The organism is Frankia sp. EI5c, from assembly GCF_001636565.1.
Lineage (GTDB): Bacteria > Actinomycetota > Actinomycetes > Frankiales > Frankiaceae > Parafrankia.
The window spans coordinates 1-57671 of the sequence record NZ_LRTK01000007.1; the positions used below are offsets into that span (position 1 = coordinate 1).

At 70.6% G+C, this 57671-nt stretch carries 41 protein-coding genes and 24 pseudogenes (1 of these 65 running past the window's edge); 28 read left to right on the forward strand and 37 right to left on the reverse strand.

What is annotated here, in order from left to right; genetic code table 11:
* The 10 genes and pseudogenes from UG55_RS05085 to UG55_RS05115 all read right to left on the reverse strand — a co-directional run.
* Positions 1-347 (reverse strand): thiamine pyrophosphate-binding protein (locus UG55_RS05085; RefSeq protein ID WP_255360428.1); only part of this gene is annotated, 347 nt, incomplete at its 3' end.
* 124 nt (positions 348-471) lie between these two features.
* Entirely contained in the window at positions 472-1398 is a 927-nt protein-coding gene (locus UG55_RS05090) for an SDR family NAD(P)-dependent oxidoreductase (RefSeq protein ID WP_066063591.1), read from the reverse strand.
* Positions 1399-1438: 40 nt separating this feature from the next.
* Positions 1439-1680: pseudogene (locus UG55_RS32615) on the reverse strand (monooxygenase); the annotation flags it as partial.
* Between the two features lies 1 nt (position 1681).
* Positions 1682-3216, reverse strand: a pseudogene (locus UG55_RS05095) (flavin-containing monooxygenase); the annotation flags it as partial.
* A gap of 206 nt (positions 3217-3422) precedes the next feature.
* Positions 3423-3889, reverse strand: a 467-nt coding sequence (locus UG55_RS32620; protein WP_396230808.1) for an SRPBCC family protein, incomplete at its 5' end; no start/stop codon positions are given.
* Position 3890: 1 nt separating this feature from the next.
* Positions 3891-4799: pseudogene (locus tag UG55_RS05100) on the reverse strand (aromatic ring-hydroxylating dioxygenase subunit alpha); the annotation flags it as partial.
* A gap of 85 nt (positions 4800-4884) precedes the next feature.
* Positions 4885-5736 carry an SDR family NAD(P)-dependent oxidoreductase gene (locus UG55_RS05105; protein WP_066063596.1) on the reverse strand — a complete coding sequence of 284 codons (852 nt, stop codon included), beginning with the start codon at positions 5734-5736 and terminating at the stop codon, positions 4885-4887.
* A 7-nt stretch (positions 5737-5743) separates the two neighbouring features.
* On the reverse strand, positions 5744-7112 hold a 1369-nt coding region (locus UG55_RS05110; RefSeq protein WP_242423765.1), incomplete at its 5' end, for an SMP-30/gluconolactonase/LRE family protein.
* Position 7113: 1 nt separating this feature from the next.
* Positions 7114-7345, reverse strand: a pseudogene (locus UG55_RS32625) (gluconolaconase); the annotation flags it as partial.
* A gap of 49 nt (positions 7346-7394) precedes the next feature.
* Positions 7395-8684, reverse strand: a complete 1290-nt coding sequence (locus UG55_RS05115) for a cytochrome P450 (RefSeq protein WP_066064116.1) — start codon at positions 8682-8684, stop codon at positions 7395-7397.
* 530 nt (positions 8685-9214) lie between these two features.
* Between UG55_RS05115 and UG55_RS05120 the strand changes: the two genes are divergently transcribed.
* The 5 genes and pseudogenes from UG55_RS05120 to UG55_RS32635 form a co-directional block, all read left to right on the forward strand.
* Entirely contained in the window at positions 9215-9802 is a 588-nt protein-coding gene (locus UG55_RS05120; protein ID WP_066063599.1) for a TetR/AcrR family transcriptional regulator, read from the forward strand.
* Between the two features lie 109 nt (positions 9803-9911).
* The gene (locus UG55_RS05125) at positions 9912-11129 is read left to right on the forward strand and encodes an acyl-CoA dehydrogenase family protein (RefSeq protein WP_066063602.1); all 1218 of its coding nucleotides are present in this window, start codon (positions 9912-9914) and stop codon (positions 11127-11129) included.
* A 51-nt stretch (positions 11130-11180) separates the two neighbouring features.
* Positions 11181-12394, forward strand: a pseudogene (locus UG55_RS05130) (acyl-CoA dehydrogenase family protein); the annotation flags it as partial.
* A 49-nt stretch (positions 12395-12443) separates the two neighbouring features.
* Positions 12444-13193: amidohydrolase family protein (locus UG55_RS32630; RefSeq protein WP_242423766.1), on the forward strand; the 750-nt coding region annotated here is incomplete at its 3' end.
* Between the two features lies 1 nt (position 13194).
* Positions 13195-13628: pseudogene (locus UG55_RS32635) on the forward strand (amidohydrolase family protein); the annotation flags it as partial.
* Positions 13629-13690: 62 nt separating this feature from the next.
* Here UG55_RS32635 and UG55_RS05140 read toward each other — a convergent pair.
* From UG55_RS05140 to UG55_RS05155, 6 genes and pseudogenes are all read right to left on the reverse strand, one after another.
* Positions 13691-14230 (reverse strand): nuclear transport factor 2 family protein, encoded by a 540-nt coding sequence (locus UG55_RS05140; RefSeq protein ID WP_066063606.1) that lies wholly within the window; start codon positions 14228-14230, stop codon positions 13691-13693.
* A gap of 50 nt (positions 14231-14280) precedes the next feature.
* Positions 14281-14838, reverse strand: a complete 558-nt coding sequence (locus UG55_RS05145; protein ID WP_066063608.1) for a nuclear transport factor 2 family protein — start codon at positions 14836-14838, stop codon at positions 14281-14283.
* Between the two features lie 189 nt (positions 14839-15027).
* The gene (locus UG55_RS05150; protein WP_066063610.1) at positions 15028-15888 is read right to left on the reverse strand and encodes an SDR family NAD(P)-dependent oxidoreductase; all 861 of its coding nucleotides are present in this window, start codon (positions 15886-15888) and stop codon (positions 15028-15030) included.
* Positions 15889-16263: 375 nt separating this feature from the next.
* A pseudogene (locus tag UG55_RS32640) lies at positions 16264-16469 on the reverse strand (hypothetical protein); the annotation flags it as partial.
* A 1-nt stretch (position 16470) separates the two neighbouring features.
* Positions 16471-16636, reverse strand: a pseudogene (locus tag UG55_RS32645) (ABC transporter substrate-binding protein); the annotation flags it as partial.
* A gap of 1 nt (position 16637) precedes the next feature.
* Positions 16638-17616 (reverse strand): annotated as a pseudogene (locus UG55_RS05155) (ABC transporter substrate-binding protein); the annotation flags it as partial.
* A gap of 681 nt (positions 17617-18297) precedes the next feature.
* On the opposite strand from UG55_RS05155, the gene tyrS reads away from it, so the two are divergent.
* Entirely contained in the window at positions 18298-19521 is a 1224-nt protein-coding gene (tyrS, locus tag UG55_RS05160; protein WP_066063613.1) for a tyrosine--tRNA ligase, read from the forward strand.
* Between the two features lie 20 nt (positions 19522-19541).
* Here tyrS and UG55_RS05165 read toward each other — a convergent pair whose 3' ends face one another.
* The 5 genes and pseudogenes from UG55_RS05165 to UG55_RS05180 form a co-directional block, all read right to left on the reverse strand.
* Positions 19542-20456: an alpha/beta fold hydrolase gene (locus UG55_RS05165; RefSeq protein ID WP_066063615.1), complete on the reverse strand. Its 915-nt coding sequence runs from the start codon at positions 20454-20456 to the stop codon at positions 19542-19544.
* A 205-nt stretch (positions 20457-20661) separates the two neighbouring features.
* Positions 20662-21702 (reverse strand): LLM class F420-dependent oxidoreductase, encoded by a 1041-nt coding sequence (locus UG55_RS05170; RefSeq protein ID WP_066063617.1) that lies wholly within the window; start codon positions 21700-21702, stop codon positions 20662-20664.
* Between the two features lie 193 nt (positions 21703-21895).
* Positions 21896-22812: pseudogene (locus UG55_RS05175) on the reverse strand (ABC transporter substrate-binding protein); the annotation flags it as partial.
* A gap of 1 nt (position 22813) precedes the next feature.
* A pseudogene (locus UG55_RS46135) lies at positions 22814-23476 on the reverse strand (hypothetical protein); the annotation flags it as partial.
* Positions 23477-24120: 644 nt separating this feature from the next.
* Positions 24121-25221 (reverse strand): NAD(P)-dependent alcohol dehydrogenase, encoded by a 1101-nt coding sequence (locus UG55_RS05180; RefSeq protein WP_066063621.1) that lies wholly within the window; start codon positions 25219-25221, stop codon positions 24121-24123.
* Positions 25222-25843: 622 nt separating this feature from the next.
* Here UG55_RS05180 and UG55_RS32655 point away from each other — a divergent pair.
* The 6 genes and pseudogenes from UG55_RS32655 to UG55_RS05195 all read left to right on the forward strand — a co-directional run.
* The coding region (locus tag UG55_RS32655; protein WP_242423767.1) for an ABC transporter substrate-binding protein at positions 25844-26296 on the forward strand (453 nt) is incomplete at its 3' end.
* A gap of 1 nt (position 26297) precedes the next feature.
* Positions 26298-26507 (forward strand): annotated as a pseudogene (locus tag UG55_RS32660) (ABC transporter substrate-binding protein); the annotation flags it as partial.
* A gap of 1 nt (position 26508) precedes the next feature.
* A pseudogene (locus UG55_RS32665) lies at positions 26509-26833 on the forward strand (ABC transporter substrate-binding protein); the annotation flags it as partial.
* 1 nt (position 26834) lies between these two features.
* Positions 26835-27016 (forward strand): annotated as a pseudogene (locus tag UG55_RS32670) (ABC transporter substrate-binding protein); the annotation flags it as partial.
* A 177-nt stretch (positions 27017-27193) separates the two neighbouring features.
* Positions 27194-27916, forward strand: a complete 723-nt coding sequence (locus UG55_RS05190) for a metal-dependent hydrolase (RefSeq protein ID WP_066063626.1) — start codon at positions 27194-27196, stop codon at positions 27914-27916.
* A gap of 200 nt (positions 27917-28116) precedes the next feature.
* A complete protein-coding gene (locus UG55_RS05195) occupies positions 28117-28761 on the forward strand; it encodes a nitroreductase family protein (RefSeq protein ID WP_242423768.1) in 645 nt (214 codons plus the stop codon).
* 260 nt (positions 28762-29021) lie between these two features.
* Here the strand turns inward: UG55_RS05195 and UG55_RS45155 are convergent.
* Positions 29022-30086: pseudogene (locus UG55_RS45155) on the reverse strand (alpha/beta hydrolase family esterase); the annotation flags it as partial.
* 50 nt (positions 30087-30136) lie between these two features.
* Between UG55_RS45155 and UG55_RS32680 the strand changes: the two are divergent.
* The 5 genes and pseudogenes from UG55_RS32680 to UG55_RS05220 all read left to right on the forward strand — a co-directional run.
* Positions 30137-30658 (forward strand): annotated as a pseudogene (locus UG55_RS32680) (cytochrome P450); the annotation flags it as partial.
* A 1-nt stretch (position 30659) separates the two neighbouring features.
* A pseudogene (locus UG55_RS32685) lies at positions 30660-31426 on the forward strand (cytochrome P450); the annotation flags it as partial.
* The gene (locus tag UG55_RS05210; protein ID WP_066063633.1) at positions 31423-32166 is read left to right on the forward strand and encodes an SDR family NAD(P)-dependent oxidoreductase; all 744 of its coding nucleotides are present in this window, start codon (positions 31423-31425) and stop codon (positions 32164-32166) included. The pseudogene UG55_RS32685 and the gene UG55_RS05210, both read left to right, overlap by 4 nt.
* 128 nt (positions 32167-32294) lie before the next feature.
* Complete coding sequence (locus UG55_RS05215; RefSeq protein WP_066063635.1) at positions 32295-32630, forward strand: helicase associated domain-containing protein; 336 nt, start codon at positions 32295-32297, stop codon at positions 32628-32630.
* Between the two features lie 127 nt (positions 32631-32757).
* Entirely contained in the window at positions 32758-33726 is a 969-nt protein-coding gene (locus tag UG55_RS05220) for an alpha/beta hydrolase family protein (protein WP_083986422.1), read from the forward strand.
* An 87-nt stretch (positions 33727-33813) separates the two neighbouring features.
* Here the strand turns inward: UG55_RS05220 and UG55_RS05225 are convergent, their stop codons facing one another.
* The 6 genes and pseudogenes from UG55_RS05225 to UG55_RS05245 all read right to left on the reverse strand — a co-directional run bounded on the left by UG55_RS05225 (position 33814) and on the right by UG55_RS05245 (position 40036).
* The gene (locus UG55_RS05225; protein ID WP_083986423.1) at positions 33814-35088 is read right to left on the reverse strand and encodes an MFS transporter; all 1275 of its coding nucleotides are present in this window, start codon (positions 35086-35088) and stop codon (positions 33814-33816) included.
* A 147-nt stretch (positions 35089-35235) separates the two neighbouring features.
* The coding region (locus UG55_RS05230) for an FAD/NAD(P)-binding oxidoreductase (protein WP_242423770.1) at positions 35236-36102 on the reverse strand (867 nt) is incomplete at its 5' end.
* Between the two features lies 1 nt (position 36103).
* A pseudogene (locus UG55_RS32690) lies at positions 36104-36480 on the reverse strand (FAD-dependent oxidoreductase); the annotation flags it as partial.
* Positions 36481-36723: 243 nt separating this feature from the next.
* Positions 36724-37340 (reverse strand): annotated as a pseudogene (locus tag UG55_RS46645) (TetR/AcrR family transcriptional regulator); the annotation flags it as partial.
* A complete protein-coding gene (locus UG55_RS05240) occupies positions 37337-38329 on the reverse strand; it encodes an acyl-CoA thioesterase II (protein WP_066063639.1) in 993 nt (330 codons plus the stop codon). The pseudogene UG55_RS46645 and the gene UG55_RS05240, both read right to left, overlap by 4 nt.
* Before the next feature lie 186 nt (positions 38330-38515).
* Positions 38516-40036, reverse strand: a complete 1521-nt coding sequence (locus tag UG55_RS05245; RefSeq protein ID WP_066063641.1) for an acyl-CoA synthetase — start codon at positions 40034-40036, stop codon at positions 38516-38518.
* Positions 40037-40295: 259 nt separating this feature from the next.
* Here UG55_RS05245 and UG55_RS32695 point away from each other — a divergent pair.
* Positions 40296-40610: pseudogene (locus UG55_RS32695) on the forward strand (NAD(P)-dependent oxidoreductase); the annotation flags it as partial.
* Here UG55_RS32695 and UG55_RS45160 read toward each other — a convergent pair.
* On the reverse strand, positions 40559-40693 hold the full coding sequence (locus UG55_RS45160) for a hypothetical protein (RefSeq protein WP_255360429.1): 135 nt from the start codon (positions 40691-40693) through the stop codon (positions 40559-40561). The pseudogene UG55_RS32695 and the gene UG55_RS45160 overlap by 52 nt on opposite strands.
* Here UG55_RS45160 and UG55_RS32700 point away from each other — a divergent pair.
* The 3 genes from UG55_RS32700 (at position 40685) to UG55_RS05265 (ending at position 43601) form a co-directional block, all read left to right on the forward strand.
* Positions 40685-41182: a hypothetical protein gene (locus tag UG55_RS32700; protein ID WP_066063645.1), complete on the forward strand. Its 498-nt coding sequence runs from the start codon at positions 40685-40687 to the stop codon at positions 41180-41182. The two genes, UG55_RS45160 and UG55_RS32700, sit on opposite strands and share 9 nt — an antisense overlap.
* A 63-nt stretch (positions 41183-41245) precedes the next feature.
* Entirely contained in the window at positions 41246-42565 is a 1320-nt protein-coding gene (locus tag UG55_RS05260; protein WP_066063647.1) for an acyl-CoA synthetase, read from the forward strand.
* Positions 42566-42680: 115 nt separating this feature from the next.
* A complete protein-coding gene (locus tag UG55_RS05265) occupies positions 42681-43601 on the forward strand; it encodes a TIGR03619 family F420-dependent LLM class oxidoreductase (protein ID WP_066063649.1) in 921 nt (306 codons plus the stop codon).
* A 6-nt stretch (positions 43602-43607) separates the two neighbouring features.
* Here UG55_RS05265 and UG55_RS05270 read toward each other — a convergent pair whose 3' ends face one another.
* Positions 43608-44552, reverse strand: coding sequence for a LysR family transcriptional regulator (locus UG55_RS05270; protein ID WP_066064122.1), 945 nt, complete (start codon positions 44550-44552; stop codon positions 43608-43610).
* 164 nt (positions 44553-44716) lie between these two features.
* Between UG55_RS05270 and UG55_RS05275 the strand changes: the two genes are divergently transcribed.
* A partial coding sequence (locus tag UG55_RS05275; protein ID WP_396230809.1) for an SDR family NAD(P)-dependent oxidoreductase occupies positions 44717-45359 on the forward strand: 643 nt, incomplete at its 3' end.
* Position 45360: 1 nt separating this feature from the next.
* Positions 45361-45589, forward strand: a pseudogene (locus UG55_RS32705) (SDR family oxidoreductase); the annotation flags it as partial.
* Positions 45590-45750: 161 nt separating this feature from the next.
* Here UG55_RS32705 and UG55_RS05280 read toward each other — a convergent pair.
* Positions 45751-47259: a dolichyl-phosphate-mannose--protein mannosyltransferase gene (locus tag UG55_RS05280; RefSeq protein WP_128422854.1), complete on the reverse strand. Its 1509-nt coding sequence runs from the start codon at positions 47257-47259 to the stop codon at positions 45751-45753.
* A 559-nt stretch (positions 47260-47818) separates the two neighbouring features.
* On the opposite strand from UG55_RS05280, the gene UG55_RS05285 reads away from it, so the two are divergent.
* Positions 47819-48685: a TauD/TfdA family dioxygenase gene (locus UG55_RS05285; protein WP_066063654.1), complete on the forward strand. Its 867-nt coding sequence runs from the start codon at positions 47819-47821 to the stop codon at positions 48683-48685.
* A gap of 48 nt (positions 48686-48733) precedes the next feature.
* Here UG55_RS05285 and UG55_RS05290 read toward each other — a convergent pair whose 3' ends face one another.
* From UG55_RS05290 to UG55_RS05315, 6 genes are all read right to left on the reverse strand, one after another.
* On the reverse strand, positions 48734-49576 hold the full coding sequence (locus UG55_RS05290) for a sugar phosphate isomerase/epimerase (protein WP_066063656.1): 843 nt from the start codon (positions 49574-49576) through the stop codon (positions 48734-48736).
* A gap of 239 nt (positions 49577-49815) precedes the next feature.
* Positions 49816-49980, reverse strand: a complete 165-nt coding sequence (locus tag UG55_RS29050) for a hypothetical protein (RefSeq protein ID WP_157901488.1) — start codon at positions 49978-49980, stop codon at positions 49816-49818.
* A gap of 145 nt (positions 49981-50125) precedes the next feature.
* Entirely contained in the window at positions 50126-50911 is a 786-nt protein-coding gene (locus UG55_RS05295; RefSeq protein ID WP_066063657.1) for a hypothetical protein, read from the reverse strand.
* A gap of 202 nt (positions 50912-51113) precedes the next feature.
* On the reverse strand, positions 51114-53552 hold the full coding sequence (locus UG55_RS05300; protein ID WP_083986470.1) for a beta-glucosidase: 2439 nt from the start codon (positions 53550-53552) through the stop codon (positions 51114-51116).
* Positions 53553-53767: 215 nt separating this feature from the next.
* Entirely contained in the window at positions 53768-54586 is an 819-nt protein-coding gene (locus tag UG55_RS05305) for a hypothetical protein (RefSeq protein WP_242423771.1), read from the reverse strand.
* 787 nt (positions 54587-55373) lie between these two features.
* Positions 55374-56027: a TetR family transcriptional regulator gene (locus tag UG55_RS05315; protein ID WP_066063665.1), complete on the reverse strand. Its 654-nt coding sequence runs from the start codon at positions 56025-56027 to the stop codon at positions 55374-55376.
* Positions 56028-56163: 136 nt separating this feature from the next.
* Between UG55_RS05315 and UG55_RS32710 the strand changes: the two are divergent.
* The 4 genes and pseudogenes from UG55_RS32710 to UG55_RS05325 all read left to right on the forward strand — a co-directional run.
* A pseudogene (locus UG55_RS32710) lies at positions 56164-56280 on the forward strand (alpha/beta hydrolase); the annotation flags it as partial.
* Between the two features lies 1 nt (position 56281).
* Positions 56282-56640 (forward strand): annotated as a pseudogene (locus UG55_RS32715) (alpha/beta fold hydrolase); the annotation flags it as partial.
* A gap of 1 nt (position 56641) precedes the next feature.
* A pseudogene (locus tag UG55_RS32720) lies at positions 56642-56883 on the forward strand (alpha/beta hydrolase); the annotation flags it as partial.
* 254 nt (positions 56884-57137) lie between these two features.
* Positions 57138-57671, forward strand: the start of a protein-coding gene (locus UG55_RS05325) for a helix-turn-helix domain-containing protein (RefSeq protein ID WP_066063668.1). Its footprint extends 732 nt past the window's final position; only the first 534 of its 1266 coding nucleotides appear in the window; its start codon is at positions 57138-57140; its stop codon lies off the right edge, out of view.

Here is a 57671-nt window from a genome sequence, read left to right on the forward strand (position 1 = left end):
AACTGGATGCGGCCGCGGCGCACCCGCTGCTCGGTGATCCGGGCCCGCTGCCCACCCAGGAAGATCACCGGCGAGTTCTCGACCTTCGCGCACATCATCGCGCCGGCCAGGTTCGCGACACCGGGGCCGAGGGTGCCGATACACACCGCCGCCTTCCCCGTCATCCGGGAGACCGCCTCCGCCATGAACCCGGCGGACTCCTCGTGATGCGGCGCGACCACGTTCCAGCCGCGCTCCTCCGCCAGATGGAACATGTGCACGAAGTTCGGGTCGGGAATACCGAAGATGGTGTCGATGCCCTCGGCCTCGAAAAGCTGAAGAATACGCTCGTAGACTTTCACACCCATGGTAGTCAGGGGGCCGGTTCAACCGTTGTGACCCGGGCTCCCCATCCCCCTTTCGGTCCGCNCGGGCGGTTCACCCGCAGCTGGGTCGGAGATGGTCTGTGTGGTGCGGTGCGGTGCCGAGGTGTCAGACGGTGCCCTCGGCCGAGCCCGTGGCCATCGCGAAACTGCGCACGATGTGGTCGACGTGGGCCGACGGGACGACCGGGAGGATCCACGGGTCGCTGGTGTCGCGGATCTCGTCGATCCGCTCGGCGACCTGGTCGATCGTCCAGGACGGCTGGTAGATCCCCGGCGATTCGCCGATGAAGGCTCGCGCCACCCGGCCGGCGATCGCGACCAGCAGCTCGCCGGAGATCGAGCAGGACTCGTGCGCCAGCCAGCCCACGACCGGGGCGGCGAGCTCGGGCCCCATCGGCGGGTAGGCCGAGGTGTCGATTCCCTCGGCCATCCGCGTCAGCGCGCCGGGAACGATGGCGTTGCAGGTCACACCGTGTTCCGCGCCTTCGAGCGCGACCACGTTCGACAGGCCGATGATGCCTGCCTTGGCGGTCCCGTAGTTGGCGACGGCCTTGTTCCCGTAGAGCCCGCCGATGGAGGACGTCAGGACGACCCGCCCGTAACCCGCCGCCTGCATCAACGGGAACGCCGCGCGGACCACGTGGAAGGCACCGCGCAGGTGGACGTCGAGCACGGCGTCGAAGTCCTCGTAGGTCATCTCGGCCAGCGGCGCGTACCGCACCGTCCCGGCGTTGTGGATCAGAATGTCGATCCGGCCGTAGTGGTCGAGCGCCGACTGGATGATCGCCTGCCCGCCTTCGGGGGTGGCGACGGAATCCAGCGAGGCGACGGCTTCGCCGCCCGCGGCGATGATCTCCTTGACGACCTCCTCCGCCGGCCCGGCGTCCACGCCGTCGCCGCGCATGCTGCCGCCCGGGTCGTTGACGACGACCTTGGCGCCCCTGGCGCCGAGCAGCAGCGCGTAGGACCGCCCCAGCCCCCGGCCGGCGCCGGTGATCACGGCGACCCGGCCGTCGAACCGCAGTTCCGACATCAGTGTTCCTCCTTGGCACGCGTCACGGGTGGGGCCGCCTTCACTTGCCCAGGACGAGACCTTCGAGCTCACCTGAGTCGCGCCAGGCCTGGAACAGGTCCTCGAGCACGTAGAAACCGGGCCAGTAGGGGTCACCGAGATGCGAGCGGCGCTTCTTCTCACCCTCGCTGTTGTAGTAGCCGGGGGTGCATTCCCGCTCGAAGTTGCTGTTGTCGATCGCCGACTCGCGAATCGTCGTGCACCAGGCGTCAACAGCCTCGGGAGTGGGCTCGACGGTGCTGGNGCCGCGGGCGAGCGTCTCCTTGATGACATAGGAGATGTGATCCGCCTGCTGCTCGAACATCGAGGTCGTGCTGGCCGTGACACCGCCCTGGATGAACCCGGTGAAGAACTGGTTCGGGAATCCGTGGGTCATGATGCCGTGCTGCGTGCGGTAGCCGTCGCTCCAGTGGTCGTAGAGCGAGCGGCCGTCGCGGCCGGCGAACGGGAGAATGCCGAGCCGACGGTCGAGGTCCGTGGTGATCTCGAAGCCGCTGGCGAAGACGATGCAGTCGACCTCGTACTCGACGCCGTCGGCGACGAAGCCCTTCTCGGTGATCCGCTCGACACCCTGCGTCTTCGAAACATCGATGAGGGTGACGTTCGGCCGGTTGAAGGTCGGCAGGTACTGGTCGTTGAAGCACGGCCGCTTGCACAGGAACCGGTAGTACGGCTTGAGGATCTCCGCCGTCGCGGAATCGGTGACGATGGCGTCGACCCGGTCGCGCAGTCGCTGCATCACCTGGTAGTCGACGATCTCGCGAAGCTCCATGAACTTCGCCGGATCAGCCAGGGCCGCCCAGCCGTCGGTGGCGTCGAGGTGCGCCTGCAGGTTGCGGCTGATCTCCGTCCAGCCGTCGCAGACCAGGTCCGGCTGGCCGGGTCCGAAGGCCTCGAACGCCGCGGTGTGGAAGTTGCGCTGGCGCTCGCGCTGCCAGCCCGGCTGCAGCGTCTTCACCCACTCCGGGTCGGTCGGCACGTCACCGCGCTCGTCGATGGACGACGGCGTGCGCTGCAGCACGTAGAGGTGCTCGGCCGTCTGCGCGATGTGCGGGATGACCTGCACACCGCTGGCCCCGGTGCCGATCACCGCGACCTTCTTGCCCGCCAGCTTGTCCAGCCCGCCGCTCGCGTTGCCGCCCGTGTACTCGTAGTCCCAGCGCGCGGTGTGGATGGTGTGGCCGGTGTAGTCCTGCAGACCGGGGATTCCCGGCAGCTTCGGACGGTTGAACGGCCCCTGGCACATGACCACGAAACGCGCCCGGATCTCGTCGTTCCGGTTCGTGCCGATGCGCCAGCGCTGGATCGAGGGGTCCCACTCCTGCGAGCGGACCAGGGTGTGGAAGATCGCGTTGTCGTAGAGCCCGAAGTGCTTGCCGATGCGCTGGCAGTGCTCGTAGACCTCGTCACCGAAGGCGTACTTCCGCTTCGGTATGTAGCCGACCTCCTCCAGCAACGGCAGATAGCAGTAGCTGTCCGAGTCGACCTGGATGCCCGGGTAGCGGTTCCAGTACCAGGCGCCGCCGAAGTCACCGCCGTGCTCGATGATCCGCACGTCATCGATGCCGGCCTGCTTGATCCGGGCCGCGGTGATGAGGCCGGCGAAACCGCCGCCGAGCACGATGACCTCGACGTCCTCGACGATCGGGAGCCTGGGCACGACCGGCATGTACGGGTCGGCCGCGTGGAACTCCTCCAGGTCGCCCTCGGCCACCAGGTACTGCTTCTGACCGTCGACCCGCAGTCGCTTGTCCCGCTCATACAGGTACTTGGCGCGTANGGCGTCGTGGTCGATCTCGGGTGTCTGCGTCGGCGCGCAGTTCTGCATGGTGTTCCTCGGTTCGTGATATCGCGAATGCTCCTGTCACGCGGGCAGGAGTGCGGAGTCTGCGGGAGGGGCCACCGGAGCCAGGGCCACCGGAGCCAGGGCCACCGGAGCCAGGGCCACCGGAATCAGGGCGACGGGGTCAGCGCGGCGCGGGGATTCAGGCAAGCGGGCGCGGCTCACCGGTTCCCATGTAGCGGGCCAGGTTGTGATGCAGGTTGACCACCGTGCGCTCGCGGTACGGGTTCGGCTTCGGCCCGGTGAAACCGAGCGTCTTCATGCCCTTCTGGATGGCGGCCATGTTGGAGAAGTCCTGCGGCAGGACGGTGCGCCAGCCCGGGTCGTCCGGCGGGGTGAACTCCCACTCCGTCTCCGGCTCCTCACCCTCGGGGAAGAGCTCGTAGACGGCCGCCTCGAAGATGCACTTGTCCGGGTCGTAGCCGTAGGGCCGGGCGCTGTAGCAGAGCATGTTGTTGAGCGCGTGGCCGATCTGGAAGTTCGGGAAGATCTGCCAGGCCGTCCCGCTCTTGCCCACCAGCACCGGGTCGACGGTCGGCCAGATCACGCCGCGCTCCGCGTCCGCCCGCCGGGCGGAGGCGAGCCAGTGCTGGAGCACCTCGCCGGACGNGGTCCCCTCGGGAAGCTCCTCGGCCAGCCGGTTCGCGGCGTCGACCAGGGTACGGGTGGTGTTGGTGTTGGCGTTCTCCCAGGTGAAGTTCTGCAGTTCGGCCGTGGAAAGCCGGGCGTCGGCGCCGCTTCCCACCCGCAGCTTCGCCTGGTTCTCGTCCATGCCCTTCGGCGCGTCATAGCCGATGTTGCTGTGCAGGCCCTGAGCCCTCGACCAGCCGAGGAAGGCACCGAAGCTCATGAACTCCGGGTGCGTGTACGGCACGTGGTAGGTCTCCATGAAAGCCTCAAGGGCGACCTTCCAGTTGCAGTCGAAGACGAGCCAGCGGCGCCACCGGAAGCGCATGTTCTGCAGCTGGAACGGGTCGAGCAGGCTGGCCGCCGGCTCCAGGTACTCCCGCAGCGGGCCGCTGTCCGGGTCCAGGTTGATCCACAGCCAGCCACCCCAGGTGTCGACCTTCACCGCGGGCAGCCGGGTGTTCTCCGGGGTCAGGCTGCACTTCCAGTCTTCCTTCTCGGCGACGAACGTGTTCTCGCCTTCGAGGTCGTACCGCCACCCGTGGAACCCGCAGACCCACTGCCGCTTCTGGCCGCGGGCGTCGTGCTTGCCCGGCGGGACGTCCACCAGCGGCCGGCCCCGGTGCGAGCAGACGTTGTGGTAGGCGCGGATCCGGTCCGGGGCCGTGCGCACGATGATGATCGAGTCGTCGAGGATCTCGTAGGTGATGAAGTCCCCGACCCTGGGGATCTCCTCGACCCGGCCGGCCTGCTGCCACACCTTGCGCCACAGCTTGTCGCGCTCCGCCCGGGCGTACTCGGGCGACAGGTACGCCTCGAGGCCGATCGTGAGCGGCTCGGACAGCGGCTCCGGCTCCACCGCGGCCCCGATGTTCTCGACGGTTTCCGTCATGACGTTTCTCCGTCCCGCTTGAGGAGATAGTCGGTCATTGTCTGGCGCAGCTTCGCCCAGTTCTCCGGTGAAACCGCGGGGGGTTCTAGGGGCGCGTGATGGCGGCGCGGAAGTTCTCGTCCTTGAGGAACAGGGACGTGTTGTCGGCACCCAGGTGGGTCCATTTGAGATTGAGACCGCCGTCCACCAGGATCGTCTGCCCGGTGATGTAGCTCGACATCTCGGAAAGCAGGAAGAGGATCGCCGAGGCCTGTTCCTCCGGCCGGCCGCGCCGACCCATGGCGATGGCCCGCAGGTCACGTTCGGGATCGTCGTCGACGTAGGTGAGCGAGGCCGGGGTGGCGGTGACCCCCGGCGCGATCGCGTTCACCCGGATGTTCTCGGCTGCGAGCTCCACCGCCAGGGTGCGGGTCGCCGCCACCAGCGCGGCCTTGGCCGTGCCGTAGGCGATGTGCAGCGGCGCGGTGTTCATGCCGCTGATCGACGAGAGCGAGACGATCGAGCCGGGACGCCCCGCCGAGCGCAGCCGCGCGGCGACCGCCTGGCTCATGAAGAACATCGTCTCCAGGTTCCAGGCGAACAGCTCACGCCAGTCCGACCGGCTCACGCGGGTCGCGGGCATCCAGGTACCGGGCCCGGCGCCGCCGGCGATGTTGACCAGCCCGTACAGGTCCCCGTGCGCGTTCTCGGCCGCCGCCAGCGCGGTGGCGATGCCCTCGTCGGTCGCGGCGTCGGCGGCCACGGGGATGACCGGGAGGCCCTCCTCCGCGAGCGGCGCCACGTGGGTGTCGAGGTTCTCCTGCGAGCGGCTGACCGCGATCACGGTCGCACCGGCGGTGGCGATCGTGCGGGCCACGGTGGTGCCGATGCCACCGCCGCCCGCCCCGGAGACGATGACGACGCGGCCGTCCAGGCCGAAGAAGTCCTTGTCGGTCATGGCCCGCTCAGCCAGCCTGGGTGAAGGCCAGCACGCTGCCCTCGGCGTCGGCGGAGACGTACAGCGTGCCGTCGGGCCCGGCGGCGATGCCCGCGAACGGCCCCTGCGGGCCGGAGAACGGCTGCATGCCGCGCAGCGGCTTGGGGATGACGCCGGCGGGGGCGCCGAGCGGCAGGTGCCGGGCGAGGGTCTGCCGGTCGTTGCCCTGCAGGTCGGTGCTGACGAGCTCCTTGCTCCCGGAGTCGACGATGTAGAGCCGGCCGCCGTGCACGAGGATGCCCTGCGGGTCGGAGAGGTTGTCCACCACCGTGTCGACCTTCGAACCGGTCACGGCGACGACCCGGCCGGCGCCGGACTCGGAGATCAGCAGCGTCCCGTCGGGCGTGAAAGCGACGCCGAGCGGCTTCGACAGGTCGGAGGCGGCCACCTCGGTCTGGCCGCCGGAACGGATGAGCAGCACGCGGCCGGCGCCGAAGTCGGCGGTGGCCACCACCCCGGTCGCGGCGACCGCGACGCCGTAGACCTGGTCGAGTCCTTCGGCCAGGACCTCGGACTCCTGGCTCAGCGGCCGGTAGCGCACCACGGTGCCGCTCGCCGTGCCGACGATGAACTCGCCGGCGCCGACGGCCTGGACGCTGCGGACGAAGCCCGGGTAGTTGGGGCTGAACAGCATCCCGAGCGTCTGCAGGGTCCCGCCGCGGGGAAGCAGGTAGAAGTAGGTGCCGTCGGCGACGTAGAGGTTGCCCTCGGCGTCGACGGTCAGGTCCAGCGGCCAGTTCAGGCCGCCGGCCAGCGTGGTGCGGGTCTCGCCGGTGCCGAGGATCTCGGTGATCTCGCCGGTGAAGTTCGAGACGAACAGCCGGTCACCGACGAAGGTGCAGTTGTCCAGGCCCGGGTTCAGCTTCGCCAGCACGGTGCGGTCGCCGTTGCGCGGGTTGATCCGCAGCACCTCGCCACTGTGCACCTGGGTGGAGACGATGAAGCCCTCGGAGTCGAACTTGACCGAGTCGGGGACGCCCAGGTCGCCGGCGACCCGCTCGGGCTCGCCGCCGTCGGGGTGGATCCGCCAGATGTCGTTGGTGCCCATCACCGGGTAGTAGAGGAGGCCGTCCGGGCCGACCTCCATCGCGTTCGGCATCGCGACGTCCTCGGCCAGGATCCGGGGCGCGCCGCCGGCCAGGTCGAGCTCCATCAGCCGCCCGCCGATGCGGCACTCGCCGATGAACAGGCGGCCCTGGTGGACGGTGATGCCGTTCGCGCTGGGTACGTCGTCCCGCAGCACCCGGGTGGAACCGTCGGTGCCGCGGACGCTGACCCGGCCTTCCATGACCTCGGTGGCATACAGGTTGCCGGCCGGGTCGAAGGCCACATCGTCCNGGGAGATGATGTCCCCGCCCTTGGCGCTGATGGTCTCCAGCGCCCCGGTCGTGACGTCGAGGGCGCTGATCTGGCTACCGGTCACCTGCGCGATGTAGACGCGGCCGTCCGGGCCGGTGCGCAGGCCGTTGGCGCCGAAGAGACGACTGGGCGGGGTGAGCCGCTCCACGTTCCAGCCCTCGGCGGGAGCGATGGAGGTGGGACTGGTGTAACGCGCGCCTTGTAAGGACATTATCGACGAACTCCCCAGAAACCTCGTTGTCAGGGTGTAGAAACCGGCGTCAGCTGCCGCTTGCCGCCGGGGTGAACTCCAGGTTCAGGTGGGTCAGGCCGCGGAGGATGAAGGTCGGGAGGTAGGTGTAGCGGCGGGCGTCGGCCGGGCCGTGCACCCGCTCGGAGACCCTGATCTCACTGGTGCGGTCGAGCAGCCGCTCGAGACCGGCCCTCGCCTCCGCCCGGGCCAGCGGCGCGCCGGGGCAGGAGTGGATCCCGCGGCCGAAGGCGATGTGCTGGCGGGCGTTGGGCCGGGCGACGTCGAAGGTGTCGGGGTCGGCGAACCGGCCCGGGTCGCGGTTCGCGGCACCGTTGACGACCATCACGGTGGTACCCGCCGGGATCTCGACACCGCCGACGGTGACCGGGACCTTGGCGAGCCGGAAGTCGCCCTTGACCGGGCTCTCCAGCCGCAGGGTCTCCTCGATGAAGTTCGGGATGCGCTCGCGCTCGCGGCGCAGCAGCGCCTGCAGCTCGGGCCGCTCGGCCAGGATCTTCATCGCGGTGCTGACCAGGCGGACGGTGGTCTCCTGGCCGGCGGAGAACAGGTTCGCCGCCACCCGCACGACGTCGATGACCTCGGGGATCGAGCCGTCCGGGAAGGTCGCCGTCGCCAGGCCGGTCAGGACGTCGTCGCGCGGTTCGCGCCGGCGGTCCTCGATGTAGGTGCTGAACCTGTCGTAGAGGAACTGCAGCGGCGAGTGCGCCATGTGGTCGTCGCCGATGCTTCCCACGCCGCCTTCGGCGGAGGGCCGGCGCTGCAGCCGGTCGGCGAACTCGTCCTGGTCCTCCTCGGGGACACCGAGCAGGTCGGCGATGACCAGCAGCGCGAACGGGCCGGCGAAGCCGCTGATGAACTCGCCCTCGCCCTTGGCGAGAAAGGTGTCCAGCAGGCGGTCCGCGAGCCGCCAGATGAACTCCTCGTTCTCCTTCAGCCGCTTCGGGGTGATCAGCCGCATCAACAGGGCGCGGTGGTCGGTGTGCACGGGCGGGTCGAACGTCGGCAGCTGGTCGCTCATCGGCAGGTCGTTCCGGTGCCGTTCGATCAGCTCGGAGATGTCGTCGCCCTCAAGCGGGACCGGGAACCCGGGGAACGGCCCCGTCACCGAGATGCACGACGAGAAGTGGTCGGAGTCGTGGAAGACCGAGACCGCCTCGTCGTACCCGGTCACCATCACCACTCCGTGGTGCGGCTCCGGCTGTACCGGGCATTTGGAGCGCAGCGCGTGGAAGTACGGGTACGGGTCCTCGACAAGCTCGTCGCCCCGGAAGAAGTCAACTGCCTCGAAGTCTGTCACAGTCTGCACCGCGTCCCTTCAACACCGTCCGGCGGTGTTTCCTGCTGGTCGTGTAACGGGTGACCGTAGCTGTCGAACCCGCGAGGCCCGCACCAGGCCAGGGCGGAACCGCGGGGAGCCGGGTCGCCGAAACGCATGGAAGACGCCCGACTCATGGCAAGATGGTCCGTGAGGCGCGAGCGCCGGACCGCCAGGTTCCCGAGCCGTGCCGAGCTCAGTGGCGCCGAGCTCAGTGGCGGTGGCGGGACCACGGCTCGATCCCGCGGGGCCCAGGCGCTGGTATCGCCGAGGACCTCCTGGTCAGCGCCCAACTCACACAGCACGATGGTCACCTCGCGTCACACGGCTCCCTTGCCCGACGCCCATGCCAGCCAGCTCTCCCGCCGCCTTCCCACCCCGGTTCGCCCGCCGGCTCATGGGATGTCGCACCGCGGTCGGCCTGGCCGTACGAACTAGGGCGTCACGATACGGACCGCCGGTCCACATCGGCAAGAGGATCGTCCTCATGAACTGCAGAAGGGGGTACAGCGGTGACCGGAACGGAGCGCGCCGACGCCGCCCGCAACCGCGCCGCGATCCTCGCGGCCGCGGCGGAGCTGTTCGACCGCGACGGGGTCGAACAGGTGTCCATGAACGACATCGCCCGCGCCGCCGGGGTCGGCAAGGGCACGATCTTCCGCCGTTTCGGCGACCGCACGGCGCTGATCGAGGCGGTGCTGCTCCCCCGCGCGGCCTCGATGCGAAGACTCGTGGACAACGGGCCGCCGCCGCTGGGCCCCGGCGGCGAGCCGGACGACGCGCTGCACGCCTATCTCGATGCCCTGCTCGACTTCGTCTGGGCCAACCGGACGCTCATCCGAGCCCTGGAACACCGGGTGCCGCACTCCTACTACGCCCACTCCTCCAGCCAGTACTGGCTGCACGAGCTCACGCGGCGGCTCGCCGTCACGCACCCACACGACGACACCGACTACCTGACCTACATGCTGTCGACGGCGCTGCGCGCCGACGTCATCGACTACCTGGTGTCGGAACGCCAGATGGACCTGGACAACGTCCGCGCCGGACTGCACCGCCTCGCGACGGCCCACGACACCGCCCGCGACACCGTCGGCTGACCGGAGCACGTGGGCCGCGGGCCGCTGGTCCGGCATCCCTTGCCGATGTGGACCGCCGGTCCGTATTGTGCGGGCTGACCGGTCGTCCGGTGACGTAAGGGGACGCATCGTGCTGTTCGAGTTGAGTCCTGACCAGGAGGTCCTACGGGAGGCGACAGCCCGCTTCCTCGCGGACCGCGTCCCGGCGGAGACCGTCCGGAGCCTGCGGAGCAGTGCCTCGGGCTTCGAGCCCGACTACTGGCAGGCCGGCGCCGAGCTGGGGTGGACCTCGCTGCTCGTCAGCGAGGAGCAGGGCGGCGGCTCGATCAGCGGATCCGGGCTCGTCGACCTCACCCTCGTCGCGCACGAGTTCGGGCTGCGCGCCGCTCCCGGGCCGCTCACCTCGACAAACGTCGTGGCAGCGGCGCTCGCTTCGAGCGGCGGGGCGCACACGGCGGCGCTGGCGGACATCCTGTCGGGGGCGGCGGTCGCTTCGTGGTGTCTGGGCGGCCCACCGCCGCTCGACCAGCTGGGCAGCACCGGGGTCTCGTACCGGCTCGACGCTGGCAGCCGTGACGCCGGCAGCCGTGACGGTGGCGGTGGTGACGGTGGCGGAAGCGGTGGCGGCGCCGGTCACGAGGGGGCCGGCGACCTCGTGCTCAGTGGCGTGGCGCGCCCGGTGGAGGCGGCGGCCCAGGCCGGCCACCTGCTGGTCACCGCGCGGGGCGAGCAGGGGCTGACCCAGCTGCTGGTGCCGGCCGGAACCGCCGGGGTGAGCATCGAACCGCTGCGCACCGTCGAGCTCAGCCGGCGCTTCTTCGCCGTCCGCTTCGACGAGGTGCGCCTCCCGGCCAGCGCCGTGGTCGGCGCGGTGGGCGAGGCGGCCGAGCTCGTCGAGCGCCAGCTCCAGCTCGCGATCGTCATCCACAACGCCGAGGCCGTCGGCGCCATGCAGGCCGCGTTCGACATGACCGTCCAGTGGGCCTTCGAGCGCTACTCGTTCGGCCGGCCGTTGGCCTCCTACCAGGCGCTGAAGCACCGCTTCGCGGACATGAAGACCTGGCTGGAGGCCTCGCACGGGATCAACGACGCGGCCGCGGCCGCCGTCGACGCCGGATCGCCCGAGGCCGCCGAGCTGGTGAGCGCGGCGAAGTCGTACATCGGCGACTACGGCACCGAGCTGTTGCAGGAATGCGTCCAGCTGCACGGCGGCATCGGCGTCACCTATGAGCACGACCTGCATCTGTACCTGCGCCGCGTCACCGTGAACCGGGCTCTCTACGGAACCCCGGCCGAACACCGCCTGCGCGTCGCCGGCGTCGTCGAGCAGCTCAAGGAGCGGGCATGACCACCGACCCGACGGAAGGCGTCGAGGAGTTCCGCGCGCGGGCCCGGGCCNGGATCCGGGCCAACCTGCGCCCGATCGTCGGGCACGAGAAGACCGGGGTGATGCGGGCGCGCCTGACCGACGCGGAGGAACTCGCCGAGGTCGCCCGCGAGCGCGAGATCCAGCGGATGCTGTTCGACGCCGGCCTGGCCGGCATCTGCTTCCCGCGCGAGTACGGCGGGCTGGGCCTGAGCCCGGCGCACCAGCGCGCGTTCAACGAGGAGATCACCGGCCACGAGTATCCGGCGCGGCTGCAGGCGCCGACGTTCTCGCCGTGCGCGGCCGTGCTGTTGGAGTTCGGTACGGAGGAGCAGAAGCGCCGGCACATCCCCGCCATTCTTTCCGGCGAGGAGATCTGGATGCAGTTCCTCTCCGAGCCGAGCAGCGGCTCGGATGTCGCCTCCGTCCTGACCAGCGCGGTGCGCGACGGCGACGACTGGATCCTGAACGGCTCGAAGATCTGGACGACCGGGGCCTGGTGGTCCGACTGGGCGCTGTGCCTGGCCCGTACCAACTGGGACGTGTCGAAGCACCGTGGTCTGACTGTCTTCATCCTGCCCATCCGCCAGAGCGGGGTCGACGTCCAGCGCATCGAGATGCTGAACGGGAACAAGGAGTTCTGCCAGGAGTTCCTCACCGACGTCCGGGTGCCGGACAGCGACCGGGTCGGCGCCGTCGACGACGGCTGGACGGTCGGCACCCGCTGGATGTTCCACGAGCGGATGCTGCACAACTCACCGCTGGTGACCATGCCCGCGGGCTGGACCTACGGCGGGGTCGACGCGACCTTCCTGGTGGATGTCGCCCGCGACGCCGGCCGCCTCGACGACCCGCGGACCCGCGACCTCATCGGCGAGGGCCGGGTGCTCGACCTCGTCCGGGAGGCCCTGCAGGTCCGGCTGCGCACCGGGATGATCAGCAGGCGGATGCCCGACCAGTCGGCGGCCATCGGCCGGCTGTTCGGCGGGCTCTCCTCGACCCGGGTCACCTCCATGGCGTTCGACATCGCCGGGTCGGCGGCGGCGGCCTGGGCGCCCGGCGACGGCGCCGTCGCCGAATGCGGAACCGACTTCCTGCTGCGCCAGACCACCTGCATCGGCGGTGGGACCACCGAGATCGCCCGCAACGTCATCAGCGAACGCGTCCTCGGCATGCCGCGGGAGGCCGCCCTGGACCGCGACCGGGCCTTCCGTGACGTCCCGCGCGGCGGGACCGGCCGCTCCTAGGCCCGACGCCCCACGCCGCCCAGCCCAGCCAGCTTCACCAGGAGGTGCGATGCCCACTCACAACGTTCCGGTCTTTGACGCGGACAACCACTTATACGAGACCAAGGACGCGTTCACCAAGTTCCTGCCCGACCGGTACAAGGGCGCTATCGACTACGTCGACGTCCACGGCCGGACGAAGATCGTCGTTCGCGGCCAGATCAGCGACTACATCCCGAACCCGACCTTCGAGGTCGTGGCGCGGCCGGGCGCGCAGGAGGAGTACTACCGGCACGGGAACCCCGAGGGGAAGTCCGCCCGGGAGATCTTCGGCAAGCCGGTGCGCTCGATCGACGCCTGGCGGGAGCCGGCGTCCCGCCTCAGGCTGATGGACGAGCAGGGCCTCGACCGCACCCTGATGTTCCCGACGCTGGCCAGCCTCATCGAGGAGCGGATGCGCGACGACGTGGACCTCGTCCACGCGGTGGTGCACTCACTGAACGAATGGCTGTACGAGACCTGGCAGTTCAACTACGCCGACCGGATCTTCACCACGCCGGTCATCACGCTGCCCATCGTCGAGCGGGCTATCGAGGAACTCGAGTGGGTCCTCGAACGCGGCGCCAAGGTCGTCCTCATCCGGCCGGCGCCGGTGCCGGGCCTGCGCGGGCCGCGCTCGTTCGGCCTGCCGGAGTTCGACCCGTTCTGGGAGCGGGTGCAGGAGGCCGACATCCTCGTCGCCCTGCACTCCTCCGACAGCGGCTACGCCCGCTACAGCAGTGACTGGATGGGCCGCAACCGCGAGATGCTGCCGTTCCAGNCGAACACGTTCCAGATGCTGCAGGCCTGGCGCCCGGTGGAGGACGCCGTCTCGGCGCTGGTGTGTCACGGCGCCCTCTCCCGGTTCCCGCGGCTGAAGGTGGCCATCGTCGAGAACGGGATGAGCTGGGTCGCCCCGCTGCTGACGGCCATGAAGAACCTCTACAAGAAGATGCCGCAGGACTTCCTCGAGAACCCGGTCGACGTGGTCCGGCGGAACATCTACATCAGCCCGTTCTGGGAGGAGGACCTCGGCGCGCTCGCCGAGCTCCTCGGCGAGGACCACGTGCTCTTCGGCTCCGACTATCCGCACCCGGAGGGCCTGGCCAGCCCGCTGAGCTATCTCGAGGAGCTCGCCCACCTGCCGGAACCGACCGTCCGCAAGATGATGGGCGGCAACCTCGCCCGGCTGATGAACGTCCCCGCGGCGGTCTGACGCGCACGGGCAGGGCCCGCACCGGGATCCCGGTGCGGGCCCTGCGTGCCTTTCCCGACCGGTCAGCCGACGTCCGGCCGGAAGACGCTCACGCTGTGGTCGCCGTTCGCCCGGCCGACATAGTGATCGCCGAGGAACGGCATGCCGAGCACTCCCTGCGACCAGTCGACCGACTGGCCGAAGTCGCGCAGCCAGTCGTACAGCATCGTCCGGTGCGCGATGCGCCATTCGCGGCCGCGTTCCTCCAGCCTGTCCAGATAGCGACCGCCGATCACGATGTCGTGTTCTTCGTCGCCCAGGTCGATCCGGTGGTAGGCGGTGACATGCGTTTCGGCGGTGGCCCGGTCACCCTGTACCTCGATCAGGCTCTGCCCCAGCGTGTGTAAGGTGACCGAAATCGCCGCCGCGCCCGGCACCACCCAGTCGAGGTATTCCTTGAGGTCGCCGACGAAAATACCGTGGTCGTCGGTGGCCTCCGGCCAGTAGGCGCCGCTGATCAGCTCCGCGTCCCGGCGGTCCTCGCCGCGGGCGAGCCGGACGACACAGTCACGGATCCGCGCCCGGTCGACAACGTACTTCAGGTCCTCGGCCTCGGTACTCATACGACTCCCGTCCTCCTGTCTGGTTCTCCGTCAGTTCTGGACCGGTGCCCTCAGGGAATCTGCCGATCCCGCAGATTCGTCAGCGGCCGGCGGTACGACGGGTCGCCCTGCCCACGGCCCGGCGTTCCGTTCAGGAAGATGTCCGGGATGTCGGTGAACGGGATGTCCAGGGTGGGTACCAGACCGGACCACTCCACCGCGTTCGTCCGCAGCGAGATCCGCCAGGCGCCGTCCCGCTTTTCCAACCGGTCGATGTAACGGCCACCGGCGATCCAGTTGGTCTCGTCCCGGTTACGGCCGACAAACAGGTAGTACGTCTCCGTGTGCGCCGTGTCGCCGGCTATGTCGTAGGTGACGTTCAGCAGGTTGTGGTGGGTCGCCGACTGGCCCTGGTCGTGCAGGGCCGAGGCCCAGTCATACAGCTCCACGGGCCCGCCGACGAAGGGCCCGGCGGCGATGACCGCGTCCGCGTGGAACGCCGAGAGAAAGAGTTCCCGGTCGAACCTGTCCATCCCGCGGCTGAACCGGGTCAGGCAGTCGAGGATATCCTGCCGGTCCAACACCCCGGCGAGCCGGGAAAGGGTCTCGGCATCGAACTTGCTGTCCATTCTCTCCTCCAGTCGGAAGATGCTTTCGGTCATGGTCCGCGGCGCGGGGCCGGACCCCCTGCCGGTCGCGCTGTGACGACGTCGGCGACCGGGCCGGCGACCGGGCCGAGGGCGACTCACGGCCGGCCCGGTGACACCGGCGAGGTCACGGTCCGGCGCCGTCACCGGCGCCGCTACCTGCACCGACGGTCAGACGGGCGACCAGATGGGTGCGCCCCGCTGCGCGCGCATCGACGGGATCGACCTGCCGTCGACATCGGTGACGCCGTATTCGTCCGCAAGCTCGGCGGTGATGAAGGTGCCGCCGGAACGCGCCATGATCCGCGGGTCCGCGGAAAGGGCGGCGATGACCCGCCCGGGGAACTCCGGCGAGCAGCCGATCGCCGGATTGGTGACCGTCTGCGCCTTCATGGCGGGATCCCTGGCCAGATTCCGCTGCGCGCGTTCGGTGAAGGTGAGGCCCTGCCACAGGGAAACCGAGGCGACGTTGTGCGGCTTGAGTTCGACCGCCATGTCCCGCGACATCCGGTCAACCGCGGACTTGCAGGTGCCGAACACCACGCCATAGGTGTAGGTCACCCCCACGAACCCCGAGATCGCCACGATGAGCCCCTGCCGCTGCGGGACCATCAGGCGGGCGGCGTGCCAGGCGGCGACAAAGTTCGACCTGACCCCGACGTCGACCATCTCCCAGTTCGACAGCGGCTTCTCCCAGAAGGGGTTGGGCTCGGTCAGGTCCTCGGGCAGCGAGAAGGCGTTGTTGACCAGGATGTCCAGCCGCCCCTGCTCGCGCCGCACCTGTTCGAACAACGCCGCGACCTGATCGTCGTCACCGTGATCAACCTGTACCGCGATTCCCCGCCCGCCACGGCGGTCCACTTCCGCCGCGGTCTCCCCCACCGTGCCGGGAAGCGGATGCGACCCGGGTTCCACCGTGCGCCCCGTGACGTATACCGTCGTGCCCTCGTCCGCCAGCGCCAGCGCGATCCCCCGGCCGATTCCGCGGCTGGCGCCGGTGACGACGGCGACCTTCTCCGTGAGGGAGCCCATACAAACTCCAGTCTGCATTGTCCACGATTCGCCGGCCGGTGGACNCCGGGCGGCCTTTCAGTCGGCAACGTGGATGACCGACGCGCCGACACAGAAGGTCGGTACCCGTCACTCCCCACCGGGCATCACCCCGGCCGGCCACGCTGCCACCGCCGCCGGCAATGCACCGACCACAACGGCGGAATCCTCAGCAAGGATACGAAATCGGCCCTTTTGAAGATAGAGGTGTTCGGCGGCCGTGGAACGTGCTAATGACTAGCGGGAGTACCCCGTCCGCATGACCGATCGGCGAACATGCGACGGCCCGCGACGCCCCGGGCTGAATCCGGGGCGTCGCGGGCCGTCGGGCTGACCGCTGGCGACCACTACTGACTGTTACCGGCCGTTCGTCCCGCCCGGGCCGCCGGTCTCGACCGGGTCGTCGGCACAGCGGTTCTTGTCGACGACCTCGAAGGCCGTGCCCGCCTCGTTGATCCGCACGAACGCGTAGCAGCTCAGCGGCTTGGTGTCGTTGTTCGCGAAGTCGACCGTGCCGATCAGGCCGCCGGCCGTGTAGTCGTGCACCCCGCGGAGCCCGGTCANGAAGCTCTCCCTGGTCGGGCACTCACCCGCCTGCTCGAGCCCCTTCACGAACATGTCCGCGTAGATGTACCCCAGCATGGCGAACTGCTGCTCCGGCTCGGTCTCCGGGGAGTACGCGGCCATCGCCTGCCGGTAGCGGTCGATGGCGGGGTCCACGGACTCGAAGNGGAGGAAGTGCACGTCGAACGACACTCCGGCCATCGCCGGCCCGGAGGTCTTCAGCAGGCTGCGGTCGTAGCCGACAAGCGAGACGCTGGCCCGCAGGTTCATGTTCAGGCTCCGCGCCGCCCCGATGACCTCGGCCAGGTCGGTCGGAATCGTGAAACCGATGATCGTGTCCACGCCGGCCGACATCAGCTGCCTGGCAAACTGAGTAGGACTGTCGACACCGTGCACATACGGGAATGTCTCGGTCGTGGCGAGCCCAAGCCCCTCGAAGGACCGTCGGTACTCCTCGGCGGTCTTCATCGCGGACTCGGCGGCACCGGTCATCACGAACCCGACCTTCTTCCCGCCGGCCTGCTGAATATAGCGCCCGATGGGGGCCGGGTCGACGACATAGCCATAGGAGAAGAAGTTCTTGTACCGGGCCCAGTCCGACAGCGACGCGAAGCCGACCACCGGGATTCCCTTGTCCCGCAGACCTTCCAGCGCATCACCGAAGGCGGTGGTCACCGGGAGAATTCCGAACACGGACTGGCTCTGCACCAGATCTTCGGCGACGCTGCGGCTCTGCACCGGGGAGCTGGCGTCGTCGCGCCATTCGTAGGCGATCTGGCGCCCGTACACCCCACCCGACGCGTTGGCGAGCTTGAATCTCGCGTTCATACCGGCCCGAGCGGAGGAGAACGCCTCGCTGCCGGGGCCCGAGTCCGACAGGACCATGCCGACCTTGACCTGATCCGAGCTTACGCCGGGGCCGTTACAGGATGCCTTCCGGCTACCGCCGTCGGAGGAGCCGCAGCCCACCATGGCCGCCAGAAATGTGACGGCAACCACAGCACCCGGCAGCCCCTTCGGCCTTCTCAAGGTCATTTGTTCTCCAACACGAACGCGAACACGACAAGGACAGCGGAGCCCGGGACGGGCGGCCGCAGATGACTGGATCCCCCACTGGAGCGTCGAAGGTCCCACCCGCCTACTCATTCGACAGATGACGCAGTCCGCATGTTAACGAACACGCAGCGCGCCGATTGCACCAGGTGGGCAGCTCCGCAAGCTCCCCCGAGAAAATGCACCCGACAGCAGCCAGTGCGTTCGATGCAGCCCGAACAAAGGCATCGACGACCTGCTCTCACTACCCCCAGTACCTACCCAATTCGGCTGCGTTAGATATGGCGACCGCCAAACACAAACGTGTTGTCCGTCCCTTCGGAGTCCATAGCGGAATTGCCGCCGAGTCGCTGTCGAGTTCATTCCGGCGCGCCACGGGGACAGGCCCGCCGCAGTCGACGAACCACCGGCCGGAGCACCGCGGAGCCCGAAGTACCGAGATCCCGAAGTACCGAGATGACGCCGATGCCTGGGAGACCCGGGCGGGGCGCCCGACGGACACCGCCCGGCCCGGGGTCGGCCAGGAGCCGGCCCGGGCCTTCGGGTCCGGCGCGCAGGCCGTCCGCGCGATGACAGGTACTCGTCGGCGGCGAGCACCCGAACCCGGCCGCGGTCATTCGGTTTGTTTTGCCGTGACTTGCGGCGGCAGTTCCCGGACGGACTTTCGGCCAATGCCTGCCGCGGCACCTCACAACGGGGCCGGCCGCCCGGATCAGGGGCCGCGCGGCCCCGCCATGATACGATGATCCATTATCAGCTCTCACAAGGATCCAGATGTCTGTCATCAATGACCGGGCGCACGTCGACCGCCTCCTCAGCGAGTTCGCGCGTACGACCGACGAGATACTGACGCTCGAGGAGCTGCGCACGCGCCTTCTGAGTGGCCGGCAGTTGATTATGAAATACGGTGTCGACCTGACGGCGCCGCACCTGCACATCGGCCACGCGGTAAATCTGTGGATGTACCGCGCGCTTCAGGATCTCGGGCACCGGGTCGTGCTTCTCCTCGGCGACTTCACGACGCAGATCGGCGACCCCACCGGGAAGAGCAAGACCCGGCCGGTTCTCTCCCACGAGGAGATCGCGGCCAACGCGAAGCAGATCCAGGAACAGGCGACCCGGGTACTGCGGACAGACCCGGAACTGCTCGAGATCCGGCCGAACTCCGAATGGCTGAACGCGATGAGCCCGTCGGAGCTACTCACCGTCATGTCCCGCGTGACGGTTGACCGACTGCTTTCCCGGGACATGTTCCGTAAGCGAATGAGCGAGGGTCAGTCCATCGCGGCCCACGAGCTGGTCTACCCGATCATTCAGGGCTGGGACTCCGTCTGCCTGCGGGCCGACCTGACGATCATCGGCAGCGACCAGCTTTTCAACGAGATGATGGGCCGCTCGCTCCAGGAGAAGGAGGGCCAGGCACCGCAGGTCGTCATCACCACGAAGATCACCCCGGGTATCGACGGCGGGGAGAAACAGAGCAAGAGCCTCGGGAACTACGTGGCCATCAGCCACAGCCCCCGAGAGAAGTTCGGGCGTCTCATGCGGGTACCCGACCAGTATGTCGGGCAGTACCTCACCGTCTACAGCGACCTTCCCGAGGACAGGATCCGGGCGGTGCTGGCGAAGCAGGATTCCGCTCCCATTGAGGCGAAGTACGACATGGCCACCGCCATCGTGGCCCGCTGGGACGGCGAGGCGGCGGCCGCCGCGGAACGCGACTGGTTCATCACGACCTTCAGCCGCCGGCAGGTACCGGCCGACGCCCAGCACGTCGTCATCGACACCGCGTCGGTGAAGATCCTCGATCTGATGCGCACGCTGCTCGGGACGGGGCCGTCCAACGGTGACCTGCGCCGGCTCGTACAGCAGGGTGGCGTGACCGTCGGCGACGACCGGATCGACGACACGGAGGCCGTCATCGCCGTGGGGCCGGAAGCGACGCCCGTGAAGCTCGGGAAGCGCCGCTGGTTCCAGATCTCACATCCGGCGGACTGATCGGGCCGGCAGCGGCGGACTCAGCCCGCCGCGGCCGGGAGGCGGCCGAGGAACTCGCCCAGGTGTTCGGCGAACACGTCGTTGTCGTCACCGGCGACCATGTGGCCGGCACCGGTGACATCGACGTACTCGGCGTGCGGTATGAGCTGCAGAAGCTCGGCCGCACCCTCCTCGCTGACGATGTCGGACTGCCGGCCCCGCACGAGCAGGGTCGGCACCCGGATCTCGCGGGCGGCGGCATAGAGCGGTTCGGGCCGGACCACCGGCACGGCACTCCCACCGATCTGCTCCCGCATCGCGGCCTGCTCCGCCAGCAGGCGGTCCGCCTCGTCACGGACGGTCATGAAGGCGGGATCCCAGTGCCAGAACCAGCGTCCGTCCCGGTGGCGCAGGTTCTTCTTCAGGCCTTCGAGGCTGGCCGGCCGCTTCCGGTGCGGGTTGTAGGCGCTGATCGCCGCGGACGCCTCCTCCAGGCTCGCGAACCCGTCCGGTGCCGAGGACATGAAGGCGAAGATCTTCTCCGTGCCCGCCTGCTCGACCCGCGGCGTGATGTCCACCAGGACCAGCGCGCGGCCCAGACCAGGGTCGGCCCCCTGCGCGATCAGCGCCGCCATGCCCCCCATCGAGGCGCCGACGAGCACCGGCCGCCGGCCGAGCTGGCCCACGATCGCGCGGAGATCGGCAGCCATCGTGCGGTGGCTGTAGTCGCCGTCGGGGGCCCATTCACTGTCGCCGTGACCACGCGCGTCCACGGCGATCGCCTCCCAGCCGAGCCGGGCCAGCCGCTCCCCCGTCCGCTGCCACGAATGCCGGGTCTGCCCGCCGCCGTGCAGCAACAGCGCCGTTCCCCGGGCACTGCCGGTGGCCGGCTCCCACCGGTCACCCGCGATCTGAACCCCGATCCCCTCGAACGACACCCGTTCCCGCGAACTCACCGGCTGATGTGTCCCCTCGTGTCCCGGACCTTGGCGGCAGCCGTGGGCTTGCCGTGCAACCGTTCCTCCAGCAAATCACGGCACCTGGTCACACTCATCCGCACCGAGCCCGCGGACCGCTGGCGGGGCTTCAGGCAACACAGCCGGGCCAGCGACACAGCCGGGCCAGCAACCCGGGCGGGCAGGCGGCCCGGCGACCCGGCGCTCAGGAGGCCCAGTCGCGGACCTGCTCGATGGCCGCCACCCGGGAACGGTGGTCACCGGCCAGTGGGGTGACGTTCAACGTCGTCGCACCGGCCTCCGCGTAGGCGGCCAACCGCTCCCGGATGTGACCTGGTGACCCGATGAGCGCGGTCGCACGCAGCAGCTCCACCGGCACGGCCGCCTCGGCCTCCTTCTTCTTACCGGCCAGATACAGATCCTGGATGAGTTCGGCCTCCCGGACATAGCCGTACCGCCGGGCGAGATCGTTGTAGAAGTTCCGGCCCTTCGCCCCCATTCCGCCGATGTAGAGCGCGACGGTCGGGCGCATCAGATCGAGCAGGTGCTCCGTGTCCTCCCCGATCGCGAGCGGGGCGGCGACGACGACGTCCAGGCGGCCGAGTTCGGACGCGCGCCGGGCGGCCCCCTCGGCCAGGGACTGCCCCCACACCTCGCCGGCCTTCTCCGGGTGGAAGAAGAACGGCTCCCACGCCTCGGCGATCTCGGCGGCCATCGCCACGTTCTTCGGGCCGATGGCGGCGAGCAGCACCGGAATCCGCTCCCGGACCGGGCGATTGATGATCTTGAGTGGCTTCCCCAGACCGGTTCCGCGCTCGGGAGGCAGCGGGAGTGTGTAGTAGCGGCCGTCGTACTCGACCTTCTCCCGCCGCCACACTGCCCGGCAGATCTCGACGACCTCACGCGTGCGGGCCAGCGGAGCGTCGTAGGGCACGCCGTGGAATCCCTCGATCACCTGCGGCCCGGAGGCTCCGATACCGAGCGTGAAACGGCCACCGGAGACGAAGTCGAGGCCCGCCGCCGTCATCGCCGTCAACGTGGGGGTGCGGGTGTAGATCGGCAGGATTCCCGAGGCGATCTCGAGGCGTTCGGTGCGCGCCGCCAGAAAGCCGAGCTGGCTGACCGCGTCGAACGAGTACGCCTCGGGCACGAAGACGATCCCGAGCCCGGCCTTCTCGAAGTCACCGAGTTCGGTGACGGTCTCGGTGAAGCCACCGCTGTAGTTGAGCGGCATGCCGATCCGCATGGGCTTTCCGCCTCTCCTTCTGCTCCGGGCCGCACGTCAGGTTCGGTGCACCCGGCACCGGACGCCCGCCGGGCTTCCCCGGCGGGCGGAAGACCGCGCCGCATCCGGCAGGCTACCGACCGCGCACCCCCCGGGCCAGCGGTCCCGGCGGCGAATCACGCCGGGCCGCGTGATCAGCTCAGAACGTCGCCANGGTGGGCTCGCTCCAGGTGCCGTTCTCCGTCGGCCAGCACACGAAGGGCTTCTCCCTGGTGCCGCCGACGATCTCGAACTTGCCGCCCTTGACCTTCACCACCAGCCGGCAGTCCTGCTTCGCGCCGTTGGTGATCGGGTCCTCGGGCGTGGGGCGGTTGTGCTGGCGGCTCCAGTCGACCGGCGAGATCAGGCCGTCCGCGTCATAGTCAGTGATCTTGTTGGTCGCCTCGATCACCGAGGCCCGGGTGAACGACGGCCCGGCGGCCTTGATCCCCTGGTAGGCGATGTCGGCGACGATCCAGCCGTACATCGCCAGCTCGGTCGGCTGGGCGTCGTTCTTCCCGATCCACTCCAGGAAGGGCTCCAGGCCGGTGCCCTCCGCCGTCGCCTCGAAGGGGCGGAAGGCGACGCCGACGTAGTCGCCCTCGAACAGGTCCCCGGCATCGCTGACGAACTTCGCGTCATAGCTGTTCGGCGACAACGTCGGGATGTCGCCCATCCCCTGCCGGGCGAGTTCCTGCGCCAGGGTCTTCATCCCGTTCATGTCCAGGCAGGTCATGACGATCTCGGCGCCGGACTTCTTTATCTCCGAAACCTCGGGACCGACTCCGTTCGCCAGGCCGAAGGCCAGGGAGTCGTTCTTGTAGACGACTTCCTGCCCCGTGTCGCCCTTGTACTTCTCGATCGAGCCGGCCACGGTGCCGACGCACTTCTTCGAGTTCTCGGTCACGCCGTAGCCGAGCACCGCGACCTTGTGCACGCCCGCCAGCCTGGCCGTGTACGGATACGCGCGGTCGATGCAGTCCTGGCAGGGCGCCGCGAAGGCACCGAATATCGACTTCTGGCCGTCCATCTCGTCGGGGTGGATCGGCCACACGTACAGCGGCATTCCCGCCTTGGTCAGATCACCCCACCNGCTGGGTAGCTGGGACGCGTCGAACGTGGCGAACACGTCGTTCTTCGCCAGGATCTCGAGCGCCCGCTGCTGGTTCTTGCCCAGCTGGTCGTCGAGGTCCCTGGCGACCACAAGTTTCCGCCCGTGCACACCGCCGTCGCTGTTGCGGTAGGCGAAGTAGGCTTCGATTCCCTGCTTGAAGCAGTCCAGGATGCAGGTACCCAGCGGATTGTTCGTCCGTGTACCCACGACAGCAAAACGTATGTCCGAGGCGGTGACGCCGGGAGCTCCGTTGTCCACGGTCGGGCCGGTATTCTCCGACCCGCCGGAGGAGGTGGAGTTGGAACAGGCCGCGATAGCGAGCAGGGCCGCGACCAGCAGCACCGCCGGCCGGCGCAGGCCAATATACGAGATTCGGATGGGCATGAAGTTTCCTTCTTTTCCGGGTACCCGGGTTCTCCGCACGACAGAACAGCAGATGCGGTCGGGGGCGGGCCGCGACTCACGGAAGTGACCTGGGGAAATCAAATCCGCGCGATCCTGGTTTGAGGCTATACGGCGGCGGATTCCCGCGTCGCACCGCCCCCGCACGCAGCCGGCTTCACGGACCTCGTTGCCTCCCGGTTGGGATGACTCCAACCGCGCGATCTGCTGTCCGACAGGAAGGGAACGCCCGGTGTCCATATCCCGGCCGGGTTCCGGGAGAACTCACCTGAAGTGTTCATCCGACACACCTACGTGATCACTACGGCTGGTCGGCGAAACGCGGGCTCGGCGCAGCCGCGAGCAGGCAGGCACCGGCCGGCGTCCATGCGCATCGGCCGGGCGGCCCACCGACGACCGCGGCCACTCCCCGGCGGCCCTGCCCGTCACCCCGACCGGGCAGGAACCCGCGCGGACGACATTCCGCGCGAGGCCCCGGCGAGCGCCGCCCACTGTGCGCCGATGCCCCCGCGGCCCCGCGCCACTCACCTGTTCCGCGGGTATCGATGGTCCGGCCTGCAAATTCACTCGGCACCACAATCCGGCACCGCGCTGTTCTCCCGCCACCTCACCGCCGCGCGGCCCGGTTCAGCGTTGCCTGACGCTCGGCCGGGTTGGCACTTCCACCCCGATGGCCGCGACCCTCCATCGCCATACCGGATGTGTGACACTCACAACAGTCACACCGACACCACCGCGTCTGTTGCCGCAGCGGCGTGTTTCCGTCGACTCCGTGGCGGCCGGCGAACCGGACGGGCGGCAGGTTTCGCCGGTCGATCGCAGCCGTCGATCGCAACCGTCGATCGCAACCGTCGATCGCAACCGGCCGCCGTCAGCGGGTCGCCTCAGCCGGCCGCGGGCGGGAGCAGCACCGGCTTGACGACCGCGCCGGAGAGCGACGCCTTCTCCGCCTCGTTGATCTCCGCGAGCGGGAACGTCTCGATGAGCCGGTCGAAGGGGAAGCGACCCTCCCGCCACAGGTCGATCAGCCGTGGAATGAGGATCTGGGGATCGGCCCCACCCTCGATGATCCCGGAAGCGGTCTTTCCGAGCAGCGCCGCCGGATCGAGGACGAAGGGTTCGTGCTGAAGTCCGACGAGACCGCAGTGGCCGGTCGTGCGCAGCGCGCCGACAGCCTTGGCCGCCACGGCCACGTTTCCGGTCGTGTCGATGCTGAAGTTCGCCCCGCCGCCGGTGAGCTTCCGGATCTGCCGCAGGAGCCCGGTGCCGGACCCGTCGATGACATGGGTGGCGCCCAGCTCACTGGCGAGGTCCAGCCGGCTCTGATGGAGGTCGACGGCGATGATGGGGGAAGCGCCCACCACACGTGCCGCCATCACCGCGGCCAGGCCCACCGCGCCCGCGCCGAAAACGACGAGACTGGCCCCCGGTCCGATGTTCATCCCGACGAGCACCGTCCCGGCGCCGGTCAGCATTCCGCATCCCAGCGGCCCCAGTTTCTCCAGCGGCAGGTCCCGATCGACCACGACCGCGTTGCGCTCGGTCGCAAGGCAGTAGGTGGCGAATGAGGACTGGCCGAACCACCGGGCCGGCACCCCCTCGCCCTGCGCGTCGTAGGCGCCGGTCGATCCGTCGACGCGCCGGCCGAGCATGTTGCGGGCGACGAACGTGTCGCAGTAGGGCGGCAGACCCCGTTGGCAGTTCTCGCACTCACCGCAGGAGTCGTAGGACAGGACGACGTGGTCGCCCACCGACACCCGCTGCACGCCGGCCCCGACGGCCTCGACCACACCGGCCCCCTCGTGCCCGGTGATCACCGGCGGCGGTGTGAGCGCCCCCGTCTGGCGCGGCAGCACGTCCGAGTGGCACATGCCCGCGCCCACGACCCGGACCAGCAGCTCACCTGGACCCGGCGGGTCGAGATCCACGTCCTCGAGCAGATACGGTTCTGTCGCCTGTCGCAGCACCGCCGCGGTCGCCTTCATCTGGAGGCCTCCTGGTTCCGCTGGTCCCTGGTTCCGCCGCGCCGGCTTCCGTTCCCGCAACCGCCGTTCCCGGTACGCCGATTCCGATGCCCCGCGGCTCGGAAGGGAGCGGGAAGCGAACAGGGTGCTGCCGGCAACGGCTTCGCCGCCCGGCAGTCATGACTCCCGGAACCCTAGAGCCTGTTCTCCCCACCTTCAACAAGCGCCTCCGGACCCCGACGGCGGCCGCAAGCGGAACTACCGGCCACCAACCAGGGTCAACGAGATCAGTCGCCGCATTGACGAGCCTGATCAGATGTGATTCACGCAGCACGGAACGGCGCCAGGGCCGCAACTAACCGTCCGATAGGTAAGCCGGCGGTGGACGAAGGTCCCGACGTGCCAGCGAACACGGCGGCGGTGAGCAGCGGTTTTGGTGCGGATGCCCGGCGGCTGGCCTTTTCGGATCGGCGCCCGAACGCTACTCAGGCCAGGCGACCGCGCCGACGGCGGGCAGATGTGGTCCGCTACGCTGGCGGCCAGAAAAGGGCAACGTCTGACAGGAACCACGCCACTTCCCCGGGAGATTCGGATAGTGAGGACCAGATTTTTTTCTTTATGTTGTGCCGCTGCGCTGCTCGGCATGACATCGCTGTCGGCGTGCCAGGGAGACTCGGAACAGGCGGCCGCGGCCTGTGACTCGCCGGGAGTGACCGCGCGCGAGGTCAGGGCGGGCCTGCTGTATCCGGATTCGGGCCTCGGCGCCGACATCTTCACTCCGTTGCGGGCCGGGGTGGACGCCCGGTTCGGGGCCGAGAACGCCGCCGGTGGGGTACACGGACGCCGGCTGGCCTACGAATGGCGCAATGATGAGGCGCGGGCGGACGTCAACCTCGCCATCAGCGAGAAACTGGTCCAGAGTGGGCAGGTCTTCGGGATCATCGAGGCCAGTGTGGTCACTTCGGGCGGTGCCGCCTATCTCGCGGAGGCGGGCGTTCCGGTCGTCGGTCTCGCGGTGGAAAAGACGTGGACCTCGTACCGCAACATGTTCACCTTCGCCTACAACTTCACCGGTGACGGCACGGTGGACACCTTCNGGAGGTACGTGCGCGACCAGGGCGGGACGAACGCACTGGTCGTCTACAACGCCCTCGACACCATCGTGTCGATCTCGCTCGCCGCGCAGTTCACCACGAGCCTTGAGGCGGTCGGCGCGACCACCACGTCGCTGGGCATCGACAACGATCCGTCCCCGAGCCAGATCAGCACGATCGTACGGCGCATGCGGACGGAGGGCTACGACACCCNCGTCAGCACAATCGGCGCCAGCGGCCTGGCGAAGGTTCTTGCCGCCCTGCGGCAGGAAGGGATCACGCCGAAGGTCGTTCTCAGCTCCAGCGAGGCCCCCAGCAAGGAACTGCTCGCCCAGCACGGTTCCGATCTGGTCGGGGTGACGACCTTTACCAGCTACCTCCCGCTGGAGCTGGAGTCCCCGGCGACCGAGGCCTACCGCAAGGCCATGTCCACCTACGCGCCCGAGATCCAGGACGCGAACCAGACCCTGGCGCTGGTCGGTTACATCATCGCGGACATCTTCGTCCGTGGCCTGCAGGAGGCGGGCGAGTGCCCGACCNGCCAGGACTTCATCGACCGGCTCCGCGCGGTGAAGGGCTACGAGGCCGGCGGCCTCCTCAACGCGGTCGACTTCGAGGCCGACTTCGGGAAGGTCGAGGAATGCTACTCGTTCTCGCAAGTCAACGCGGCTGGGGACGGATTTGATGTGGTGAGCCCGAACTTCTGCGGCAACCGGCTCTGATCAGAACTGATCCAACCGATCCAGCAGCCGATCCAGCCGGGCGGGGCGGGGCGGGGCGGGGCCTGAACCCTCGCCCCGTCCGCCCGGGCGGGATGTCTCTTTGGCGCGTCACGTGCACTGTGGGCGCTGAACAGGCTAAAGTCCGCCGGTGCTGATCATTGGGACTGATCCGACGTGATGGGGCAGACGCACGTTATGAGTGGGGCGGTGCTCTGGCTGGCGGCCGTGCCCGTGCTGACCCGGGAGGAGTGGCTGGGTTCGCACGCGCTGTCGCTGTCGGCCGGGCAGATGGTCGCCGGCGCGGTGGTGGCGGCCGGCGCCGGGCTGCTGCCGGACATCGACCATCCGTCCGGGCGGATCGCGAACACGCTGGGGCCGATCACGAAGACGCTCTGCCGGTGGGTGAACCGCGCGTCCGGCGGGCACCGGCACGCCACCCACTCGCTCGTCTTCGCCGCCGCCATGGGACTCCTCATGGGGCTGCTGGCGGAGTATTTCCGCTACGGCTGGTGGGCGGCTCTGTTCGTGCTCGTGGGCTTCGGCCTGCGCGGCCTCGGCCTGGACTTCACCGGCCACGAGGTCTGGTCGGGTCTGAAGGACTGCGCGGCCGCCGGCGCCGCCGTCTACCTCATGCACGATCTCGACATGGGATTCGCCGGCTACGCCGTGGCCCTCGGCTGCCTGGCTCATCTGCTCGGGGACTGCCTGACACCACGCGGCTGCCCGCTGCTCTGGCCGGTGAACTGGCGGATGGAGACCGTCCTGGTGCCCCGGACTGACGGCAGGGTCGAACGCCTGGTCGTCGTGCCCGTCCTGACCTGCGCGGCGGTCATCCTGACGGCCGGAGTGCTGACCGGTGACGACCCGTTCCTGTGGTTCGGACGGATTCCCACCGGCTGAGCGCACTGCTATCTGGAACCCCTTCCCGCCCGGCCGGTCGGTCGGCGACGCCGCGGCCGCGTGGCCGCGTGGTCGCACCACTCCGACCGGCCACAGCCGCTACCGTCTCCCTGTCGCCTGTTCCCACACAGAGCGCGCGCCCGCGGATGCGGCCGGACACGGCTGGAGACTCCCGGACGCCCGCGCAGGAGGAGTGTCCGGTGGCCCTGCTCGACCTGACTGCCGAGGAACTGCTGACCACGACGCGCAGCGTCCGTAAACGGCTCGACCTGGACCGGCCCGTCGAACCCGCGCTGATCGAGGAGTGCCTGCGGATCGCGCTGCAGGCGCCGAGCGGGTCGAACCGGCAGGGCTGGCACTGGATCGTCGTCACCGACCCGCAGTTGCGGGCCGGCGTCGCCCGGTACTACCGCGAGAGCGCCACGGCGTATCTGCAGGCGGCCGAGAAGGCGAACGCCAGGTACCAGGGCGAGCGCGCCGCGACCCAGGCCAGGGTGACCGATTCCGCGCGCCACCTCACCGAGAACCTGCATCGCGTGCCGGTTCTGGTGATCCCCTGCCTGCAGGGTGACGTCGCGGCCGTGCCGCCCGAGCAGCAGGCGGGCTTCTGGGGCTCCCTGCTTCCGGCCGTCTGGAGCTTCATGCTCGCGGCACGCCTGCGCGGGCTCGGCACCGCCTGGACGACGCTGCACCTCGCCTATGCCCGTGAGGTCGCGGAGCTCCTCGGCATCCCGCCGGGCTACAGCCAGGGGGCGCTCATCCCGGTCGCCCACACCATCGGCACCGACTTCCGCCCGGCTCCGCGGGAACCGCTGGAGAACGTCCTGCACCACGATCGCTGGTAGCCGGCGACAGCCGGCGACGGGTGGCCGGCTCAGCCCGCGGGGGCGGGATGCGCGGCGAAGAACTCCCAGATGCGCCCGGTCGCGTCGAGGGCCGTCGACGGTTCGTCGGCACCCAGCAGCTGGGTCAGCCTGTTCGGCTCCGATCCGGGCCACTGGTGCCCCGCGCCCTCGATCGTGACCAGTTCGACGGCCCGCCCGTCGAGGCAACTCGCGGTCGAGGTCGTCAGTACCCCGGTGATACTCACCAGCGGCGGCTGGCNGCCGTCGAGGGCCTGCCAGGCCTCGTGCACCGCGGGGACGGGCGGGCCGTCGATGCCCTGCTGGCGCCGGCTGAAGGGCTCTCCCACCTCGCCGTCGTAGCGGATCGAGTGGTCATCCCTGCCGTGGATGTGCAGGATCGAGGCCCTCGCGGGCGCGGGGCAGTCCACCAGCATCGTGGTCGAAACCGCTCCGACCGCGGCGAAGAGGTCTGCCTGGCAGGCCATCCGGTAGGCCATCGCCCCGCCGTTCGACATACCGGTGACGAACCTGCGACGCGGGTCGATCTCGATCCGGCTGTGCAGTGCCGCGACCATCTCCCGGAGGAACCCCACGTCATCGACATTGGACTCGGCTGCCGGCCCACAGCACCCGCCGCCGGCGTTCCAGGAACGGTTCGTCCCGTCGGGGAAGGCGGCGAGGAATCCGCCGCTCTCGGCCGCCTCGTCCCACCGGTAGCTGGTCTCGGCCTGGGCGCCACTGCCGTACCCACCGTGCAGCATCACCACCAGCGGCGCCGGCTCGGTCAGCCCGGCGGGCCGGTAGAGGCGCACCGTTCGTTCCGCCCCGGCCACGGTGAGGGTGAAGCTCGACCGCCCGACCGGAATCCCGGCCGCCGACGTGGACGGTGCGGGCCCGGGACCGCCGGGACGCTGGCGCGTCTGCCCGGCGCGCCGCTCGCCGTGGCCGCAGGCGACCAGGAACACGGCCAGGGCCACGGTGAGAAGACCGAGCCCGGCCGCCGACCGTGCCCCGCGGCGGCGCGCACCACCCGCCGGAACTGACATACCGGCAGGATAGGCGCACCCCCGGTCCGCGCCACGGTTCCTTATCGCCCCACCTCCGCGGCAGGAAACCCCGCGCCAGCGGCCTCGCCCGCGGCGGCCGCCGCGTCGAGAATCCAGTTTCCGCACGCCGGGGTGTCGAGGCCGGCCGGTGCGAGAGCGCCACTTCCCGCCCGTGACAGGAAGCGGCCCGCGGCCGGTTGCCCCCAATGTCCGATCTGTGCTAGACAGGTACCCAGCGCACGGTTTGGGCACTCGCCAAAGAACCTCGGCCGAGGACATCGACACACCGGCCGCTCGTTGCGCATTCCACTGCTCGGGAGGAGAACGGGTTGACCGACTGGAAGACGATCGACTTCTTCAACGATGAATCGCTCGTCGAGAACCCGTACCCGTATTTCGACGACCTGCGTTCCGCCTGCCCGGTGCTGCCGTTGCCGCATCTCGGCGTCGTGGCCGTGACAGGTTACGCCGAGGCGACCGAAGTCTACCGCGACGTGGACACGTTCTCCTCGTGCAACTCGGTGATCGGCCCCTTCGCGACGTTTCCCGTCCCGCTGGAGGGTGATGACGTCGGCGACATCATCGACCAGTACCGTGACCAGATCCCGATGAACGAGCACATGGTCACGATGGACCCGCCCATGCACACCAACGAGCGGGCGCTCGTCCTGCGCATGCTGACACCGAAAAGGCTCCAGGAGAACGAGCAGTTCATCTGGGGCCTGGCGGACAGGCAGCTCGACGAGTTCCTCGCCGACGGGCGGTGCGAGTTCATCCGGGCCTTCGCGCAGCCTTTCTCGATGCTCGCCGTCGCCGACGTCCTCGGCGTGCCGGAATCCGACCACGAGCGGNTCCGGAAGGGCTTCGGGCTCAGCACCAGCCCGGGAATGATCGGCAGCGGCGGCGAGAGCGACGGTGAGCTGAACGCGCTGGGGTGGCTCGACGACTGGTTCGCCCGCTACATCGAGGACCGGCGCAAGAACCCGCGCAACGACGTCCTCACCCAGATGGCGAGCGCCACCTACCCGGACGGGAGCACCCCGGAGGTCGTCGCGGTCGTCCGCGCCGCCACCTTCCTGTTCGCCGCCGGGCAGGAGACCACCGCCCGGCTGCTCGGCGCCGTGCTGAAGTACCTCGCCGAGAACCCCGAGGTCCAGACGGAGCTGCGGGAGCACCGGGAGCTCATCCCCGACCTGATCGAGGAGACGCTGCGGATCGAGAGCCCGGTCAAGACCGACTTCCGGCTGGCCCGGCGCACGACCACGATCGGCGGGGTCGAGGTGGCGGCCGGAACCCCGGTCATGCTGCTCAACGGCGCGGCGAACCGCGACCCCCGGCACTTCGAGTGCCCGCACGAGTTCCGCGTCGACCGCAAGAACGTCCGTCAGCACATCGCCTTCGGCCGCGGGGTGCACTCCTGCCCCGGTGGGCCGCTGGCCCGGGTCGAGGGCAGGATCAGCCTGGAGCGCATCCTCGACCGCACCCGGGACATCCGGCTCTCCGAGGAGCACCACGGGCCGGTCGGCGAGCGCCGCTTCAAGTACGAGCCGACCTGGGTGCTGCGCGGCCTGACCGAACTGCACCTGGAGTTCACCCCGGTCGAGAGCGGCTCGCGGTGAGCCGGGTCGCGGTCGTCACCGGCGGGGCCTCGGGCATCGGCCTCGGCGTGGCCAGGCAGTTCGTCGCCGACGGCTACCTCGTCGCGGTTCTGGACCGTGACGGGGCGGCCGCCACCGCGGCGGCGCAGGCACTGGCCGACGAGGGCGGCAAGGCGCTCGCGGTCGAGGTCGACGTCGCCGACCGGGAGTCCGTCCGGGCCGGCTTCGAGCAGGTCCACACCACACTCGGGCCGACGCAGATCCTGGTCACCAGCGCCGGCATCGAGTCGTTCAGCCCGCTGCTGGACCTCACTCCCGAATCCTGGGACAGGGTTCTCGCGGTCAATCTCACCGGGACGTTCAGCTGCGTCCAGGCGGCCGTTCCCGGGATGATCGACGGAAAATGGGGCCGGATCGTCACGATCTCCTCGTCGAGCGCGCAGTCCGGGGCGCCGAACATGGCGCACTACACCGCGTCCAAGGGCGGCGTCATCTCGCTGACGAAATCTTTGGCGGTGGAGCTCGCGGCGCACGGAATCACCGCGAACACCATTCCCCCGACACTCGTCGACACCCCCATGGCGCGCCAGGGGGAGGCCAACGGTGATATCCCCGGTGTCGACCTGATTGCGTCGATGGTCCCGCTCGGCCGCGCCGGGACCGCCGCGGACATCGCCGCCGCCTGCTCGTTCCTGTGTTCCGAGGGCGGCGGCTACGTCACCGGTCAGGTCATCGGCGTCAACGGCGGCATGTACATCTGACTCCGCCCGCTCGCACTGATCCGCAGGAGCACGCCCGGCCGCGAAAGCGGCTGGTGCTGGTGCCTGCCCGGAAAAGGTGGAGACTCCTTGGGGGACCTCCTTTTCCGGGCAGGAAGGATCACCGGCCGATGAACCACGAACCGCACGTCACCGGATCGACCGGCGGAGTAACCGGCGGCAAGCACCGCGAATTGCTGGGGCGGGGCGTCCAGCGGGTGTCAGCCGTTCAGGAACAGGCTGAGGACGCCGAGTTCCTCCGAGGGCTGACGGCGCTTCGGCGGTTCAGCTCCGAGCATCATCACACCCGCGTTCCGGACGGGCAGCTCGCCGCGGACGGTTTCCCGCTGGCGGCCTGGGTGGCCGGCCAGCGGCTCGCCCACCTGGAGAACAGGCTGCCGGCGGCCCGCCGGGCCTCGCTGGAGCGCGTCCCGGGCTGGCAGTGGGAAGCGGCCGCCAACGGCTGACCCGACCACCGCCGCAACCGCACGGGCCGGCGGGACGACGCCGACGGACGCGAAGGAGCGGCAGCCGGCGAGGGCCGGCCTGGATGCGGCGACCGGCCAGGAGCGGCCGGGTGAGAACATCCGCACCATGTCATCCAGCAGGCGCGCCCTTCTGGCGGCGGCAACGGCCGTGGCCGGCGGCCTCGCGGTGGGCTGCGGAGCGGACTCCCGCCGGGATGCCGGCGCCACCCGCGTCGATCTCACCGGCTCCACCGGCTCCACCGGCATCTCTGACACCTCTGGCCCCGCGCCGGCGACCGGTGAAGCCGAGGCCGCCGGCGCCGGCGGGAGTGGGGCCGGCGGGAGTGGGGCCGGCGGGAGTGGGAGCCCGGCGAGGCCAGGCCCCGTCACGGTTCGGCGAACCACGTTCACGAGTGCGGCCCGGGGCCGGCAGGTCCGTATGGCCGTGATCGCGCCCGCCGGAACCACCGCCGGAACCCTGCCGGTCTGCCTCGTCCTGCACGGCCGCGGCGACGACGCCGACCGCGCGGTGGCGCTGCTCGGGCTGGACGGACAGCTCACCGCCGCGCTCGCGGCCGGGGTGGCACCGTTCGCGCTCGTCGCCCTGGACGGCGGTGAAAGCTACTGGCACCGCCGCGCCTCCGGCGACGACCCCGAAGCCATGATCATCGATGAGGTACTGCCCCGCCTCGCCGCCCAGGGACTGCGCACCGACCGGATCGCGGCGACGGGCTGGTCGATGGGCGGCTACGGCGCGCTGCTGCTGGCGCGCCGCCACCCCGACCTGGTCGTGGCGGTGGCCGCGAGCAGCCCCGCGATGTGGCATTCCTACGGCGCGAGCGCCCCCGGCGCCTTCGACTCGGCGGCGGACTTCGCCGCCCACCCGGTGCTCGGCACACCGCCGGTCCCGGGGGTGGGCTACCGGATCGACTGCGGTGAGTCGGACCCCTTCATCAAGGTCTCGCGCGAGGTCGCCGCGACCCTGGGTGCGCGGGAACGGAACTTCGGCCCGGGTGGCCACACGGCGAGCTTCTGGAGCGCGGTCACCCCGGCACAGCTCGCCTTCGTGGGTGCCGCGCTGAACCGCGCCGCCTGACACGCCCACAGGCGGGACGCCACAGGCCCGAGACCGCAGCCCTGAGACACCGGCGCAGTCCGGCGTCGACCCCTTCACCCGCCACCATCACCGCTGTGCACCACCATCACCGCCGTGCGCGGCCTGCGCGGCGCCGGTGAGACCGGCTCCTGCCGGCTGCGCCGGTTGGTCCCCAGCCTGCTCAAGCGCACCCGCGAACACCGCGATCGCGCAGGTCAGGCCGACCACCACCCACATCGTGCCGCGCAGGCCGACCAGTTCGGCCAGCCCGCCGATCAGGGGCGGCCCGGCCAGCCAGCCGGAGTAACCGAGCGCGCTGACCAATGCGATCGCCGGCCCGGCGGGCGCGCCGGCCCGCATGGACCGCTGCCCCGCCGCGGAGAACGCCGCCGGCACCACACAGGCGAGCCCGGCGCCCAGCGCCGCGAAGCCCGCGATCCCCACCGCGGTACCCGCCGACGTCGGGCCGGCAAGGAGCGCGACCGCGAACATCACGGCCGCTGCGAGTGTCAGTGGGCGGACGGTGCGCAGCACCCCGTAGGACTCGACCACCCGATCGCCCAGCAGCCGCACCCCCAGCATGCAGGTCATGTAGGTCACCAGGCCCACCCCGGCCAGGCCCGGCGACGCCCCGGTGACATCGGTCAGGTAGACGGCGCTCCAGTCCGCCGCGATGCCCTCGCCGAGGTAGCTGGCGAACGCGATGAGGCAGAGCGGAGCGAAGGGACCAGCCCACCGGGCCATCGACCGGCGGGCCAGCAGCCACCGTTTCACCAGCCGCCGCCCGCCCGACCGCCGCCCGCCCGACCGCCGCCCGCCCGACCGCCGCCCGCCCGACCGGTCGCCCTCCAGCATCCAGCCGGTCGCCGGCAGCGCCACCGCCAGCGAGACCGTGCCGAGCACGAGGAGCTGCCCACCCAGCGGCACATCCAGCGCCGCGGCGCCCGCCCCCAGGCCGGCGCCGACCAGGGCGCCGCCGGTCCAGGCGGCATGCACCGTCATCATGATCCGGCGACCGAAAAGGTCCTCGATCATCGCCGCCTGGGCGTTGCTCGCGAGATCCAGCGCGCAGGTAAGCGCGCACCACACCGCGAGAACCGCGAACAGCGACGGAACGCCGGAGACGGCCACCAGCCCGGTGCCCGCGAGACAGTTGCCGACGAGCGACGCCCTGACCATGGTGCGGCTGCCGAGCCGCCCGACCAGGACGCCGGAGAACCACAGCGTGGCCAGCGCACCGACCGGGCCGCCGAGCAGGGCCAGGCCGAGCTGACCGTCGGTGAGGTCCAGGCCCTCCTTGACCTGCGGGATACGCGGAGCCCACGAGGCGAAGAGCGCAGCCAGGACGAAGTGGGAGACCATCGTCGCGGCCCGCGCCCGAGCCAGGCCACGGCTGTCCGGAACACCCCTCGTCGCGGAGGCGGGCGCCGCTGTATGTGTCANCCCGTCACCGCCGGCCTCCCGGGCGTGCGCGTGCAGCGTGCCACTTCACTGTCTCACCCGAGGGTGTCAGGCCAGACCCCGAAGCATCAGGTTCCAGTAGAACGCCGGCAGGCCGTACCGTTTCAGCAGATACATGTCGCGCCGCTCCCGCGTGGTGTCGAGGAACGGAATCGTCGGTGCCGGCCGCAGCGAATAGTCGAACTCGGCGAGCACCATCCGATCACGTGCGGTGACGATCGGGCAGGACGTGTATCCGTCGTAGCGGGCGGCCGGCTCCTGCCCGGCCAGGGCGGCCCGCACGTTGGCCACGAGCACCGGGGCCTGCTTGCGAATCGCCGCGCCGGTCTTGGACGTCGGCAGGTTCGCGACATCACCGAGCGCGAAGACGTCCGGGTAGCGGGTGTGCCGCAGTGTCGCCGGGTCGACCGTGACGTAACCGCCGGGGTCGTCCGCCCCGGCCAGTGGCCCGGAGCGGATCCACTCCGGTGCCCGCTGCGGCGGGGTGACGTGCATCAGGTCGTAGTTCAGCTCGGTCGTCGCCCCCGAGACGAGATCACGCAGGACGGCCTGTCGGCCCTCCGGACGGATCTCGGTCAGCTCGGTGGACAGCCGCAGGTCGAGGCCGTACCGCGCGACCGCCGCCTCCAGCGCCGGCAGATAGGCCGCCACCCGGAACAGCGCGGAGGCGCCGAAGGCCAGCACGATCCTGATATCGGACGCCACGCCGGTGCGGCGCCAGTAGTCGGCCGCCAGGAAGGCGATCTTCATGGGCGCGCCGCCGCACTTGACCGGTGTCGACGGCATCGTGAACAGCGCCGTCCCCGATCGCAGGTTGCGGACGAAGTTCCAGGTCGCGGGGGCGAGGTTGTAGCTGTAGTTGCTCGACACCCCGCCTCGGCCGAGGGTCCGCTCCAGGCCGGGGATCTCGTCCCANCACAGCTGGAGCCCCGGCGCCACCACGAGGATCTCGTAGCCGACCCGCCCGCCGCCCGCCAGCGCGACCGCGCGGGTGTCCGGGTCGATCTCGACCGCGGCATCGCGGTACCAGCGCACGCCGCGCGGCAGCACGTCCCCCTCCGGCCGGGCAGTCGGCTCCACCGGGGCGCGCCCGCCGCCGACCAGGGTCCACATCGGCTGGTAGTAATGGGTGCTGGACGGTTCGATCACGGCCAGGTCCGTGATCCCCGCCCGGCGCAGCCGCGCCGCGACGGTGACACCGGCCGTGCCGCCGCCGACGATCACCACCCGGTGCCTGCCTGTGTTGCCACTCACGGTGGACCTCCCGATCCTGCGGGTACGCCGTACGTCCATGTTTGTCCGGTTCGACGCTACGTTCGGGATACGGAACGCGACGGGAAGCCGCCCGCCCGGGGGGCAGAGGTGGCGGACATGGCACACGAACGGACGGCCCCCGGGACAGGGCCGGCCAACGGACGGATCGGACTACCGGGACGCGGAGCGAACGGGACGGGACAGCCTCCCGCTGATCAGGATGATCACGCGGACGCCCGGCGGGTGGCGGTCTCGGAGGCTCGCACCGCCGCGACGATGCCNGCGAGGTAGGCACGCCGCGTCTCCTCCGGATGGTCCGCCCCACCCGGGATGACCTGCTCGGCCAGCAGCTGGCTGAACGCGAAGCCGCGGATCCCGTGGAACAGCGCGTTCCGCCCGGCCGGATGGGCATCCGGCCCGACCGTCTCGTCGATCAGCCGGTTGATCTCTGTCGCCGCCCGCGCCGTGTGTTCGGCGAGCGCCGCAGCGACCTCAGGCGAGGTGTCCGGGTCGTGCTGCAGGTTCAGCAGGATCTGGAGGCGGGCCAGGAAAGCCTGATCGCCGTAGTCCCGGGCCAGCAGCGCGTAGAGCGCGTCGACCCGGCTGGCCAGGGTCGCGCCCTCCACATGCCGCCCGGCGATGGAGTCGAGGAACCGCCCGTTGAGCTCCTTCACCGCGGCCAGCATCAGCTGCTCGCGCGACCCGAAGTGATACTGGATCGCACCCCAGCTGACATTCGCCCGCCGGGCGATCTCGTTCGTGCTCGCCCGGTAGAAGCCGAACTCGAGGATGCAGGCAATGGTCGCGTCGAGGATCTGGGTGCGGCCGGCCGATTCACCGCGGGCCCGCCGCCGCGACCGGTCCCGCGGTGCCGTACCGGCCGAGGCTGCCGGGCTCACCGGCCGAGCGGACGGACCAGGGTGGACTGGCTCGCCGTCGCGAGCAGGCGCCCGTCCTGCGCGAACAGCCGCCCGGCGACGTGGGCGACGCCGCCGACGAGGCTTTCCACCCGCGTGTCGATCAGCACCCAGCCGGAGCCGGCGGGGTCGGCCGGGGTGCCGATCCGGATGCTGTTGTCGAGGCTCACCGCGATCATCGGCGCATCGTAGACGTCGAGGAGAGCCGCCGGCGCGAAATCAGCCATGATCGCCAGCATCGCCGCGGACAGCATGCCCGGGCGGCGGGCCCGCAGCCACAGCGCCCGGCCCGCGGCCGCGGGGGAACCGGCGAGCTTCGCCCCGGGCGGGACCCAGCGCTGCTCGAAGTGGGCGTTCATGCCCGTCCTGAGCTGCGGTTCGTCTCGCTCGGCGCAGAATTCGGGCAGCGGCGTTCCCGCCGGCGGGCGGGGGACGGGCACCTGCCCGGCGCCCCTGCCGGGCCCGTCCGCTCCGCCGGCTCCGTCAGCTCCGTCAACCGCGCCAGCTCCGTCAACCGCGCCAGCTCCGCCGGCCGCGCCAGCTCCGCCGGCGCGGGCACCGAAGGTGCCGACGGCGAGCAGCGCGAGCCGCCCGTCGACAGTCCCGCGAACTTCGGCCTGCGACAGCCGCCGGCCCCGCCCACCGGTCTGCACGGTCAGCTCCAGGCGTTCGCCCGCGACGATCGGGCTGACGTACTGGACTGTCGCCCACAGCACCGCCCGGTCGAGGACGTCCTGCGCGACGGCGATGGCGGCGGACAGGCCGGCGCCACCCCACAGAGTTCCGCCCGGGTTGAGCTGCTCGGGGCCCACGACGAGCTCACCGCGGCGCTCCGCCCGGTCGGTTCGCAGCTCCGGCAGCGGCCAGCACGCGGGGACGACCCGCTGCGGCCGCGGATCCGGCTCCCCGGCGGCGGAGTCCCACCCGGCCGCGCCGACCAGCATCGAACCCGCGTGCGCGACCCCGCTCATCCGGCCCTCCCGACCCGACCCGGCCGGCCATCCCGGACGACGACCCGCGGAGCCCAGGTCGCACCAGCGCCCGTGGTGCACCAGCTACATAGTTGCCACTATGTTAGGCGGGGCCGGCGCCACCGGCGGTGTGCGATGGGCCACCCGGCCGCGGCCCACCAGATCGCGGTGTTCCGACTGAGCACATCAAATGCGGAGCATCTTCTTGGCCATCTTCCCGGTCGGCGTGCGCGGCAGTTCGGCGACGAAGTCGAACCGGCGCGGAATCTTGTAGGACGCGATCCGCCCGCGCAGGAACTCCGCCAGTTCGGCCGCCAGCGCGGGCCCCGGCTGCGCACCGGCCGCGGGCTGCACCACCGCCCGGACCGACTCACCCATCTCCTCGTCAGGCGCACCGACGACGGCGACGTCGAACACCTTCGGATGCAGCGCGAGGCTGTTCTCGATCTCCTGCGGGTAGATGTTCACCCCACCGGAGATGATGAGGAAATCCCGGCGGTCGGTGAGGTACAGAAACCCGTCGGAATCAAGATGTCCCACATCCCCGAGCGTGCTCCAGGTGGGGTGTTCGGGATGCCGCGCCCGCGCCGTCTTCACCGGGTCGTTGTGGTATTCGAACAGCGGGTCGTCCCGCTCGAAGTAGACGGTGCCGGTCTGCCCCGGCGGCAGCTCCGTACCGTCATCCCCACAGATGTGCAGGATGCCCAGCGCGGCCCGGCCCACCGAACCGGGCCGGCGCAGCCACTCCTCGCTGGTGATGAACGTGGTGCCGATCGCCTCGGTGGCGGCGTAGTACTCGACGAGGATCGGGCCCCACCAGTCGATCATCGCCTGTTTCACCTCCACGGGGCACGGCGCCGCCGCGTGGATGGCCACCTGCTGGCTGGACAGGTCGTGCCGCCGCCGCGCCGACGCCGGCAGCTTCAGCATCCGGACGAACATCGTCGGCACCCACTGGCTGTGGGTCACCCGGTACCGCTCGATCGCGGCCAGCGCGTTCTGCGCGTCGAACCGGCGCATCAGCACCACCGTCCCGCCCACGGCCTGGATCACGGTGGCGTACCGCAGCGGCGCCGCGTGGTAGATGGGCGCCGGTGACAGGTAGACGGTGTCGGCGTCGAAACCGTACAGCCGCGGGAACAGCTCGGTGTAGATGTCGCCTGGTTCGTGGACCTCACGGTCCGGCAGCGGTTTACGGATTCCCTTCGGCCGGCCGGTCGTGCCGGAGGAGTAGAGCATGTCGGCCCCGCGGGGCTGGGCCGGCAGCGGTTCGGACGACGCCGTCGCCAGCGCGGCCTCGTAGCTGGCGTGGCCCGCCGCCGTGCCGCCGAACACCAGCCTGACCCGCACCGCGGGCGTCCGCTCCACGATGCGCTCGGCCGACTCCCGCAGCGCCGCGGAGACGACCAGTGCCCGAGCCTCGCAGTCGTTCACGATGTAGCTGATCTCGTCGGCCGACAGATGACTGTTGACGGCGGTCAGATAGAGGCCGGAGCGGGCCGCGGCCCAGTAGACCTCGAAGGCGCGCGGGGAGTTGTCGGTCAGCAGTGCGATGTGGTCCCCTCGCCGGAAACCGGCGTCATACAGAAAACGCGCCAGCCGGCGGGAGTGGTCGTCGAGCTCACGGTAGGTCAGTAACTCCCCCGACTCCGCCACCACCACGGCGGGTTTGTCGGGGAAACGGTCGGCGTGTGCCCCCGGATACATAGGCCGCATTCTCCGTCGGACGGCGCCACCCGCGCCATCCTCCGTGCCGACACCGTCACTCCGACGGCAACCGCACGCTGAGAGCGCAGCCGTCCTGCCGGCGCGCGCCACCTTCGCGACACCCGCGCGGCGCCGGCACCCGCCGCGGCCGGTCACGTTCTTGGCTCGCGATCCGACTCATCTGTGTGCGCGTCACGGCGGGGCGCACCGCCGGGAGACGGAGTCGTCCCGGCGACCAGCTGCGCGAGGAGCGGTGAGCATGCGGATCGTGGTGTTCGGGGCCAACGGTGGCACGGGACGGGTGTTGTGCCGGCAGGCGCTCGAGGCCGGGCACGAGGTGGTCGCGGTAACCAGGAACCCCGACCGGTTCCCGGCGGCCGGCGAGTTCCCGGCGGGCGGCGAGCGGCTGACCGTCGCCGCGGCCGACGTGCTCGACCGGTGGGCGGTGGTCCGGGCCGCGAAAGGGGCGGAGATCGTGCTGTCCACCCTCGGCGTGCCGTTCAGCCGCGACCGGACGACGGTCTACAGCCAGGGGATGGAGAACATCGCGGCGGCGATGCGGAACCACGGAATCCGCCGGGTGGTCGCGGTGAGCTCGGCGGCCGTCCACCCGGCCAGGCACGCCACCCGGCCGAACGGCTCGCCTTCGTGCTGCATGACATGTTCGGCGTCCCGTTCACCGAGATCGCGCCCATCGTCGAACGCAGCCCCGAGGCCGCCCGGCAGCTCGCGAGCCGCGCCCGGCGGCGGCTGCGCGGCACCACCACCACACCGGACGCGGATCTGGGCACCCAGCGGCGGGTGGTCGACGCCTTCCTCGCCGCCGCCCGCGCCGGTGACTTCGAGGGATTGCTGCGCCTGCTGGATCCCACCGTCATCCTCCGCATCGACCCGGGAACCCGGCCCTGGGCCGGACCGACGACGCTCACCGGCACCGCGGACGTGGCGAACCACGCCGCCACCCACGGCCGGCGGTTCGCCAGCCTGTGCTCCGCCGCTCTGGTCAACGGCGCGGTCGGCGTCCTGGCCGCGTCCGGCGAGGGGGTGCTCGCCGTCGCCGGCATCACCGTCCGCGGGGCGCGCATCGTCGAGATCGACCTGCTCCTCGATCCCGACCGGCTCGCCCGCCTGCGGATCGCGACCTGATCCTGCCAGCCCGGGTACCCGCATTTGTCGACCAACACGGTGGGGGGAACGGACAATGCCAGGGTGCTGACTGCGTTGCGCCAAGGCAAGGCCAGGGTCCAGGTGTCGGATGCCGTCCTGCAAGGGGACGACCTCGCGGGGGCGGTGGGCGCCGTCGCGCAGCGGCTGAAGGGGCTGCGCCGGGTCGCCGTGGTCGCCCCGCCCACCCTGGAGGCGATCGTCGCGATCGCCGGGGCCGTCGAGGCCGGCGTCACCGTGGTCACGCTGAACCCGCAGTCCGGTGCCACCGAACGGGACTACGTCCTGAAGGACAGCGCCCCCGACCTGGTCCTCGACGGGGTCGATCTGAACGCGCGGGCGAGTCTGCCCGACGAGCCGCCGGCCGACGACTCGCCCGCCCTGATCATCTACACGTCGGGCACCACCGGCCCGCCGAAGGGCGCGGTCGTCCCCCGGCGGGCGATCACGGCCAACGTCGACGCGCTGGCCGAGGCCTGGGCGTGGTCACCCGAGGACGTCCTCGGCCATGCGCTGCCGATCTTCCACGTGCACGGGCTCGTGCTGGGGACACTGGGCCCACTGCGGGTCGGGTCGGCCCTGCACCACACCGGGCGCTTCGCGCCGGCACCCGGCGGGACGCTCTACTTCGCGGTGCCCACCATGTGGTCCCGGGTGCCGGAGCCGGCGGCGTTCGCCTCCGCCCGCCTGCTCGTCTCCGGTTCGGCCGCACTGCCCGTGCCGGTGTTCGAGCGGTTCGTGGCGCAGGCGGGCCAGCGGTTCGCGGAACGCTACGGGCTGACCGAGACCCTCATCAACACCGCCGCCCGTGCCGACGGCGACCGCCGGCCGGGCCTCGTCGGGCCCCCGCTGCCCGGTGTGGAGGTCCGGATCACCAGCGGTCAGGGCTCGGGCGGGGAGGACTTCACCGGGGACGAGTTCGGGTTGGTTGAGGTACGCGGCCCGAACGTTTTCAGCGGCTACCTGGGCAATCCGGCCGCGACCGCCGCGGCGCTCGCCCCCGACGGCTGGTTCTCCACCGGCGACCTGGGCCTGTTCGAGCCGGACGGTCAGCTGCGCATCGTCGGCCGGCAGAGTACCGACCTCATCAAGTCCGGTGGCTACAAGATCGGCGCCGGGGAGATCGAGAACGCGTTGCTCGCCCACCCGGCGGTCGCCGAGGCCGCCGTGATCGGCGTGCCCGACGACGACCTCGGGCAGCGGATCGTGGCGATTGTCGTCGCCCAGGAAACGGTCGAGGCCCCCGAACTGGTCGATCATGTCGCCGCGACGCTGGCGCCGCACAAGCGCCCGCGGGAGGTCCGTTTCGTCACCTCCCTGCCCCGCAACCAACTGGGCAAGGTGCAGAAGAAGCTCATCACCTGACGTCACCTGACGCCCGGCCGGGCGAGAACCGGTAGGGCCATGGCGCGACATACCGGAAAGTGGCAGGCTTCTGCCGGTTGACCCGAGACGGCCGTCACCGGCAGAAGGAGATCTGATGGAACTAGGCTTCGCGATGCCGCACATGCTGCGACTGAAGGCCACCTGCCAGCCCTGGGAGGCGCAGGTGACCGGAGCGGACCAGACCCGCCTGGCGAAGTGGGCCGAGAAACTCGGCTACTCGATGATCAGCTTACCCGAGCACCACATCGTCCCGGCGGAGCATGTCGACCTCTCCGGTCCGCACTACTTCCACGCGTTCACCGGCATGGCCTACCTGGCCGGGGCCACCGAACAGATACGGGTCAACTCCTGCATCGCGATCCTGCCGCTGCAACACCCCGTCATCACCGCGAAGTCCCTGGCGACCATGGACTGGCTGTCGAGCGGCCGGGTCACCGTGACCTTCGGGGTCGGCTGGCTGGCGGGCGAGTTCGAGATCCTCGGCGTTCCCTTCAAGGAGCGCGGCGCGATGGCCGAGGAGTACATCCAGGCCATCATCGAGCTCTGGACGAAGGAGCGGCCCGAGTTCGAGGGCCGGTACGTCTCCTTCCGGGACGTCGCCTTCGAGCCGAAGCCGGTGCAGAAGCCGCATCCACGGGTGTGGTTCGGCGGCGACGCCGATCCGGTGCTGCGGCGCACAGCGCGGTACGCGACCGGCTGGTGGCCGTTCCTCACCAAGCCCGAGGACATTCCGGCCCGACTGGACTTCATCAGGTCGCAGCCCGACTACAACGGCCAGCTGACCGAGGTCTTCTACGGTTTCTCCACCTCACGGGTCGGCGAGGGCCACGCCGTGCTGACCGACCCCCGCTCCCGGCCGGGCATGAGCCGCCAGGAGATCATCGACCGCCTCGGCTGGTTCAAGGAACTGGGCGTCACCATGAGCTCGGTGCCCATCCCCGCGCTCGGCGAGATCCAGGAGTACTACGACTACACCCAGTGGGTCGCCGAGGAGATCATGCCCGCCATCGCCTGACCGACGTCACCTGGGGGGTGTGGCGGGCGGGGAGATCCGCGCCCGCCACACCCCCGACTCGACGAGCCTGGTCGCCTCCTCGCGGATGATCTCACTGACGCGGATCGCGAAACCGCGCGGAAGTTCCAGATGCCCGGTCACGGCCGTGCCCAGCTGCTGGGTGAGAGCCGGCTCCCGCAACGGGGCATGACGCAGCCGTTTCGCCTCGATCTCGGCGGCGCAGGCCGAAAGCGGGAGCACGCCATAACCGCGGCCGGCCGCGATCAGGTCTTTCGCCACCTGGAGGGCGTCCGTCGCGAAGGTGCAGCGAAGGGTGAGCTTGCGCCGCAGCGCGGTGTTCTCGAGGCTGGCGCGAATTCCGGTCTGACTTCCCGGCAGAACCAGTGGCAGCGCCGCGAGCTCGGTGAAATCGACCGGCTGGTCCGGCCGCAGGCCCGAGGTCGCCGGACCGATGACGGCCAGATCCTCCACCACCAGGTCCGCATAGAAGAGCCGGCCGTCCGGCACCGGCTCTATCAACGCGATGTCGACCACGCCCTGCAGCATCTCCGCGACGAGTTCCGCGGTGGTCGCGACACTCACCCGGAACTCCACCTTGGGAAATGCCAGGCTCAGACTATCCAGCAGCGGCATGGCGAGGACGCACGCCGCGGTCGCCGGCAGGCCGACGTGCAGGCCTCGCTCGATGCGCGCCAGCGGTGACCCGACATAGCGCATGGCGAGCTCCAGCTGCCGCAGCGGCGAGGCGGTGGTCGCCCGCAGGCGCTCCCCGTCCTCGGTCAGCCGCACACCGCGAGCAGTCCGGTGGAACAGCGTGACCCCGAGGTCCTCCTCAAGCAGCCGGATCTGGCGGCTCAGGGCCGGCTGCGCGATCCCGAGCACGCTGGCGGCCTTGTTGATCGAGCCCTCGTCGGCAATGCGCAGGAAGTACCGGAGCCGGTGCGTGTCCACGAGGCCCAGGATACCCACCGGCTATATAAACCAGGTATAGCTGAGCGCGAAAACTTGTATTGGCCGCCCGGACCGATGTCGTTCTAGCATTCGTGAACAAGGCCCCGCCGGGGCCAAATTGATCCCAGCGGGATCCCCTTCGTCGGCACAGGCAGGAGCGATTAATGGACGCGGATGACCGCGACTGGTCCCAGCTCTTAGGGCTTGATCGGCTACCGAACCACATCATTGGGATGCGAGTTTCCGAGCTGCTCGACCTGACTGGCCGGAAGGCCGTTGTGACGGGTGCGGGCGGTGACGGTCTGGGGCAGGCCATCGCCAATCGTCTGGCCGGTTCCGGTGCGGATGTCGCACTGGTCGGGCGCACGTTCTGGAAGGTCGAGAAGCGGGCCGCGGAAATCGAGAAGCGCTGGGGTGTGAAAGCGGTTCCGATCCTCGCGGACATGTCGGACTGGGATCAGGTGCATCGCGCGGTGCGGGAGAGCCGGGATGCGCTCGGCGGCCTGGACATCATGGTGAACAATCCCGTGATGGTCGTGGGCGGGCCGTTCGAGAAGCACACCAAGGACGACATCGACCGGACGGTGCTCGGCAGCCTGACCATGATGATGTACGGCGCCCACGCCGCGCTGGAACATCTGCTGCCGCAGGGCTCCGGGCGCATCCTCAACATCGGGGCGGTCGGCGGGCGGATCCAGCAGAAGGGCCTCACGGTCTACTGCTCCTGCAAGGCCGGCGTCATCGGTTTCACCCGCAACCTCGCCCACGAGGTCGCGTCGCGGGGCGTCAACGTGCTCGGCGTGGCCCNCGGCATCATGATCAAGCCGGATCTCCGGGAGCGGGTCCTGAATCCGCGGAGTGAACAGGATCTGGTGGCCCGCGTGGCGGTCGCGGAGTCCATCACCAACCAGGTCCAGCTGGGGCGCGTCTGCCTGCCCGAGGAGGTCGCCAACATGGTCGCCTACCTCGCCTCCGACGCGGCCGACTACATGTGTGGTCAGACGATCGACGTCGCCGGCGGGCAGTGGATGGGATGAAAGCCTGCCCGTTTCTCTCACTCGGACTTCGGGAGCGGCAACATGCGCGGACTGACGGGCAGATCCGTCATCGTCGCGGGCGGGGCGACCGGCATCGGCGCCGGCGCGGCGCTGAGGCTGGGCGAGCTCGACACCGAGCGTGAACGCCACCCACGACTGCGTCAGGCGACGACCCAGCCGGGGAACCACATGCGGTCCCGCCAGGCATCCAGGGGAATCACCTCTGCGGCGAGGATCGGGTAGTAGTAGGCGAACAGCAGGATGACCGCGACCAGGTAGCTGCCGACGACCACCGCCCCCGTCAGGCGGCGGGCGTCCGACGCCGTGCGGGGGCCCAGGAGCAGGCCGGCGCACGCCGTGATCCCCAGGATCATGAACGGCAGCAGCGGCAGGGCGTAGAAGAAGAACATGGTCCGGTTCGGGAAGGCCAGCCAGGGCAGGAAGGAGGCCCCGAAGCCGACCAGCACGAGGGCGGCCCGCCAGTCACGCCGGCTGGCCCACAGCGCGAGCATCGCGACCAGCGCGGCCGTGCCCACCCACCAGACCGCCGGGTTCCCGAGGGCCAGCACCTCCCGGGCGCAGCCCTCGGCAGCCCGGCAGCCCTGCTCGCCGAACTCCGGTCCGTCCCAGGCGTAGGCCACCGGACGCCCCATCACCAGCCAGCTCAACGGCGTGGACTGGGCGACATGCCCGGCGGACAGGTGCTCGTGGAACTCCAGGATGGCCTCCTGGTAGGACCACCAGCCGCGCCAGGCGGCGACGAAGCCGTCGCCGTACTCGTGCCGCCGGTACCCGCCGTCGGTGACGAACCAGCCCGTCCAGGTGCTCAGGAACGTCCCGATCGGCAGCAGCACGTAGCAGCCCAGCCAGGCAGGCAGGTCGCGGCGCAGTGCCCCGCGTACCGGCGCCCGGGCCCCGGCGGTCCGCCGGGCGCCGATGTCCCAGGCCAGCGCGAGCGCCGCGAGGCCGACCAGCGTGTACAGCGCGCTCCACTTCACACCCATCGACGCACCGAGGCACACGCCGGCGGCGATCCGCCAGGGCCGCCAGCCCAGCCGCGGCCCGTAGCGGGCCTCGGTGCCGGGGGCCTCGGTGCCGGGGGCCTCGGTGCCGGGGGCCTCGGCCGCCGGCAGACGCTCGGCGAGCCTGGCCCGGCCGTCGTCGCGGTCGAGCACCAGACAGGCCAGCGCCAAAACGAGTCCGGTCATCAGGAAGATGTCGAGGATGCCGATCCGGCTCTGGACGAACTCGAGCCCGTCCAGCGCGAGCAGCAGCCCGGCGAAGCAGCCGAGCAACGTGGAGCGGAAGACCCGGCGGGCGAGGCGGGTGAGCACGAGGACGGCGAGGGTCCCGAAGAACGCCGAGGCGAACCGCCAGCCCAGCTCGGGATTGCCGTGCGCGACACCGGCGCAGTCGACGTAGCCGAAGAGCTTCTCCGACGCCGCGATGAACCACTTGCCCAGCGGCGGGTGCACCACGAACGCGGCCCTGGTGCAGGTGGCACTGTCCACCTCGTAGCCCGCGGTCATCAGGCCCCAGGCGTCCTTGGTGTAGTAGACCTCGTCGAAGTAGATGCCCTTCGGCTCGGTCAGCCGCCAGAAACGCAGGATCGCGGCCACGGCGGTGACCGCGAACGCGGCGGCCCAGCCGAGGGCCCGGTCGCTCGGCATCGGCGGGCACAGTCGCTCCCGCGCCGATGCGCGCGCCGCGTTCCGGGTGTCGTCACGTGCTGCCCGCGGCCGACCCGGGCCGGAAGCTGACGCGGCGGAGTCAGCCGATGTCGGTGCCGTCACGCGCCCAGCGTAGGTCGTCCGAGATTCACGCCTGCGTGGCCCTTCCTCCGGTTTCGCGGGATCACCGCCACCCAGACCCCGCGCGGGACACCGTCGGTGACATATAGTGACCTACATCACATGAATTAGGGAATGCCGGATTGCGGCGTGACAACCCACGATACGGTCGCATGGGCCGAAAGGTGACGGGCGGCGGGCAGCAGGCGGCGGTCCGCGCGGCAGGCGCGGAATACCGCCGCACCGGGTCGTTCGCACTCGGCGTCGTCCCGTCCACGATCCGCCTCCTGCCGGCCGTCCAGGCCGCACACCCCGTTCCACGGGTGGACCGGGGAGCTCGGTCGAGGCCGGCGGGCGCGGTAGGACGTCGCATCTGACCGCCGGCCGATGGAACATCTGACCGAGCACCTCTGGTGGGTTCCGATGGAAGGGGAAACCGATGGCCGTGATCTCCGTTGAGAAGCTGAGCGAGCACGTTGGCGTGGCGGTCCTCGACGTGGACGTCGAACGTCTGCGCAGTGACGAGGACCTGCCCGCGGCCTGCCTGACGGCGTTGGAGGAGCACGGGGTCCTGCTGTTCCGCGGGTTAGGCCTCGACGCGCCCGCCCAGGCCGAGTTCTGCGGCAGGCTCGGCACGCTCGCCCGGATGCCCCGGTACCCCATCCCCGAGGTCATGCAGATCAGCTTCGACCCGGACAACCCGAACGCGGAGTACTTCCGCAGCAACGACCGCTGGCACCTGGACGGCTGCCTCGACGCGGCGCCCCCGCCGAAGGCCGGCGTGCTGACCGCCCAGGTGGTCGCCGCGCAGGGCGGTGAGACGGAGTTCGCCAGCACCTACTCCGCCTACGAGAACCTCTCCGCCGCGGAGAAGGAGCACTTCGCGGCGCTGCGCGTCGTCCACACCTTCGAGGCGGTGCAGCGCCACAGCTACCCCGACCCGACCCCGGCCCAGCTGGCCGAGTGGGACCGCCGGCCGGCGCGGACGCATCCGCTGGTCTGGGGGCAGCGTTCGGGGCGCCATTCGCTCGTGATCGGGGCGACGACCTCGCACGTCATCGGGATGGAGCCCGGCGAGGGACGGGCGCTGCTCGACGAGCTGGTGCAGCGGACCACGACGCCCGACCGGGTGCTGCGGCACGCGTGGTCGGTGGGCGACATGGTCATCTGGGACAACCGTGGGCTCCTTCACCGGGCCTGCGAGTTCGACCGGGCCCAGCCCCGCGTCATGAACCGCACGACCCTGCTCGGGGACGAGCCCATCCAGCTGGTCGCCGAGCCCGTCGGCGCGGGCCGGCCGAGCTGAAGAACCAGCGCTGACCCGCGCCCGCGGGTCAGCGCGCCGACCGCCAGTTCACGAGTGCTCGGCGAAACGCCCGTCGAGCACCTTCTCCGTGGCGGCGAAAAGGCGTCGCGACATCTCCGCCGGGCCGAGGCCGGCAAGCGGGGCGGAATACACCTCGGTAGCCACCACGGGCGCGGCGCCACCCGCGAGGAGAACATCCAGCGCCGCCGGAATGTCGATGTCGCCCGCACCGGGTGCCAGCCGGGCCGTCATGGTTTCCATGATCAGGTCGTCAGCCGGGCGGGTGGGTGCGTCGCACAGCTGGACGACATCGACCCGCTCCGCGGGCACCGCGCGCAGGACGTCGTAATCCGGCCCGCCGGGCTGCCGGAACCAGTGCCACATGTCCAGCACCAGCCCGAGGTTCTCCCGGTCCACCGCGTCCAGCAGCCGCAGCGCGGCCGCGAGGGTCGGAATCACGCTCCAGGGCAGGAACTCGAAGCTGATCCGCAGCCCACGCTCGGCCGCCAGGTCGCACAGGAACGCCAGCCGCCGCGCCACACCGGCGAACGACGGCCCCGACACGTCCGATGTGATCGCGATGACCTTGTCGGTTCCGGCCAGCACCGCCAGGTCGAGCAGCGGCGTGGCGTCCGCGACGATGGCCTCCCGGTCGGCGCCCGCCCAGCTCATCAGTACCTCGGCGGTGGCGACCGTCAGCCCGCGCTCCCGGTGCAGGTCGATGAACTCCGCCGGCGCCATACCGCCTGCCACGGCGCCGTCGAGATGGGCGCGCGTCAGCTGCACGCCGCCGAACCCGGCCCCCGCCACCGCGTCGACCAGCACCCGCGCGTCGCCGGCACCGAAGGCATGACCCAGCGGAAAAAGCGTCGGCGCCGTGACCACCGTCATCGGGCCCCCCGCCCGGCGCCCGGAAGACCCGGAACCGCACCCGGATAATCACCCTGATGGCCGGGATGGGCTGCCTCGCCGCAGGTTTCCGGTGAACTGGCCGCACTGCCCACGACAACTCCCGCTGACGCTTGGCGGAATTCCGTGACCACACATTATGCGGCACTTCCGATGGCCGTCAAGATGACATCGCCGAACAATTCGGCCGGCCAGGCAGGGATCCGGGTCAGGTCACCCGGTCAGGTGTTCCACAGGTTCTCGAACTCCCAGTGCTCGCGTTCCAGCTCGTCCATCAGCAGGTTCGCCTCGTCGAAATCATCAGCCTCGATGGTGGCGGACCACATCACCAGAAAACCTGGGACCACCTCTTCGCCGGTGGTCCACTCGAATTCATATCGCGGCACGCTGCGACCCTACTACCGGCCCGTCACACGACCGCCGAAACGTTCCCCTCGGGAGATCGGAACCACGCCGGGTCCCGGTTCAGTGACGCACCGGCTCAGTGCCTGAGCCGACCGACATCCGCGCCGCGGCGAACCGGCGGTGCGCTCAGGCGAGACCAGCCTCGGTGACCCACTCCGGAGCGATCCGCTCACCGCCGACCGTGAGGGTGAAGGCACCCTCCTCGTCGAGGAGTCCGACGAGCAACGCCAGCAGAGTCTGGAGGCGGGCGAGCCGGGCGCTGGTCACGGCCACGGGCGTTTCCAGGGCGGCGGCGAAGGCCGCGAACCACTCGGCGAACACCTCGTCGTAGTTGTCGTGGAAGTAGGAAAAACCCAGGCATTCCGTGGACGTGCTGCCCGGCCCGCCGCGCATCAGCTCACCGATCGCCCGCTGCTCCTCCCGCCACAGCATGAACCGGGACGAGTGATAGGTGTCGACCCGGTCGTACTGGTCGCTGCTGAGCGCTCCGCTGATGTCGGCGAGCAGGGCGGCGACCACCCGGGTGTCGTCCGCGCTCTCGAAGCGCAGCAGTGCCAGCCGCGAGTACACGATCTCCAGCGTGCCGAAGTACCGCGCGACGCAGAACAGCGTCCCGAGCAGCGCGAGCCGGCTGCGGCGCTCCGTCGACGTCAGGTAGGCCAGGAACTGCTTCTTGCGAATGTTGTGAATGCGGGCGCCGAGGTCGAACGCCGCGACGAGCAACGGTTCCCGGTAGCGGTCGAGCTCGGTCTTGGCCGCCGAGCGCTTCTCACTGTCCCGGGCCGACCGTTCCAGCTCGAAGCGGATCCGCTCCAGCCCGACACCCTGCCGATGGGTCCAGACCGTCGCGGCGACCGCCACCGCGGCGCTTACCACGGAGGATATGAGGGCGGCGACAATACCCGCGTCCACGCTCCCCGCCCCCGGCTTTCCCTCCGGCCTTCCGCCGGCATCGGATCGACGTCGGCTGTCCGCTCCGGTGTCGGACAAGCGTACCGCCGCCCGCCAGACCGGAATCCGACTCGGCACATCAGGCGGCAACCGGAATGGTCTGTCGGCTGTCGGCTGTCGGCGCCACCGGCGACACCGGCGACCGCGATGGCAGGCCCCGTCGTCAGCCGGTGTGCCGTCGGTTGACGGTGACGCCCGACAGGTACGTGCGCCGGCCGTCGAGGGTGACCGGCTCGCCGACGACCTCGAACGCACCGGTCAGGCGGAGGTCGGCCGAGGAACGTCCGACGAACACCTGGACGGGGCCGGGTTCGAGGATGACCGCGCCGGCGGGGCCCACGTAGCCGAGCTGGCTCATCGCCACGGTGAAGCGCACCGTGGCCGCGGTACCGGCCGCGAGGGTAAGCCGGGTGAAGCCGACCAGTTCCCGGGCCGGCCGGGTGACCCCGGTGGCCTGGTCGGCGAAATAGAGCTGGACGACCTCGTCGCCGGCCCGCTCACCGGTGTTGCGCACGGTCAACTCGATGTTGACGCTGCCAGCGCCGTCGACCTCCGCCACCGCGGAGGCGCTCCGGCCGGTCTCACCCGCGCTGATGGTCAGGTCGCTGTAGGCGAAGTCCGTGTAGCCGCACCCGTGGCCGAACGGGAACAGCGGGGTGCCGGGCACGTCCTGGTACCCCCGGTGCATGTCCTGGGCGGTGCGCCGATAGCCGGTGCCGGTGGGCTGACCGGCGTATATGGGCACCTGACCGCTGTGGCGGGGCAGCGAGACGGGCAGTCTGCCGCCCGGCTCCACCTCGCCGAGCAGGACGTCCGCCAGCACCGTGGCCGCGTGCGGCCCGCCGTAGTAGGCGTACAGCAGGGTCGGCACCACCTCGGCCAGCGCGGTGAGCGCCAGCGGACGCCCGCTGTGGACGATGCCCACGCACGGGATCCCGGTGGCGGCGACGGCGCGGGCGAGCGCGACCTGGTGGGCGGGCAGGTCGATCTCCGCTCTGTCGCAGCCCTCCCCCTCGGTGATCCGCGCGGTGAACCAGCCGGCCCGGCCGCCCAGGGCGAGGATGACCACGTCGGCGGCCGCCGCCACCGCCACCGCCGCCGGGATGTCCGCCGGTTCGCAATCCAGTACGCCGCAGCCCGGGGCCGTGGTCACCTCGGCCTCCGGTGCTGCCCGCCGGAGGGCCTCGACCAGCGAGCACGCGCCGTAGCCCGCCCGGATGTAGTCGTCGATCGGCCGGGCGAAGGCGTCGGTGAGCTCGTCGCGGAGCAGATCGAGCGCCTCCGGGGTCAGGTCGCTCGTCAGGTGCTCGGTGCCGGGGATGGCCGGCCGCTCGCCGGTGATCCTGGCCCGCAGCATGTCCAGGGCCGCCGGGTAGGTGTAGGGCGGGAAGGCGAACGAGACCCCCTCGGCGTGCGGCCCGACGACCGCAATCCGCCACGGGTCCCGCCGCTCCCGCGGGTCCCGTAGGTCGCGCCGCAGCGGGAGGGTTCCGTCGTTGGAGAGCAGGGTGACGGACTGGCGGGCGAGGTCACGGGACAGCTCCGTGCCCTCCCCCGCGACCTGGCTGATGACGACCGGGTCCTCGTCGACGTAGGGGCGGTCGAACAGGCCGAGGGCGAACTTGTCCCGCAGCACGCGCCGCACCGAGCGGTCGAGCTGCTCCTCGGGGACGGCTCCGCACCGGACCGCCTCGGCGAGGACCGGGCCATACCCGTAAGGCGTCGGCAGCTCGACGTCGAGGCCGGCGGCGAGCGCGAGGGTGCCCGCCTCCCGGGCGTCCCGGGCGACACCGAGCCGGGTGTGCAGGTGACGGACGGCGTCGTAGTCGGAGACGACGGACCCGGTGAAGCCCAGCCGCTCCCGCAGCAGGGCTGTGAGGAGGGCGTGGCTGGCGGCCACCGGCACGCCGTCGACCTCGCTGTAGGAGTTCATCACCGCGCCGAGGCCGGCCAGCCGGATCGCGGCCTCGAACGGGCGGGCGTACACCTCGTACAGCTCCCGCGGGCCGGCAGTCGTGCGGGCCATGTTCTGGCCGGCCTCGGTCAGGGAGTAGCCGAGGAAGTGCTTGCCGGTGGCGATGACGCCCGCGCGTCGGTCCGCTCCCTGCAGGCCCCGGACGAAGGCGACACCCATCGCCGAGACCAGGTAGGGGTCCTCGCCGTAGGTCTCGTGCACCCGGCCCCAGCGCGCGTCGCGGGCGACGTCCAGCACCGGGGAGAGGACGAAGGTGTGCCCGACGGCCCGGGCCTGCCGGCGCAGGATGCCCGCCATCTCCTCGACGCCCGCGGGGTTCCAGGTCGCCGCCAGGGCGATCGCCGTCGGGAAACCGCTCAGGCCGGGCGACACCACACCGTTCAGGGCCTCGACGTGGAACAGTGCCGGAATGCCGAGGCGGGTGCCGGTGAGCAGGAACCGCTGGATCTCGTTGACCGACCTGGCAAGTCGCTGGGGCGACGGGTGGCTCAGCATGCCCAGCGGGGCGACGTGGCCGATGCCGGTGCCCAGCAGCCGCTCGGCTTCGGCCCGGATCAGGCCCGCACGGCCGAACAGCCCGATCGGCAGCACACCGGTGACCTGCTGGGCCTTCTCCTCCACCGTCATCTGCCGCAGCAGTTCGTCGGCCCGGGCCTCGGGGCTGCGGGTGGTGTCGTCCGCACGGCTCAACTGGCTTCTCCCGGGTCGTCGGGGCAGGGCACCGGACGGCAAGGACGGCGGACACCAGGCCGTGCGCCGGCACGCGCCAGCGACCGCGTGCCGGCGACCGTGCGCCATCGACACCGTGCGCCATCGATACCGTGCGTGCCGTCAGTATCGGCTCAGCGGGCCGGACCCGCACCGAACAGCGCCCGCCGCACATCGCGTCGCACCTCGCGGCCAGCTCGCACGACCGGCTGCCACAACGCGCGGTTCGCCCAACGGGTGGGGGCGACCACGACCAGCTGCCACACCCGCGCGACCGCCCGCGCCACCGGCAGGACGACCACCCGCCACACCCCGACGACCGGCCGCACCACAACGAGATGCAGGACGGCACCGACCGCCCGGCAGATCGCGGCCGTCACCCGCCCGGCGAACCGCAGGCTGTCGACGGCGGCGAGGCCGACCGGTACCAGCAGAACCCGCCAGACCCGGACCACCGGCACCACGACCAGTATCCGTAGCACCCACGCGACGGCCCGCCCGACGAACCGCAGGCCGCCGGCAAGCGCACGCAGCACCGGCAGCAGAACGCACCGCCACAGCCAGCGTGCCGGCACGAGCAGCAGGTAGGTGACGAGGAACCGCACCGGCACCGCGACCAGGTAGTGCCAGAGGAAGCGGATCGCCAGCAGGACCGGTACGCACACCCATCGCCACAGCTGGTGCCCGAGCGGTACGAGGAACCTGTCCCAACCGAGCCACTTCAGGCCCAGCAGGAGCGGGCGCAGCGTCCACGTCCACAGCAGGGCGCGCAGCGCCCGAGCGGCGACGACGACCAACTGCCAGAGCAGTTGCAGCGGCACGACGACCACCAGCGCGATCAGCCGGGCCGGCCAGCGGAAAAGCTGGTAGACGACGCCCTCGGGTTCGGCGGGCCGCGGTGGTTGCGCGGGGCCGCCCGGGCGCGGCGCCCTGTTCTTCGAGTAGTCGGCCACAGCCGTCTGTCTACCGCCCGCGTGCCTCGGGGGGCGCGCCGCTGTCAGCTGGTGTACATGCCCGCAGCCGTGCCTACGAAGCAACCTCAGGAACAGCGGCCGCCCCATGCGGCAGCTTCACAGCATTCGGGGCGGACACAGCATTCCGAGCGGACACAGCGTTCCGAGCGGACACAGCGTTCCGAGCGGACACAGCGGCCCGGCCGGACGCGGCACCCCGGCCGGACGCGGCGCGCTGGCCCGGCAGGCCAGCACCGCGGGACACGCGCGTCAGCGTCGCCTCGATGGCGTGCATGCCCAGCATCATCGCCATCAGCCCGAAGGGAAACAGCAAGATAAGAACGACGATCAATATCTTTCCTTCCGGATGGCGCGGTCCGGTGCCGGGCTCCCGCGGGAGCCCGGCCGGTTGTCAAAGCTACGCGGGCGGTGACCGCCGGCCCACGGCCGGAGAGCACCGCCGACGGAGGTCGCAGGTCCCCCATTCGAGGTCCTTTCCGCGTGCGCGGGTGCGTGCGCGGGTGCGTGCGCGGGTGCGTGCGCGGGTGCGGGACCTGTGGACCGCAGGCTCCCGCGGCCGTGTTTCAGCCGAGGTACGGACGGCGCTGACACATCGACCTATGCCTGGTCCGAATGACGCCCTCCCGGGACGGGGCTGTGTGCTGGCGGGCGGACAGGCCGACGGCGCCGGGCCATCGGTCCGGAGGCGGGAACGGGTCCTCGCCGACCCGTCCGCGGCGTGGACGGTCCCGGCGGTACCCGAGACCTGGAAAGGTGGCCACCGCCGTCAGATCGCGCGCCCAGCACCACCCGCACGCCCGGCACCACCGACCTCACCGCCGCCGACCGGCGCACCCGGTGGCGTCGAGGCCTCCGACACCCCCACCGAGCCCGCCGACGCCGCGTTGTCCGCGGTGAGCCGGTAGACGGCACGCTCGATGGCCGGCAGGATCTGCGCCGCCTCGATCTCCCCGTCCGCGAACCGGCACACGAGACCGTGGCCCACATGGGTCAGGATGACCTCGAGATCGCCGATGTAGTCGGGGTCGCCGCGCTGGAGCAGCAGCCGCGCGGCCGGTTCGGTGGCGGTGACGGCCTGCTGGTACAGCCGCTGCCCGCCGGGCCCCTTCTGCGCCCGCACGTAGGCCGCGAGCATCCGCGGTTCGGACGTCCACGGATCGAAGATGTGCCGGAAAACCCGCATCAGCCCGTCGTACAGCGACTCCACCGGCGGGGCGGGTGGCATCGGCGCGCATCCGTTCGCGGCGAGCCAGCGTTCGAGCGCCGCGACGATGAGCTCGTTCCGGGTCGGGAAGAGCTTGTAGATCGTCGTGAGCGAGACCTGCGCGCGCAGAGCCACCTCGCGGAGACGCACGGCGTCGTAGCCGCCTGACTCCAGCAGCTCAAGCACCACCCGGATGATCTGGTCTGACGGCTGCACTCGGGCTCGCATCCCCTTGGGTAGGAACATTCGCCGCATGTCGGGCTATCCGTGAGTAACATGATTATTCGCAATAACCACGTTACCGACACCCGGTGGGCCGGCACCCACCGCACGGGGCCACTGGGGGAAAAGCATGGCGACGTACGTTCTCGTGCACGGCGGCGGTCATGGTGGCTGGTGCTACCAGCCCGTCGCCCGCCGGTTACGCGCGGCCGGTCACGAGGTGCACACCCCGACCCTGACCGGCCTCNGCGAACGGTCCCACCTGCTCGGCCCGCACATCGACCTCGACCTGCACATCCAGGACGTGGTGTCGCTCCTGCACCACGAGAACCTCCGCGACGTGATCCTGGTCGGCCACAGCTACGGCGGCATGGTCATCACCGGCGTCGCGGACCGCGCCGCGGAGCGGATCGGCCGTCTCGTCTATCTGGACGCGGCGACGCCGGTCAACGGCCAGTCGCTCGTCGACGTCGCCGGCCCGATCATGCTGGCGGCCCGCGAGTTCGGCGCGGTGATCGACGGCCTCGAGCTCGTGCTCCTGCCCAGCCCCGACGCGGGCGCCTTCTACGGTGTCACCGATCCCGCGGACCTCGCCTGGATGGCCGAGNGGCTGACCCCGCATCCGTGGAAGTGCTTCGAGCAGCCCCTGGCGCTGTCCAACGAGCCCGCGCTGTGGGCCATCCCCCAGTACCACATCGTGTGTACCTCCACACTGGCCACCCGTGACCCGGACCTGATGGAGACCGCCCGCGCCGCGGGCCGGCTCTGGTCCATCGACACCGGGCACGACCTCATGATCACCGAGCCGGAGGCGGTCACGAAGGCGCTCGCCGAGGTGGCCGCCGTCTGAGCCCGGCGCTGTCCGCGGTTCTCCCCCAGGCCGCAAAGCTCCGCCGTTCCATCACGATCACAGACTCGGCGCCCACGACGACGGCCCCGGCCGCGGCCACGGTCGGCCGGCCCGGGAGGCAGGACTGGTCCCGTGCGCTTCTCGCTCACCNCTGACGGTGTTCTCTCCGGTGATCCGGAGCCGCTCCCGGACCCGGACCCGGGAGCCGCGGACGCCCGTTTCAACGCACCGCGGCGATCCGCCGGAGACGCCCCATGAGCCCGACCGGCGGCGTGGGGGCGGCATCGAGCGCGTCGGCGTCCGCCTGGCTGCACCAGTCGGTGGGCCGGCTGTCCGACGCGGTGGTGGCCGCGTTCGGCGCGGTGCCCTGGTACACGCGGCTGTCAGCGCACAGCAGGTCCTGGGTCCGGCTGGTGGTGCACCAGGAGATCGCCACGATGGCGCAGAGCCTGGTGTCGGCCCAGGCACCCTCACTGCACACCGTCTTCTCCGGCGTTCCCGGTGACGTCGCCCGGCAGATCTCGCTGGACCAGACGGTGGAACTGCTGCAGCTCACCGTGGATGTCGTTCTGCGGGTCGTGGACGAGGTGGCGGACGAGGAACTCGACACCGCCGCGTCCGCGGTGCTGCGTGGCGCACTGGAGCGGTACGGCCGCGAGGTCGCCTTCCACGCCGCGGCGGTCTACGCGAAGGCCGCCGAGAGCCGGGGCCGGGCAGCCGCCCGGCATCGGGCGCTGTTGATCGAGGCGCTGGTCGACGGATTCGAGGAGCAGATCGTCGCTCGGGCC

Bases quoted from the DNA above. Each gene is read 5' to 3' on its own strand.
- UG55_RS05090 (WP_066063591.1), bottom strand. From the start codon at position 1,398: ATGTCGGAACTGCGGTTCGACGGCCGGGTCGCCGTGATCACCGGCGCC.
- UG55_RS05105 (WP_066063596.1), bottom strand. From the start codon at position 5,736: ATGACCGACAAGGACTTCTTCGGCCTGGACGGCCGCGTCGTCATCGTC.
- UG55_RS05140 (WP_066063606.1), bottom strand. From the start codon at position 14,230: ATGAGTACCGAGGCCGAGGACCTGAAGTACGTTGTCGACCGGGCGCGG.
- UG55_RS05145 (WP_066063608.1), bottom strand. From the start codon at position 14,838: ATGGACAGCAAGTTCGATGCCGAGACCCTTTCCCGGCTCGCCGGGGTG.
- UG55_RS05150 (WP_066063610.1), bottom strand. From the start codon at position 15,888: ATGGGCTCCCTCACGGAGAAGGTCGCCGTCGTCACCGGCGCCAGCCGC.
- tyrS (WP_066063613.1), top strand. From the start codon at position 18,298: ATGTCTGTCATCAATGACCGGGCGCACGTCGACCGCCTCCTCAGCGAG.
- UG55_RS05170 (WP_066063617.1), bottom strand. From the start codon at position 21,702: ATGCGGATCGGCATGCCGCTCAACTACAGCGGTGGCTTCACCGAGACC.
- UG55_RS05180 (WP_066063621.1), bottom strand. From the start codon at position 25,221: ATGAAGGCGACCGCGGCGGTGCTGCGACAGGCGACAGAACCGTATCTG.
- UG55_RS05190 (WP_066063626.1), top strand. From the start codon at position 27,194: ATGGGGCAGACGCACGTTATGAGTGGGGCGGTGCTCTGGCTGGCGGCC.
- UG55_RS05215 (WP_066063635.1), top strand. From the start codon at position 32,295: ATGAACCACGAACCGCACGTCACCGGATCGACCGGCGGAGTAACCGGC.
- UG55_RS05220 (WP_083986422.1), top strand. From the start codon at position 32,758: ATGTCATCCAGCAGGCGCGCCCTTCTGGCGGCGGCAACGGCCGTGGCC.
- UG55_RS05225 (WP_083986423.1), bottom strand. From the start codon at position 35,088: ATGGTCTCCCACTTCGTCCTGGCTGCGCTCTTCGCCTCGTGGGCTCCG.
- UG55_RS05240 (WP_066063639.1), bottom strand. From the start codon at position 38,329: ATGAGCGGGGTCGCGCACGCGGGTTCGATGCTGGTCGGCGCGGCCGGG.
- UG55_RS05245 (WP_066063641.1), bottom strand. From the start codon at position 40,036: ATGTATCCGGGGGCACACGCCGACCGTTTCCCCGACAAACCCGCCGTG.
- UG55_RS45160 (WP_255360429.1), bottom strand. From the start codon at position 40,693: ATGCAGCACGAAGGCGAGCCGTTCGGCCGGGTGGCGTGCCTGGCCGGG.
- UG55_RS05265 (WP_066063649.1), top strand. From the start codon at position 42,681: ATGGAACTAGGCTTCGCGATGCCGCACATGCTGCGACTGAAGGCCACC.
- UG55_RS05280 (WP_128422854.1), bottom strand. From the start codon at position 47,259: ATGCCGAGCGACCGGGCCCTCGGCTGGGCCGCCGCGTTCGCGGTCACC.
- UG55_RS05285 (WP_066063654.1), top strand. From the start codon at position 47,819: ATGGCCGTGATCTCCGTTGAGAAGCTGAGCGAGCACGTTGGCGTGGCG.
- UG55_RS05290 (WP_066063656.1), bottom strand. From the start codon at position 49,576: ATGACGGTGGTCACGGCGCCGACGCTTTTTCCGCTGGGTCATGCCTTC.
- UG55_RS05300 (WP_083986470.1), bottom strand. From the start codon at position 53,552: ATGACGGTGGAGGAGAAGGCCCAGCAGGTCACCGGTGTGCTGCCGATC.